42 protein-coding genes and 1 tRNA gene are annotated in these 44459 nt (G+C 68.5%); 25 read left to right on the top strand and 18 right to left on the bottom strand.

The window, feature by feature from the left end:
• The first annotated feature begins 383 nt into the window (after nucleotides 1-383).
• The 5 genes from PCA_RS10890 (at nucleotide 384) to PCA_RS10870 (ending at nucleotide 3635) form a co-directional block, all read left to right on the top strand.
• The gene (locus PCA_RS10890) at nucleotides 384-593 is read left to right on the top strand and encodes a cold-shock protein (protein WP_181302635.1); all 210 of its coding nucleotides are present in this window, start codon (nucleotides 384-386) and stop codon (nucleotides 591-593) included.
• A gap of 341 nt (nucleotides 594-934) precedes the next feature.
• Nucleotides 935-1144 (top strand): cold-shock protein, encoded by a 210-nt coding sequence (locus tag PCA_RS10885; protein ID WP_181302634.1) that lies wholly within the window; start codon nucleotides 935-937, stop codon nucleotides 1142-1144.
• Nucleotides 1145-1377: 233 nt separating this feature from the next.
• The gene (locus PCA_RS10880) at nucleotides 1378-2436 is read left to right on the top strand and encodes an NADH:flavin oxidoreductase/NADH oxidase (RefSeq protein WP_181302633.1); all 1059 of its coding nucleotides are present in this window, start codon (nucleotides 1378-1380) and stop codon (nucleotides 2434-2436) included.
• A 13-nt stretch (nucleotides 2437-2449) separates the two neighbouring features.
• Nucleotides 2450-3322 (top strand): pirin family protein, encoded by an 873-nt coding sequence (locus PCA_RS10875; RefSeq protein ID WP_181302632.1) that lies wholly within the window; start codon nucleotides 2450-2452, stop codon nucleotides 3320-3322.
• Between the two features lie 10 nt (nucleotides 3323-3332).
• On the top strand, nucleotides 3333-3635 hold the full coding sequence (locus PCA_RS10870; RefSeq protein ID WP_181302631.1) for a DUF962 domain-containing protein: 303 nt from the start codon (nucleotides 3333-3335) through the stop codon (nucleotides 3633-3635).
• A 12-nt stretch (nucleotides 3636-3647) separates the two neighbouring features.
• Here the strand turns inward: PCA_RS10870 and PCA_RS10865 are convergent, their stop codons facing one another.
• On the bottom strand, nucleotides 3648-4037 hold the full coding sequence (locus PCA_RS10865) for a cytochrome c (RefSeq protein WP_181302630.1): 390 nt from the start codon (nucleotides 4035-4037) through the stop codon (nucleotides 3648-3650).
• A 128-nt stretch (nucleotides 4038-4165) separates the two neighbouring features.
• On the opposite strand from PCA_RS10865, the gene PCA_RS10860 reads away from it, so the two are divergent.
• Entirely contained in the window at nucleotides 4166-4966 is an 801-nt protein-coding gene (locus tag PCA_RS10860; RefSeq protein ID WP_181302629.1) for a tRNA threonylcarbamoyladenosine dehydratase, read from the top strand.
• 6 nt (nucleotides 4967-4972) lie between these two features.
• Here PCA_RS10860 and PCA_RS10855 read toward each other — a convergent pair whose 3' ends face one another.
• The 3 genes from PCA_RS10855 to gluQRS form a co-directional block, all read right to left on the bottom strand.
• Complete coding sequence (locus tag PCA_RS10855; protein WP_181302628.1) at nucleotides 4973-6310, bottom strand: GGDEF domain-containing protein; 1338 nt, start codon at nucleotides 6308-6310, stop codon at nucleotides 4973-4975.
• Between the two features lie 159 nt (nucleotides 6311-6469).
• The gene (gene phbB / locus PCA_RS10850; RefSeq protein ID WP_181302627.1) at nucleotides 6470-7210 is read right to left on the bottom strand and encodes an acetoacetyl-CoA reductase; all 741 of its coding nucleotides are present in this window, start codon (nucleotides 7208-7210) and stop codon (nucleotides 6470-6472) included.
• 163 nt (nucleotides 7211-7373) lie between these two features.
• Nucleotides 7374-8240, bottom strand: coding sequence for a tRNA glutamyl-Q(34) synthetase GluQRS (gluQRS, locus tag PCA_RS10845; RefSeq protein ID WP_181302626.1), 867 nt, complete (start codon nucleotides 8238-8240; stop codon nucleotides 7374-7376).
• A 127-nt stretch (nucleotides 8241-8367) separates the two neighbouring features.
• On the opposite strand from gluQRS, the gene htpX reads away from it, so the two are divergent.
• Nucleotides 8368-9270, top strand: a complete 903-nt coding sequence (gene htpX, locus PCA_RS10840) for a protease HtpX (protein ID WP_181302625.1) — start codon at nucleotides 8368-8370, stop codon at nucleotides 9268-9270.
• 121 nt (nucleotides 9271-9391) lie between these two features.
• A complete protein-coding gene (gene htpG, locus PCA_RS10835; protein WP_181302624.1) occupies nucleotides 9392-11260 on the top strand; it encodes a molecular chaperone HtpG in 1869 nt (622 codons plus the stop codon).
• A 72-nt stretch (nucleotides 11261-11332) separates the two neighbouring features.
• Here the strand turns inward: htpG and PCA_RS10830 are convergent, their stop codons facing one another.
• On the bottom strand, nucleotides 11333-11905 hold the full coding sequence (locus PCA_RS10830) for a hypothetical protein (RefSeq protein WP_181302623.1): 573 nt from the start codon (nucleotides 11903-11905) through the stop codon (nucleotides 11333-11335).
• A 100-nt stretch (nucleotides 11906-12005) separates the two neighbouring features.
• Nucleotides 12006-12308 carry a 2-hydroxyacyl-CoA dehydratase gene (locus tag PCA_RS10825; RefSeq protein WP_181302622.1) on the bottom strand — a complete coding sequence of 101 codons (303 nt, stop codon included), beginning with the start codon at nucleotides 12306-12308 and terminating at the stop codon, nucleotides 12006-12008.
• A 118-nt stretch (nucleotides 12309-12426) separates the two neighbouring features.
• Between PCA_RS10825 and PCA_RS10820 the strand changes: the two genes are divergently transcribed.
• The 3 genes from PCA_RS10820 to PCA_RS10810 all read left to right on the top strand — a co-directional run bounded on the left by PCA_RS10820 (nucleotide 12427) and on the right by PCA_RS10810 (nucleotide 14546).
• Nucleotides 12427-13332, top strand: coding sequence for an AEC family transporter (locus PCA_RS10820; RefSeq protein WP_181302621.1), 906 nt, complete (start codon nucleotides 12427-12429; stop codon nucleotides 13330-13332).
• Between the two features lie 172 nt (nucleotides 13333-13504).
• Nucleotides 13505-13879 (top strand): RNA-binding S4 domain-containing protein, encoded by a 375-nt coding sequence (locus PCA_RS10815; protein ID WP_181302620.1) that lies wholly within the window; start codon nucleotides 13505-13507, stop codon nucleotides 13877-13879.
• 121 nt (nucleotides 13880-14000) lie between these two features.
• Entirely contained in the window at nucleotides 14001-14546 is a 546-nt protein-coding gene (locus tag PCA_RS10810) for a response regulator (RefSeq protein WP_181302639.1), read from the top strand.
• 151 nt (nucleotides 14547-14697) lie between these two features.
• Here the strand turns inward: PCA_RS10810 and PCA_RS10805 are convergent, their stop codons facing one another.
• Nucleotides 14698-17805, bottom strand: a complete 3108-nt coding sequence (locus tag PCA_RS10805; protein WP_181302619.1) for a TonB-dependent receptor — start codon at nucleotides 17803-17805, stop codon at nucleotides 14698-14700.
• A 550-nt stretch (nucleotides 17806-18355) separates the two neighbouring features.
• Complete coding sequence (locus PCA_RS10800; RefSeq protein ID WP_181302618.1) at nucleotides 18356-18946, bottom strand: TetR/AcrR family transcriptional regulator; 591 nt, start codon at nucleotides 18944-18946, stop codon at nucleotides 18356-18358.
• Between the two features lie 109 nt (nucleotides 18947-19055).
• On the opposite strand from PCA_RS10800, the gene PCA_RS10795 reads away from it, so the two are divergent.
• The 3 genes from PCA_RS10795 to PCA_RS10785 all read left to right on the top strand — a co-directional run bounded on the left by PCA_RS10795 (nucleotide 19056) and on the right by PCA_RS10785 (nucleotide 20998).
• A complete protein-coding gene (locus PCA_RS10795) occupies nucleotides 19056-19691 on the top strand; it encodes a glutathione S-transferase family protein (protein ID WP_181302617.1) in 636 nt (211 codons plus the stop codon).
• Between the two features lie 19 nt (nucleotides 19692-19710).
• Nucleotides 19711-20298, top strand: coding sequence for a dihydrofolate reductase family protein (locus PCA_RS10790; protein ID WP_219918731.1), 588 nt, complete (start codon nucleotides 19711-19713; stop codon nucleotides 20296-20298).
• Nucleotides 20299-20389: 91 nt separating this feature from the next.
• A complete protein-coding gene (locus tag PCA_RS10785; RefSeq protein ID WP_181302616.1) occupies nucleotides 20390-20998 on the top strand; it encodes a response regulator in 609 nt (202 codons plus the stop codon).
• On the opposite strand, the gene mutS is transcribed toward PCA_RS10785, so the two are convergent.
• Nucleotides 20990-23563 (bottom strand): DNA mismatch repair protein MutS, encoded by a 2574-nt coding sequence (gene mutS, locus PCA_RS10780; protein WP_181302615.1) that lies wholly within the window; start codon nucleotides 23561-23563, stop codon nucleotides 20990-20992. The genes PCA_RS10785 and mutS overlap by 9 nt on opposite strands.
• 74 nt (nucleotides 23564-23637) lie before the next feature.
• Between mutS and PCA_RS10775 the strand changes: the two genes are divergently transcribed.
• From PCA_RS10775 to PCA_RS10745, 7 genes are all read left to right on the top strand, one after another.
• Nucleotides 23638-24147 (top strand): CinA family protein, encoded by a 510-nt coding sequence (locus PCA_RS10775; protein WP_181302614.1) that lies wholly within the window; start codon nucleotides 23638-23640, stop codon nucleotides 24145-24147.
• A 115-nt stretch (nucleotides 24148-24262) separates the two neighbouring features.
• A complete protein-coding gene (recA, locus tag PCA_RS10770) occupies nucleotides 24263-25300 on the top strand; it encodes a recombinase RecA (protein WP_181302613.1) in 1038 nt (345 codons plus the stop codon).
• Nucleotides 25301-25365: 65 nt separating this feature from the next.
• Nucleotides 25366-25914 (top strand): TIGR01244 family sulfur transferase, encoded by a 549-nt coding sequence (locus PCA_RS10765; protein WP_181302612.1) that lies wholly within the window; start codon nucleotides 25366-25368, stop codon nucleotides 25912-25914.
• A 107-nt stretch (nucleotides 25915-26021) separates the two neighbouring features.
• Nucleotides 26022-26540, top strand: a complete 519-nt coding sequence (locus PCA_RS10760) for a regulatory protein RecX (protein ID WP_181302611.1) — start codon at nucleotides 26022-26024, stop codon at nucleotides 26538-26540.
• A 63-nt stretch (nucleotides 26541-26603) separates the two neighbouring features.
• On the top strand, nucleotides 26604-29243 hold the full coding sequence (gene alaS / locus PCA_RS10755; RefSeq protein ID WP_181302610.1) for an alanine--tRNA ligase: 2640 nt from the start codon (nucleotides 26604-26606) through the stop codon (nucleotides 29241-29243).
• A gap of 265 nt (nucleotides 29244-29508) precedes the next feature.
• Entirely contained in the window at nucleotides 29509-29712 is a 204-nt protein-coding gene (gene csrA, locus PCA_RS10750; protein ID WP_181302609.1) for a carbon storage regulator CsrA, read from the top strand.
• Nucleotides 29713-29785: 73 nt separating this feature from the next.
• Nucleotides 29786-29878 (top strand) — tRNA-Ser (locus PCA_RS10745).
• A 602-nt stretch (nucleotides 29879-30480) separates the two neighbouring features.
• On the opposite strand, the gene PCA_RS10740 is transcribed toward PCA_RS10745, so the two are convergent.
• From PCA_RS10740 to PCA_RS10705, 8 genes are all read right to left on the bottom strand, one after another.
• Complete coding sequence (locus tag PCA_RS10740) at nucleotides 30481-31665, bottom strand: porin (RefSeq protein ID WP_181302608.1); 1185 nt, start codon at nucleotides 31663-31665, stop codon at nucleotides 30481-30483.
• A gap of 119 nt (nucleotides 31666-31784) precedes the next feature.
• Entirely contained in the window at nucleotides 31785-32903 is a 1119-nt protein-coding gene (locus PCA_RS10735; protein WP_181302607.1) for a TOBE-like domain-containing protein, read from the bottom strand.
• A 7-nt stretch (nucleotides 32904-32910) separates the two neighbouring features.
• Complete coding sequence (gene cysW / locus PCA_RS10730; protein ID WP_343204437.1) at nucleotides 32911-33771, bottom strand: sulfate ABC transporter permease subunit CysW; 861 nt, start codon at nucleotides 33769-33771, stop codon at nucleotides 32911-32913.
• On the bottom strand, nucleotides 33768-34598 hold the full coding sequence (gene cysT, locus PCA_RS10725; protein ID WP_181302605.1) for a sulfate ABC transporter permease subunit CysT: 831 nt from the start codon (nucleotides 34596-34598) through the stop codon (nucleotides 33768-33770). The genes cysW and cysT overlap by 4 nt, the downstream gene beginning before the upstream one ends.
• Nucleotides 34595-35596, bottom strand: coding sequence for a sulfate ABC transporter substrate-binding protein (locus PCA_RS10720; RefSeq protein ID WP_219918727.1), 1002 nt, complete (start codon nucleotides 35594-35596; stop codon nucleotides 34595-34597). The genes cysT and PCA_RS10720 overlap by 4 nt, the downstream gene beginning before the upstream one ends.
• A 118-nt stretch (nucleotides 35597-35714) precedes the next feature.
• The gene (locus tag PCA_RS10715) at nucleotides 35715-37112 is read right to left on the bottom strand and encodes an FAD/NAD(P)-binding protein (RefSeq protein ID WP_181302604.1); all 1398 of its coding nucleotides are present in this window, start codon (nucleotides 37110-37112) and stop codon (nucleotides 35715-35717) included.
• Nucleotides 37113-37191: 79 nt separating this feature from the next.
• The gene (locus PCA_RS10710) at nucleotides 37192-37782 is read right to left on the bottom strand and encodes a cysteine dioxygenase family protein (protein WP_181302603.1); all 591 of its coding nucleotides are present in this window, start codon (nucleotides 37780-37782) and stop codon (nucleotides 37192-37194) included.
• Nucleotides 37783-38118: 336 nt separating this feature from the next.
• Nucleotides 38119-40155 carry a M13 family metallopeptidase gene (locus PCA_RS10705; protein WP_181302602.1) on the bottom strand — a complete coding sequence of 679 codons (2037 nt, stop codon included), beginning with the start codon at nucleotides 40153-40155 and terminating at the stop codon, nucleotides 38119-38121.
• Nucleotides 40156-40325: 170 nt separating this feature from the next.
• Between PCA_RS10705 and PCA_RS10700 the strand changes: the two genes are divergently transcribed.
• Nucleotides 40326-40874 (top strand): GNAT family N-acetyltransferase, encoded by a 549-nt coding sequence (locus PCA_RS10700; RefSeq protein ID WP_181302601.1) that lies wholly within the window; start codon nucleotides 40326-40328, stop codon nucleotides 40872-40874.
• Nucleotides 40871-41197: a non-heme iron oxygenase ferredoxin subunit gene (locus PCA_RS10695; RefSeq protein ID WP_181302600.1), complete on the top strand. Its 327-nt coding sequence runs from the start codon at nucleotides 40871-40873 to the stop codon at nucleotides 41195-41197. Before PCA_RS10700 ends, PCA_RS10695 begins: the two co-directional genes overlap by 4 nt.
• A gap of 56 nt (nucleotides 41198-41253) precedes the next feature.
• On the opposite strand, the gene PCA_RS10690 is transcribed toward PCA_RS10695, so the two are convergent.
• Entirely contained in the window at nucleotides 41254-42036 is a 783-nt protein-coding gene (locus PCA_RS10690; protein ID WP_181302599.1) for a MipA/OmpV family protein, read from the bottom strand.
• Nucleotides 42037-42205: 169 nt separating this feature from the next.
• Between PCA_RS10690 and PCA_RS10685 the strand changes: the two genes are divergently transcribed.
• Together PCA_RS10685 and PCA_RS10680 are read left to right on the top strand one after the other, a co-directional pair.
• A complete protein-coding gene (locus PCA_RS10685) occupies nucleotides 42206-42904 on the top strand; it encodes an MtnX-like HAD-IB family phosphatase (RefSeq protein ID WP_181302598.1) in 699 nt (232 codons plus the stop codon).
• Between the two features lie 58 nt (nucleotides 42905-42962).
• The gene (locus tag PCA_RS10680) at nucleotides 42963-44363 is read left to right on the top strand and encodes an aminotransferase class III-fold pyridoxal phosphate-dependent enzyme (RefSeq protein ID WP_181302597.1); all 1401 of its coding nucleotides are present in this window, start codon (nucleotides 42963-42965) and stop codon (nucleotides 44361-44363) included.
• Nucleotides 44364-44459 lie beyond the last annotated feature (96 nt).

Below are 44459 nucleotides of genomic sequence, written 5' to 3'. Positions count from 1 at the left end.
GCGTCGCAGGCGGCGACGCCGGTGACCGCGGCCGGCGCCGGGGGCGCCGCGGGGCCGGGCCGGGACGGCCGGGTGGTGGCGCAGGCGGCCAGCAGCAGCGCGGCGCACAGCGGGAGCAGCAGGCGGATGCTCAAGGTGGAGAGCCCTCCGGGGCATGGACGGGCCGCCATGATATTCGCTTGCGCCTCGCTTCCGGGCATGCGCTGCGGTTATCATGCCGGCGCTGAGTTTGCCGGGGTCGCCAAGCACCGGTGACCCGATGCAGCCGATCCGCGATCTGCCTCATCTGTTCACCCCGGGGTTGTTTTCCTTTGCACACCAGTAAGCCGACCGGCGCAGTCCGCGACGGTCGAGTCTCTTTATACCCATGTGGAGTGATTCAAATGTCTGATCGTCAGATCGGTACCGTCAAGTGGTTCAACGACGCCAAGGGCTTCGGTTTCATCGCCCGCGACAATGGCCCGGACGTGTTCGTGCATTTCCGCGCGATCGCCGGCAATGGCTTCAAGAGCCTGCAGGAAGGCCAGCAGGTCAGCTTCAAGGTGGTGCAGGGCCAGAAGGGCCTGCAGGCCGACGAAGTGACCCCGGCCTGAGTTTCACGCGGGAGTCATCCGAAACCGGGCAGCAATGCCCGGTTTTTTCATGCCTGCCATTCGCGCAGGACGCCATTCGGACGGCTCCAGGGTAATGCCTGAAAATGCCTACAACGACGCAATTGGTGTCCGCGGACACTATCGGAAAATGACGCTTGACATCTCGCTTGCATTCCTGAAATTCCGTTATGCTTGCTCCACTGCGTCTGCTTGGCCACGTGCGTGCCCGGTATGGAACGGTTCCGATTCCATGTCGCTACACCCGATCCTGGCATGCCCAGTAAGCCGTCGGCCCGCGGGGCCGGCTTGTCTCAAGCGTCTGGAATGGATCGGAGTGTGTCATGTCGGATCGTGAAACAGGTACCGTCAAGTGGTTCAACGACGCGAAGGGGTTCGGCTTCATCAGCCGCGAGAACGGCCCCGACGTGTTCGTGCATTTTCGTGCCATCAGCGGCACGGGCTTCAAGAGCCTGCAGGAAGGCCAGAAGGTGACCTTCAAGGTCGTCAACGGCCAGAAGGGTCTGCAGGCCGAAGACGTCACGCCGGCTTGATCGCCGAATGGCAGGTTGAAAAGGCCGGCGTCCAGCCGGCCTTTTCTTTTGTGCGCGATCGTGGATTGCCGGCATTGAACCGGCGGATATCCACGGTCTGCGGTTTCAATGGCAGTCGGCCATGATTGCGGGAATCAAACGGGCGTCACGTGCGGCAGTGCGCCGTTGCTGCCCTTGATGTGGCGCCGTGGCGTCGGCACCTTAGGGGTCCTGCTTCCGCCACCGGTCCCGCGATGAAACTGTTCGAGCCTCTCCCGCAACGCAGCCTCAGCCTGCGCAACCGCATCGTGGTGTCGCCGATGTGCCAGTACTCGGCCGTCGACGGCGTGCCCGACGACTGGCACCTGGTGCACCTGGGCAGTCGCGCGGTGGGCGGAGCGGGCGTGGTGTTGTCCGAGGCCACCGCGGTCACGGCGCAGGGGCGCATCTCGGCCAGCGACACCGGCATCTGGAACGATGCCCAGGTCGCCGCGTGGCGGCCGATCACCGCCTTCATCGCGGCGCACGGCGCGATCCCCGGCGTGCAGTTGGCGCATGCCGGCCGCAAGGCCAGCGCGCAGCGGCCCTGGGAGGGTGGCGGCGCGCTGGGCGCGGCACAGGGCGCATGGACCACGGTGGCGCCGTCGGCGTTGCCGTTCGATGCCGGCTGGCACACGCCGGAGGCACTGGATGCGGCCGGCATCCGTGGGTTGGTCGCCGACTTCCGGGCGGCGGCGCAGCGTGCGCTGGCCGCCGGCTTCCAGCTGATCGAGCTGCACGCCGCGCATGGCTACCTGCTGCACCAGTTCCTGTCGCCGCTCAGCAACCGGCGCGGCGACGAGTACGGCGGCAGTTTCGAGAACCGCACGCGCCTGGTGCGCGAGGTCATCACCGCCGTGCGCGAGGTGTGGCCGGCGGAGCTGCCGCTGTGGCTGCGCATTTCGGCCACGGACTGGGCCGAGGGCGGCTGGGACGTGGAACAGAGCGTGCGGCTGGCGCGCGAGGTGAAGCCGCTGGGCGTGGACCTGATCGACGTCTCCAGCGGCGGCCTGGTGCCGCACGTGAAGATCCCGCTGGCGCCGGGCTACCAGGTGCCGTTCGCCGCCCGGGTGCGCCGCGAGGCCGGCATCGCCACCGGCGCGGTGGGCCTGATCACCGGGGCGCGCCAGGCCGCCGACATCGTGGACAATGGCGAGGCCGACGTGGTGCTGATCGCCCGCGAGAGCCTGCGCGATCCGTATTTCCCGCGCCGGGCCGCGCAGGAGCTGGGTGCGCAGTTGCCGGCGCCGGCGCAATATCTGCGGGCATGGTGAGCGGAGACCACCGATGAATGCACAACCCACCCTGATCGACGGCCGCCTGCACGACCTGGGCGAAGGCTTCACCGTGCGTCGGCTGCTGCCGGTGCTGCAGGCACGCCACGTGGGGCCGTTCGTGTTCTACGACCACATGGGGCCGGTGGATTTCCCGCCCGGCCGCGGCATGGACGTGCGGCCGCACCCGCACATCGGCCTGGCCACGGTGACCTGGTTGTTCGACGGGGCGATCCGTCATCGCGACAGCCTGGGCAGCCTCGCCGACATCCGCCCCGGCGCGGTGAACTGGATGACCGCCGGCCGCGGCATCGTGCACTCCGAGCGTACGCCGCCGGAGGCGCGCGCCGCGGGACAGCGCATGCACGGCATCCAGGTGTGGGTGGCGCTGCCGCGCGGGCACGCGGAGGCGGAACCCGCGTTCCACCATCACGAGGCCGAGGCCTTGCCGCGCATCCGCCAGCCGGGCGTGGAGCTGGTGCTGATCACCGGCACCGGCTGGGGCGCCGCCTCGCCGGTGCAGGTGTACGCGCCCATGTATTTCGCCGAGGCGCGGCTGGAGGCCGGCGCGGAACTGGCCTTGCCGGCGGAACATGCCGAGCACGGCGTGCACGTGATCGAGGGCGAGGCGGATTGGGGCGGCTTGTCGCTGGAGCCGGGACGGATGGCGGTGCAGGCGGGCACGCCGCCGCCGCTCAAGGCACGCCGCGCCTGCCGCGTGATGCTGTTCGGCGGCGCGCCGCTGGATGGCGAGCGCCACCTGTGGTGGAACTTCGTGGCCGCCGACCCCGCGCGCATCGAACAGGCCAAGGCCGACTGGCGGGAAGGGCGCTTCGCCAAGGTGCCGGGCGACGAGCAGGACTTCATTCCGCTGCCGCCGGGTTAGGAGGCCGCCCATGTCCGGGTTCGCCAGCTTCCGCGCGTTCTACCCGTACTACCTCGGCGAACACCGCCAGCGGCTGTGCCGGCGCTGGCATTTCATCGGCAGCTCGCTGGTGCTGCTGATCCTGGCGCTGGCGGTCGCCGGCCGGCATTGGGCCTGGCTGTGGCTGCTGCCGGTGGCGGGCTACGGTTGCGCGTGGATCGGCCACTTCGTGTACGAGAAGAACCGCCCGGCCACGTTCCGCCATCCGCTGTACAGTCTGATGGGCGACTGGGTGATGTACGCGCAGATGCTGCGCGGCAAGCTCAGTTTCTGAGCGGCGCCGCGTTCAGCGGTACTGGTCGTGGCAGCTCTTGCAGGTCTCGCCCACCGGCTTGAGCGCGGTGGCCAGCGCCGCGCAGGTGGCGGGCGCGGATACCGTGGCCTGCTGCAGGCGCGTCTGCAACTGGTTCGCGTCGTCGACGAAACCCTTCTCGCTCATGCCGAAGGTGGGCAGGATGTCGGTGGCGGTGGACTGCAGGCGCAGCAGGTGGTGCTGGATCGTGGCCGCGTCGCACTTCTGCGTCTTCATCGCCTGCTTCAGCTCGCCCATGTGGTAGCCCATGGTGTGCATCACCGCCCCGGGCATGGGATTGCGTGCGGCCAGCGCGTTCATCACCTGGGAGGTGCCGATCACGCCGATGACCAGGCCGAGCAGGATCAGGAGGGCAGCGCGCATCGCGGGGATTCCTTGCGGGGAGTCGATCCCGCAGCATACCCGGATCGCCGTGACGGGGCGATACAATTGCCGGCTCGCACGGTGCGCGGTCCTGCCGTCGCGCCGTGCCATGCCACCAGGGTCCAGCCATGAGCGAGTCCGCCTATCCGCACGAACGCTTCGCCGGCGTCGAACGCCTGTACGGCGCCGGCAGCGTGGCGAAGCTGGCGCAACGCCACGTCTGCGTGGTGGGCGTGGGCGGCGTGGGTTCGTGGGCAGCGGAGGCGCTGGCGCGCAGCGGGGTGGGGCGGCTCACCCTGATCGACGCCGACGAGGTGTGCGTGTCCAACACCAATCGCCAGATGCATGCGCTGGACGGCGAATACGGCAAGCCCAAGGTGGGCGTGATGGCGGCGCGGCTGCACGCGATCAATCCGGCGCTGCGGCTGGAGGCGATCGAGCGCTTCCTCACCACCTCCACGCTGGACGAGCTGCTGGACCGCGGCTACGACGCGGTGCTGGATGCCTGCGACGCGTTCCGCGTGAAGCTGGAGATGATCGCCTGGTGCCGCCGGCGCAAGCTGCCCATCGTCACCGTGGGCTCGGCCGGCGGGCGCACCGATCCCACGCAGATACGCGTGCGCGATCTCTCGCGCACCGAACACGATGCGATGTTCAGCCTGATCCGGAAGAAGCTCCGCGCCGATTTCAATTTTCCGCGCAGCCCGCAGCGCTACTTCGGCGTGCCGGCGGTGTATTCGCTGCAGAACGTGCAATACCCGCAGCCGGACGGCAGCGTCTGCGGCATCCGCCCGCCGGGCGGCGACGCGCTCAACCTGGCTTGCGGCGGCGGCCTGGGCGCGGCCACCCACATCACCGGCGCGTTCGCGTTCGCGGCGGTTGGGAAGGTGCTGGAGCGGCTGCTGCAGGCGGACGGCGTGGCGCGCTGAACGCCGTCAGCGGCGGGCGACGCTCCGGACCCCGACCTCTTCGGTGCCCAGGACCTGGTTGCCGCCGGATTGCTTGGCCCGGTACATCGCGCGGTCGGCAGCCCGGATGAGGCTGTCGCTGTCCGCGCCATCGGCGGGGAAGATCGCCACGCCTATGCTGGCCGGGATGCGCAGCTGGTGGCCGGGCAACTGGAACGGCGACGTCAGCGCCTCGCGTATCCGCTCCGCGATGTCACGACCCTGCGCGGGCGAGGCCAGCGCGTCCAGCAGCACAATGAACTCGTCGCCGCCGATGCGGCCGGCGACATCGTTTTCGCGCAGGCAGCCGCGGATGCGCGCGGCCACTTCGCACAGCAGCAGGTCGCCCGCGGGATGGCCGTGGCGGTCGTTGACCTGTTTCAAGCTGTCCAGGTCCAGATAGAGGAGCGCCGCGTGCGTCTTCCGCATGGCGGCGGTCGCCAGTGCCGCGTCCAGGCGGCGGCGGAACAGGACGCGGTTGGGCAGGTCGGTCAGCGGATCGTGCAGGGCCAGATGCTGCAGCTTCGCCTGGGCCTTGGCCCGCTCGATCACGTTGCCCACCTGCGTGGCGACGAATTGCAGCAATGTTTTCGCATCGCCACCGGCGGTCTTGTCGCGGTATTCGAGCACCAGCACGCCGATCGGGCCATCCTTTTCCGACAGCGGCACGCCCAGCCAGTGCGCGGTGCGTTCCCCCGCCGGCGTCTCCGCATGGATGGCCTGCCCGGTGCGGATCACCGTGGCGATGCGCGCATGCATGGCGGGACTCACCGGCCCGGCTGCATGTTTCCGGCCCATGTACGGAAAGCGCAGGCGATGGTCCCCGCGATCGTCCACCGCGACGAGCAGGTCCGCGCCGGGCAGCACCCCGTCGATGATGCGGTGCAGTTGCTCGAACAGGGCGGGCAGCTCCCGGGCGGCGTGCGCCGCCTCGGAAACCGCATGCAGCGCCAGCCGCATGGACTCGCCGCGCTTCAGCGCGGTGATGTCGTGGGCGACGGCGATGCGCACGCGGTCGGCTCCCGACCAGCGGGCCGACCACATGATGTGCACCACTTCGCCGTCCTTGCGCAGGTAGCGGTTCTGGAAGTTCGCCTCCGGCTGGCCGGCCATGATCGCCGCGGCGGTGCGCAGCGTGAGCGCGCGGTCCTCCGGGTGCACGAGGTCGATCATGGGCTTGCCGATCACCTCGGCCGGGGCATAGCCGAAAATGCGCTCGAAAGCGGCGCTGACGAACACATAGCGACCTTCCGCGTCCACGACGCAGACGGCGTCCAGCAGCAGGTCCAGGATATTGTCCAGCGGCGTGAGGGCGGTCGTTTCCATCGCATTCGGCGGGTCGTGGCGTTGCTGCAGGACCGGCATGCACGACCTGTGCCAGCCGCGGCGGCCGGGACCGCCCGTGCCGCGGGTCTTCCGCATGCGGCCGGCGGCGCATCGCCGGCCGGGCAGGCTGCGCGCCCGGGCAGCCTGCCGGTGCCGGGCTTACCAGCCCATGTAGTGGCCGCCGTTGATCGCGAGGTTGGCGCCGGTGATCCAGCTCGCCTCGTCGCCGGTGAAGAAGGCGACCGCATGGGCGATTTCCTCCGGCTTGCCGAGGCGGCCGACCGGGATCTGCGCCACGATCTTCTCGCGCACCTCTTCCGGCACCGCCATCACCATGTCGGTGCCCACGTAGCCGGGGGAGACGGTATTGACGGTGATGCCGAACTTCGCGTTCTCCTGCGCCAGCGAAATCGTGAAGCCGTGCATGCCGGCCTTGGCGGCGGCGTAGTTCGCCTGGCCGTACTGGCCCTTCTGGCCGTTGATCGAGCTGATCTGCACGATGCGGCCCCACTTGCGGTTGCGCATGCCCTCGATCACCTGGCGGGTGACGTTGAAGCAGGCGTTCAAGTTGGTGTTGATCACATCCGTCCACTGCTGGTAGTTCATCTTGTGGAACGTGGTGTCGCGGGTGATGCCGGCGTTGTTGACCAGGATGTCGATGCCGCCCAGCTTGCCGGTGATCTCGTGCACCATCGCTTCGCACGAGGCCGGGTCGGACACGTCGCCCGCCACCATGCACACATCGATACCGTCGGCGGCCATGGCGTTGCGCCAGGCCTCGGCTTTTTCCGGGTTCCGGTAGTTCGTGGCCACGCGATGCCCTTGCCGGGCCAGGTAGCGAACGATGGCGCTGCCGATTCCGCCGGTGCCGCCGGTGATCAGTGCGGTGCGTTGTGTCATGTCTTCGTCTCCATGAGAAATCGCCGATAGCCTCGCGTGTTCCGACCGGCCCGGGTCGGGCCTTTCGCCATGCATGTCCATCCGGCCTGGCGAATCGCCTGCGCAACGGGTGCCGTTGCGGCGCGATTGCGGCGCATCGGGACAACGGTCTCCTTATAGCGGTTTACGCCACGGAACGACCGCTGCAATGCGGCAAACGCGCCGGGTCGAAATGTTCCCGCGCCTGCGCCAGCAAAGCGGCGACGTCGCGGGCGTCGTCCGCCGCGGGCAGGCCGAGGAAGGCGAGGGCGCGGCGCAGCGCTGGCAGCGGGTCGCCGGGGTCGACCGGATGCGCCTGCGTGGACTTCGACAGCTTGGCGCCGCTGGCGTCCAGCGCCAGCGGCAGGTGCAGATAGCGCGGCGTCGGCAGGCCCAGCAGCCGCTGCAGCCAGACCTGCCGCGGCGTGGAATCGAGCAGGTCGCAGCCGCGCACCACTTCGGTGATGCGCTGGAAGGCATCGTCCACCACGCAGGCGAACTGGTAGGAATACAAACCCTCCACGCGGCGTATCACGAAATCGCCCGCGCTCTCGCGCAGGTTCTGTCGCTGCGGACCTTGCAGCGCGTCGTCGAACGCGATCTCCACGTCGGGCACGCGCAGGCGCCAGGCCGATGCGCGGCCGGGGTCGGGCGGCGCCACGCAGCGGCCGTCGCGATGCAACCCGTCGCCCGCGGCGAGATCGCTGCGGCTGCACCAGCAGGGAAACACCGCGCCGGCCTCCTGCAGCCGCGTGAAGGCCGCGTCGTAGGCCGCCAGTCGCTGCGACTGGTACAGCACCGGTTCGTCCGCCACGAAGCCGAACGCCGGCAATGCGGCAAGGATGGCCGCTGCCGCGCCGGGCGCCTCGCGCAGCGGGTCGATGTCCTCCATGCGCAGCAGCCAGCGGCCCCCCGCATGGCGCGCGCACAGCCAGCTGCCCAACGCGGCGACCAGCGAGCCGAAATGCAGGCGGCCGGTGGGGGAGGGAGCGAAGCGTCCACGGTAATCCATCCGTGGCAGTCTGCCTGCACGGAAACGCGCTGGCGAGAGGGTGCGGTCGCTTGAAACCGGGCGCGCACGTCTCCATTAACATGGCGTTTCCCCACTCCTCCCACGTGACTGCCGGAAAGAGACAGCCATGCGCCGAATCGTCCTGTTCCTTGCTACCAACATCGCCGTCCTGCTGCTGCTGAGCATCGTCTGCCACCTGTTCGGGGTGGACCAGATGGCCGCCGCGCAGGGGCTGGGCGGCAGCACCGGCCTGCTGATCTACGCCGCGGTGTTCGGCATGGGCGGCGCCTTCATCTCGCTGGCCATGTCCAAGTGGATGGCCAAGATGTCGACCGGCGCGCGGGTGATAACCCAGCCCGCGAACGAGGCCGAGCGCTGGCTGGTCGAGACCGTGCGCCGACATGCGCAGAACGCCGGCATCGCGATGCCCGAGGTGGCGATCTACGACGCGCCCGAAATGAACGCCTTCGCCACCGGCATGACGAAGAACAGCTCGCTGGTGGCGGTGAGCACCGGCCTGCTCGAACAGATGGACCGCGAGCAGGTCGCCGCCGTGCTCGGCCACGAGATCGGCCACGTCGCGAACGGCGACATGGTGACCATGGCGCTGATCCAGGGCGTGCTGAACACGCTGGTGATCCTCGCCGCGCGTGTCGTGGGCCGGCTGGTCGACAGCTGGCTGTCCGGCGGCCGCGACGACAACCGCGGCAGCACCGGCATCGGCTACTTCGTCACCGTGATGGTGCTGCAGCTGGTATTCGGCCTGTTCGCCTCGATGGTCGTGATGGCCTTCTCGCGCTGGCGCGAGTTCCGCGCCGACGCCGCCGGCGCGCGACTGGCCGGCCGCGGCGCGATGATCTCGGCGCTGCAGCGGCTGAAGGGCGACCACGGCGAGAACACGCTGCCCAAGACACTGGCCGCGTTCGGCATCTCCGGGCCGCTGGCCCAGGGCTTCCAGCGCCTGTTCATGAGTCATCCGCCGCTGGACGAGCGCATCGCCGCGCTGCATAACGGCATGGCGAACGCCTGAGGCCCGCGGGCCGGCCCCGGCTGCGCGGGATGCCGCGCACTGCGCGTGTACTGCCTGGCCGGCCGACCCTCCCGGGAAAGGGACCATCTCTTTTTTGCTCAGATCCGGAAATCCTGCCGCAATGACCACCGTCGAAACCCGCAAGTTCGAAGCCGAAGTCGCCCAGGTCCTGCACCTGGTCACCCACTCGCTGTACTCGCACAAGGAGATCTTCCTGCGCGAGCTGGTCTCCAACGCCTCCGACGCCTGCGACAAGCTGCGCTTCGAATCCATCGGCAAGCCCGAACTGCTGGCCGGCGAAGGCGAGCTGCACATCGACGTGAGCTGGGACGAGGCCGCGCGCACCATCACCGTGCGCGACAACGGCATCGGCATGACGCGCGACGAAGTGGTGGCGAACATCGGCACCATCGCCAGCTCCGGCACGCGCCGCTTCCTGGAGGCGATGAGCGGCGAGCAGAAGGCCGACGCGCGCCTGATCGGCCAGTTCGGCGTGGGCTTCTATTCCGCGTTCGTGGTGGCCGACAAGGTCACCGTGCTGACCCGCCGCGCCGATGCGCCGGCCGGCGAGGGCGTGAAGTGGGAGAGCGACGGCAAGGGCGAGTACCTGCTGGAGCAGGTCGAGCTGGCCGAGCGCGGCACCGCGGTGACCTTGCACCTGAAGGCCGACGAGGACGAGTTCCTCAAGAGCTGGCAGCTGAAGTCGCTGATCCGCAAGTACTCCGACCACGTTGCCTTCCCGATACGCGTGCCGGTGGAGCAGGACGGCAAGCCCACCGACGAGTGGGAGACCGTCAACGACGCGTCCGCGCTGTGGACCCGGCCGAAGTCGGAGATCAGCGACGCGGACTACATCGGCTTCTACAAGTCGCTGGGCCACGACTTCAGCGATCCGCTGGCCTGGACGCACAACCGCGTCGAGGGCAGCCAGAGCTTCACCACGCTGCTGTACATTCCCGCGCAGCCGCCGTTCGACCTGATGATGGGCGGCCGCGACGAGCGCAAGGGCCTCAAGCTCTACATCAGGCGCGTCTTCATCATGGACGCGGCCGAGGAATTGCTGCCGAACTACCTGCGCTTCGTGCGCGGCGTGGTCGACGCCGACGACCTGCCGCTCAACGTCAGCCGCGAGATCCTGCAGCACAACCGCCAGCTGGAGCGCATCAAGGCCGCCTGCGTGAAGCGCGTGCTGGACCTGATCGAGAAGCTGGCGAAGGACGAGCCGGAGAAGTTCGCCACGTTCTGCAAGGCGTTCGGCAATACGCTGAAGGAAGGCATCAGCGAAGACGCGGGCAACCGCGAGCGCATCGCCAGGCTGCTGCGCTTCGCCTCCACCAAGGGCGAAGGCGCGAAGCAGGCGGTGTCGCTGGACGACTACATCGGCCGCATGGCCGTGGGCCAGGACGCGATCTGGTACGTCACCGCCGACAGCTACGCCGCCGCCGCCGGCAGCCCGCAACTCGAGGCATTCCGCGCCAAGGGCATCGAGGTGCTGCTGATGTTCGACCGCATCGACGAATGGATGGTCGGCTACCTCGGCGAGTACGAAGGCAAGAAGCTGCGCAACGTGGCCAAGGGCGAACTGCCGCTGGACGAGGCGGAGAAGCAGCGGCAGGAGGAAGTCGCGAAGGAGGCCGAGCCGCTGCTGAAGAAGCTGAAGGAGCTGCTGGGCGAACGCGTCGGCGACGTGAAGGTTTCCGCGCGCCTCACCGATTCGCCGTCCTGCCTTGCGCTGGGCGACTACGAGATGGCGCCCCACCTCGCCCGCCTGCTGCGCGAGGCCGGCCAGGACGTGCCCGAGAACAAGCCGGTGCTGGAGATCAATCCGGGCCACCCGCTGCTGAAGCGCGTGGAAGCCGAGGCCGACGAAGCCAAGGCGAAGGACCTCGCCAGCCTGCTGCTGGAACAGGCCGAGATCGCCGCGGGCGCCCCGTTGTCCGATCCGGCTGCGTTCGTGCAGCGGATGAACCGGGTGCTGCTGGGCGGTTGAGGCGCGCGTTGCGGATCGAACACGAAAAAGCCCGTCGCGTGCGACGGGCTTTTTCGTGGCCTTGCGTCCGGCTTACTGCGCGCGCACCGGCGGCGCCGACAGGTTGGCGGGGCCGGGCGGCGTGTTCTGGATCGCGGGCGTCGGCGTCGGCGGGCTGTTTTCCCGGTAGGTCGGGCGATAGCCGTCGTTGAGGCGGTGGACCGGCAACGGTTCCCGGAAGCGCGCGGGCGGGATGTCCTGGTTCGCCAGCGCCAGGCGGTCGCCGTCCAGGTGCACCCAGTACCAGGTGCCGGACGGCACCGGCGCGGTCGAGACGTAGTCGAACCAGGCGTCGTAGTCGCCGCTGCTGCGCGGCTCGGTCCGCAGCGCCACGTTCATGATGAACTGGCTGGGGATCGCCTTGCCCTGCTTGTCGACGGCGGGTTTGCTGATCATCTCGTCGAGGTTCGCCCGCAGCAGCCGATCGAGCTTGAGCGGAAGCCGGTAGGCCGGGGAGACCTGGGTGACCTTGCCGTGGGCGTCCACCCGCATCAGCACCGGTTCGAGCCGGTGGGGAAACTGGTTGAGCGATATCGTGCCGTCGGCCAGCGCGCCGGCGCTGCCCAGCAGGGCGACGAGCATGACGGAAGCAGGCAGCGATCGCATGTCCTTCTCCTTGCGGCAGTCGGTTGCTGCCCGATTACTCCGCGCCACTGGCCGAGTCAAGCGGCAGGGCGGCACGTTCCGTGGTTGCAGCGTGGAGCCCTCACTCCGCCGGCTTCTTCCGCCGCCGTGGCTTCTGTTCCGCCGCCGCCAGCAGTTGCTGCAGGTAGGCGATGCCTTCCTCCTCGGGGAAGAACGCCACCACGTCGGCCACGCTCAGCCCGTGGCGCTCGCGCAGCGCGAGGAACTCCTCGCGGGCGCGGGCGATGCGCGCGGCTTCGGCGGCCTTCTTGCCCAGCGGCTTGGGCCTGGGTTCGGGTCTGGCCGGTTTCGGCGCGGGCTGGCTCTGCTCCAGCGCGGCCAGCTCGGCCTGGAACTGGCGGAAGTCGTAGGGCTTGGAACTCATGGCTCAGGCGTGGTCAGGGGGCTGAACATTCTTGCATGCCGGAGGCGTCGCGCCGAGGACTTCCGGCGGTCGGCGGGATCGCGTCTAATGTGGCGCTGTTTCATGCGAAACCTCCGTGATGAGCGCGTTGCTGCTGCTGTTCCTCTGCCTGGTGCTGGGCATCCTGGTCCGTCGTTTCGCGCAGCCGCCGGCCGGCATCGTGCACGGGCTGAACTGGTGGGTGCTGAACATCGCGCTGCCGGCGCTGGTGCTGGAGCTGGTTCCGCGGCTGAAGCCGGATGCCACGCTGTGGTTCCCGGTGGCGGCGATGTGGGTGGTGTTCTTCGGCGCGTGGCTGCTGTTCGCGTGGCTGGGCCCGCGGCTGGGCTGGTCGCGCGGGCGCACAGGCGCACTGGTGCTGGTGTGCGGGCTGGGGAATACCTCGTTCATGGGCTACCCGCTGCTGCAGGCGCTGCACGGCGACGCGGGCCTGACGCTGGCCGTGGTGGCCGACCAGCTCGGGTGCTTCCCGCTGCTGGCCTCGGTGGGCGTGGTGGTGGCCTGCCTGTACGCCGGGCGCGCGGCCGATCCGCGCCGGATCGTTCGCCGCATCGTCACGTTCCCCGCGTTTGTCGCGCTGGTGGTGGCGATAGTCGCGGGCCTGCTGGGTGGCTGGCCGGCCGTGCTGGACGGCGTGTTCAAGCCGCTGGGGGAGACGATGACGCCACTGGCGCTGTTCTCGGTGGGCTTGCAGTTCCGGCTGCAGGCCGGCCAGGGCCTGCTGGGCGCAACCGCGTGGGGACTGGGCTGGAAGCTGCTGCTGGCGCCGGCGCTGTGCTGGGCGCTGGGCGTCGCCACCGGCGTGGGTGGCCTGGTGCTGACGGCCGGCGTGCTGCAGGCGGCGATGGCGCCGATGGTGTCGGCCGCCATCCTGGCCGACGAGTACGGGCTGGATCCGAAACTGGCGAATACCGTGCTGGGTGCGGGCATCGTGTTGTCCCTGCTGACGGTGCCGCTGATGAACCTGGGACTGCCCAGCGGTTAGCCGGCAGGATGCAGCCGCGGCGGATGCCAGCCCCGGAGCGTCGTGTCCATGCACGGGTCGAGGATGGCCTGCACGCGAGCGTGGCGTCCAGCGGTTGGTCATGGCGGGCTCGACGGGAATCGGGGCGATAATGCCGCCGATGAATGTCCCACATGCTGATCATCCGACTGGAATGCGCGCCGACGCGTGGCTGTGGGTTGCACGTTTCTTCAAGACGCGTGGCCTCGCCAAGCAGGCGATCGACGGCGGCAAGATCGACGTCAACGGTGGTGGCTGCAAGCCGGCCAAGCTGTTGCATGCGGGCGACGCGCTGAAGATCAGCCGTGGCGAGGAGCGGCTGGAAGTCGAGGTGCTGGCGCTGGCAGTCAAGCGCGGTCCGGCCAGCGTGGCGCAGGCGCTGTACCGCGAGAGCGAAGCCAGCAAGCTGGCGCGCGAGGCGCAGCGCGAACAGCGCCGGCTGGTCGGCGTGCAGGCGCCGCGCCAGCGCCCCGACAAACACGCACGCAGGGAATTGCGTCGATTGAAGGACGATCCGGGCCGTCCTTGAACTGGTTCCGGGCAGTGCATCGCAGATTGCGCCAGGGTTCTGCCCCACCATTCGCGGCAACGCCGAGTCACGCCGAGTCCGTGACCCTCACTTGGCGGGGATGACTTCAGGGAGCCTTGCGATGAACGGCATGGGATTCTTCAGGCGATGGCTGGGTGGCGCCGCTGCTGCGGTGCCACGGCCAGACAGCCAGCGGCAGGCGCCGCGGGGCACGCGCATGCTGGTGGTGGACGATTCCCCCACGATCTGCGCCGTACTTGGCCGCATGCTGGAGCAGTGCGGCTATGCCGTGCAGAAGGCCGCCGACGGCGAGCGTGCGCTCGAGTTGGCGAAGGCCGAACTGCCTGAACTGATCTTCCTCGACATCGTGTTGCCTGGCATCAACGGCTTCGCGGTGCTGCGCGCGCTGCGCCACGACCCGCTCACTGCACACATCCCGATCGTGATGATCAGCGGCAATTCGCAGGCCACCGAGCAGTTCTACGTGCAGCGCTACGGTGCCGACGATTTCATGAAGAAGCCCTTTGGTTGTACCGAAGTGATGGCCAGCATCGACGCATTGGTGCGTGCCGGTCGCATGCCGGCGCGCGACGTCGCGTTCGAGCGGCTGGTCGCGCAAGGCTTGCCGCTGGCTACCCATGACGTAGTGGCAGGCATGGCTACCTGAAGCAGGCCGGCCGGGAGCCCCACTCTCCGGCGCCGAGTCTGCGGGAACCGCAAACGAACAAGGCCGCCGGTTGACCACCCGGCGGCCTTGTTCGTTTCGCATCCTCCTCCTGTCCGGTGTCGCAGTGCCTGCGGCACGGGACGCGAAGGGCTTACCAGTCGTACTTCACGCTGAACTGGCCATAGCGCGGAGCCTCGCTGCCCACCGGCAATTTGTAGCTGGTGTTCGGCGCAGCCGTCGAGCCATAGGAGCTGGTATAGGCCGTGGTTGCCTGCTCGTTGAACACGTTGAGTACCTGCATCTGGAGGGTCAGATGCTTGCCGGCCCATGCAGGGATGTAGGTCAACGACAGATTGAGCTGGTGGGTCCACGGCGTGCTGCCCGCGTCCCCCGGACGCGCCGGCCGGCCGCCGCACCAGTGGTAGCCCGAACCGTAGCCGATCGGGTTGGTCTGGTTCGGGCCGTAGTAACCCGCGCAGGTGAACGGCGCACCCGACTGGATGATGTACGTGCCGCTGACCAGCCATTCCGGCGTGACCGCATAGGTGCCGTACGCCTTCAGCGTGTGCTTGTGCATGTTCGGAAGGTCGCCGTTGGCATACTCCATGATCTCGGGGTAGTCCCAGGCCGTGGAGATCGAGCCGGACGCATGGCCGCCGGACGCGGCCGAGGCGTTGGAGATCTGGCCTGACCACGACTCGGTCGGACCTTCCGTGGTGCCGTAGCTCTTGGTGAACATGTAGTCGATCTTGCCCATCCACTTGCCGTCCCACGGATGTTCCAGGGACTCTTCCAGGCTGTAGTACTTGCGGAACGCCGCAGGAAAGCCGACCAGGCCGTCCGAGGCATTGCCAACGGCCGTATGCGGGTTCCACGTATAGGTTCCATAGCGCGTGCAGGTGGGATTGAGCGCGCCGTCGTCCGCCAGGCAGTAGCGCAGGGTGTTGCTGCGCCCCGGGTTGACCAGTACATCCGTCTCCGTGGCATAGATGAGCGGATTCGTGTCGGCATCGGCCGGCAGCTGGATGGCGCCGGTGTCGTCCACGATGTCGTTCATTTTCGAGTAGGTGGCCTGCGAGGTCCACACCAGCGACTGGCCGAAGGCGTTGAATGCCTTCTGGAAGCCCAGCACGTACTCGTCCTGGTACATCGGCTTCAGGTCGGTCGCGGCGACGAGCGTCGGATCCTTCGGAACGCCGGTTTCGCCGTCGGGCGAGTACGCCGCGCTGGTCGGAAGCTGGGTAAGGCCCTGCGGCAGGCCGTTCGCATCGATGGATGTATAGGTATAGAACGTTTCGAGGTAGGCATTGTTGCCTGCCATGCGCGTGCCCAGGCCCGACGGCAGCGCGAGGTAGTAGCGGCCCGCGTTGCCGTACAGCTTGGCGCTGCTGTCGCCGAAGATGTCCCAGCTGAAGCCAAGGCGCGGCGCCCATTGCGGCTTGGTTTCGCGGATGTAGGCCTGCATCTCCGGGTTGTAGTTCGTGAACTGGTCGTTGCGCAGGCCGAGGTTCAGCATCAGGTTCGGCGTCACCTGCCAGTTGTCCTCGATGTATTGCGCCTTCTGCATCACGGTGAACGAGGCCGTACCGCCATAGGTGAGCCTGCCCACGTAGTAGCCCTGCGGGTTGCTGGGGGATACCGCGGTGGGAACGCATATGCCCTGGCCATTGCAGGCCAGGGTCGGCGAGGTGAGATTCGACTGCTGGCCGTAGGACCAGTAGTAGCCCGGGCCGACGGTGACTTTGCCGTCGTCGATATCGGTGCTGCGCTGGTTGTCGATGCCGAACTTCAGGTCGTGGTTGCCCAGCTTCCAGTCCAGGTCGACACGGAGGTTGTTCGACGCCGACCGGTGGCCTGCGGAGGGCAGGGTGCTGGGATTGAGGTTGTAGTTGCCGAAGCCCGGGGTCGCCGGGTTCTGGCCGCCGATGGCGCCCTGGCCGCCCATGCTGGGCAGCGCCGGATCGTAACCAGGGTAAGCCACGGCCTGGTCGAAGTAGGTGCTCTTCATCTTGCCGCCCAGCACGCTCAGCGTGACGTTGTCGGTGATGTAGGAGGTGTACTTCAGGATGCCGATGTCGAACTTGCTCGAATACAGCGGATTGTTGACCTTTACGAAACTCCCCACGCTGTTGGTGGCGTAGTTGTAGCTGTAGAGGTTGTTCGCGGTGTCCTCGACCTTGCTGGAGGCGTAAGTGGCCTCCAGCGTGTTGCTGTCGTTGATGTTCCAATCCAGCTTGCCGTAGAACTTCGGCGAGGACTGGCCGTGCGAGCTCCAGGTCGACTTCCCCGTCGACGTGGCCAGGCCGGCGCTGGTGGCGTTGGCTTGCTGGGTCTCGGCGGTCAGGTAGAAGAACAGCTTGTCCTTGATCAGCGGTCCCGACACGTAGGCATCGTAGATCCGCGTCCAGGACTCGTTCTGCGAACGCGGCTGGCGGAGATCGCCGTATTGCTGGCCCGTCTGGCGCGGCAGCGCGTTCGGGTTGGCGTAGTAGTAGTTGTCGTAGCTGCTCTGTGCCCAGCCTGGTGCCCAGGTGGCATAGACGCCGGCATGGAAGTCGTTGCCGCCACGCTGGCCCACCTGGCTGATCACGCCGCCGGTGGAGCGGCCGTATTCGGCGCTGTAACCGGAGGTGATGGTCTGCTGCTCGGCGATCGCGAAATAGGGCAAGGCGATGCCGCCGGCATTGCCCACCGGATCGGTGGTGTTGAAACCGTTGATGTAGTACGCGTTTTCCACCACGGAGTCGCCGCCGAACGAGATCAGCGGGGTGCCGGCCGGGCCGTGGCCCAGGCTGGCATTGCCGCCGGCCGTGCCGGGCGCCAGCAGGGCGATGGATTCGGCGTTGCGGGCCAGCGGCAGCAACTTCAGGTCCCGCGAGGTGATCACCGAAGTCTGGCGGGTCGAGGACACGTCGATCGCGGGGATCGAGTTGGCGGTGACGGTGACGCCGGACAGGTTCTGCACGCTCTTGCCGGTCTCGGCCGCGGTAAACGGCACCGCGCCGCCGCCCGCCACGCTCACCTGCACGTGGTCGTGCACGGCAAGCACGTTGCCGCCCTGCATCAGCGATACGGTGTAGCTGCCCACCGGCAGTTGGTTGGCGCTGAAACGCCCCGTGCCGTCCACTGCCACTTCGCGGGTGAGGCCGGTCTGCTTGTTGACGATGCGGACCGTTTCGCCCACTGCCGCCGGCGCGGTGCCGAAGATCGAGCCGGTCGTTCCCTGGCCATGTGCCAGGCTGCTGACACCCAGACTCATGGCGAGAGCCACGGCCAGGGCGTTGCGACGGTGTTGGTTCCCACGCATGACTTGCTTGTTCATTCGTTTTTCTCCCCATCTGGTGCCCGCTACGGGCAGATGAAACCGACAGGGTCAACTCGCCGGGCTCCCTTCGGGTACGCCGAGGCTATAAATATCGAAAGAAATCGACAAATAATAAAAATTTATGAAAGAACAAACGATTTACATATCATGTTGCTTGTCTTTCGATTGAGCTGACCGATGGTCGCCGAGGTTCCGGCAGCGGATGTCGGTGCGCGGCGCCGAAGGAGGCTGGGATTGGCCGGCTCCAGTTCGGTTGGCCCGCAGCGGCATGCGCCGTCATGGCGGACCGTGCGTGCGCCGATGGCCCCTCGGGCAGGAGGCGGGCAACGCTTCACGGTCCGCGACTCTGCCGGGCAAGACGCCGAGCCGGAATGGTTGCGGGCAGCGTTTCGTTGCCGGCAACTCCGTCAGGAGGCCGCTCGTGTCACCCAGACACGCGACGCCTGTGGCAGAGGGCGGGTGATTCCGGCTCGCGTCGCGCGGATCAGTCGATCAGCTCGTGCGCCGTGGCGCGCGCCGCCGCGCGGATCTCGTCGCGGAGGGCGTCGTCCTCGACGGTGCGCGCCAGCACCATGCCGCCCACGCACAGCGCGGCGAGGGCGAGTCCGCGCTGGCGCGCGGCTTCGCTGTCGGCGGATGCGCCGACGCCTTGCGCGAGCATTCCGGCCATGCGCTCCAGCAAGCCGCGATAAGCGTCTTTCACGCCGGGGCCCGCACGTGCCACGTCGGAGGGCAGGGCGATCATCGGGCAGTGGCCCTCGATGTCGTCCAGGTGTTCGCGCGAGAGATAGACGTCGACCATCTGCCGGGCGAACGCCGTCCCGCGGCGCGCCGGGTCGAAGTCCAGGTCCGGCCAGCGTTCGACCGGGTTGAAGTCACGGTACGTCGCCACCGCTTCCACGAACAGCTCCTCCTTGGTGCGGAAGTGGTTGTAGAAGCCCCCGCGCGTGAGTTCCGCGCTGGCCATGATCTCGTCGATGGAGACCTCGCTGAAGCCACGGCGGTTGAACAGCACGCGTGCGCGCTCGACGATGCGCGCGCGGGTCTTCTGCTTGTGTTCGGCGCTGTACGGCATGGCGGTTTCCTCCGGTGCCGCCACAGCGTAGCGCCGGGATTGAATATGTTCTTGAACATATATTGATGCGGCGCAGACTTTGGGCATCCAACCCCGAGAGGAGCGCCCCATGAAGCTGTATTACGCCGAGGTCTTCAATCCCCGCCGGGCCTGCGCCGTGGCGAAATACCTCGAGGCACCGGTCGAGTGGATGCGCGTCGACCTTGCGCGTGGCGAACACAAGCAGCCGCCGTACCTCGCGCTCAATCCCAATGGCAAGGTGCCGGTGCTGACCGACGGCGTGCTGCGACTGTGGGAGGCCGACGCGATCATGGTGCATCTGGCGATGCAGGCCGGCTCGGCGTTGTGGCCGTCGGTTCCCGCGGCGCAGGTCGAAGCCATGCGCTGGTTGTCCTGGAACCAGGCGCATTTCCTGCGACATGGCGGTGCGCTGTACTTCGAGTACGTGATCAAGCCCTGGGTGGGTATGGGCGAAGCGGATGCAGCCGCGGTGGCCGAAGCGGGCAAGTTCTTCCGGCAGTTTGCGGCCGTGCTCGACACCCACCTGGCTGCGCACGAATGGCTGGTGGGCGAGCAACTCGGCGTGGCGGATTTCGCCGTTTCCACGCCGCTGGGCTGGGCGAAGGAAGCGCGGCTGCCGCTGGACGGCTTCGAGCACATCGCTCGCTGGCACCGGCAATTGCAGGCCCTGCCGGCATGGCGCGAGCCGTTCCCGGCCATGCCTGCCGCCGAAGCCGAGGCCTGAACCATCAACGCAGAGGTGGATGATGCGCAGACTGATTGCTTTCGACATGGTGACGCTGGACGGCTGCTACGCCAGCACAGACGGCGATTTCAGCTGGACCCATCGGCGCGAGCGCGATGCGGAATGGGACGCCTTCGTGCAGGGCAATGCGGACAGCGGCGGCGAGCTGGTGTTCGGGCGCGTCACCTACCAGATGATGGCTTCATGGTGGCCCACGCCGGCGGCAGCTCAGAACGAGCCGGCGGTGGCCGAACGGATGAACGCGCTGCCGAAATTCGTCTGTTCGCGCACGCTGCGCGAAGCGGCATGGAACAACACCGCCGTGCTGGAGGGCGACGCGATACCGCGGCTGCGGGCGCTGAAAAGCGAACCCGGCGCGGACCTGGTGATCCTCGGCAGCGGCGAACTGGTGGCCTCGCTGGGGCCGGCCGGACTGATCGACGAATACCAGCTGGTGATCGTCCCGGTCGTGCTGGGCAGGCGTGGAAGGTCGTTGTTCGGCGGCTTCGCGGCCGGCATGGATTTGCGCCTTGCCCGGTCGCGGCGCTTCGGCAACGGCAACATGCTGCTGTGTTACGAGCCGCAGGGGCGCGTCGGCGACCCTTGAGGCGGCCTTCCCGGAGTCCCGCTTGCGCCCGTTCATGCCGGCAAGGAAACTGTTCCGACGCCGGCATCCCCGCCGGCGAAGGGGGAAGGGGATGGCCGGTTTCGGTTTGTTGCAGCGGCTGGTGGCCGGCGGCGAACGGCGCCACAGCGAACCGCGGGTGCGCGCGCCGGTGGCCAGCCGCGTGCTGGTGGTGGACGACTCCGCGACGATCTGCGCGGTGCTGGGCAAGATGCTGACCCAGGACGGCTACGAGGTCGTCAAGGCGGCCGACGGCGAAAGCGCGCTGGCGCTGGCGCGCAGCGTGCGGCCGCACCTGGTGTTCCTCGACATCGTGCTGCCCGGGATCTCCGGCTTCGAGGTGCTGCGCGCGATGCGGCGCGAACCGGCCACGCAGCGCACGCCCATCGTGATGATCAGCGGCAATGTGCAGGCCACCGAGCAGTTCTACGTGCAGCGCTACGGCGCCGACGATTTCATGAAGAAGCCGTTCGGTCGCGGCGAGGTGTTCGAGCGCATCCGCCAGCTGGTGCTGACCGGGCGCCTGCCGGCACGTGCGCCGGTACAGCAGCCGCAGCCGCCATCCGGCGTGAGCCAGGCCGAGTGGGATGCCATTCCCGATATCGGGATGCCGGACGAAGCCCATGTTGCGCATCGCGCAGCAACGAAGCCGGGCGATCCGCCGACGCCAGGCTCAGCGTAGGCCTTTCAACCGGTACAGCGCCTCCAGCGCATCGCGCGGCGTGAGCGCATCCGGATCGATCGCGTCCAGCGCATGCTCCACGGCGGAAGGCGCGGGTGGCGCGAACAGGCCGAGTTGTGGCGATGCTTCGGCAACGGGCGCCGCGCCGCCATGCGCATGCATGCCGCTCTCCAGCTTCGCCAGCGTGCGCCGCGCATCCGCGATCACCGCCTTGGGCAGGCCGGCCAGCGCCGCCACCTGCAGGCCGAAGCTGCGATTGGCCGGGCCGTCCTTCACCGCATGCATGAACACCAGTTGCTCGCCGTATTCCACGGCGTCGAGATGCACGTTTGCGATACCCGTGTATTCGCCCGCGAGTTCGGTCAATTCGAAGTAGTGTGTGGCGAACAGGGTGAAGGCGCGGCTCGTCGCCGCGAGATGCACCGCCGCGGCGCGCGCAAGCGCGAGGCCGTCGTAGGTGCTGGTGCCGCGGCCCACTTCGTCCATCAGCACCACGCTGTACTCGGTGGCGTTGTGCAGGATGTTGGCGGTCTCGCTCATTTCCACCATGAAGGTGGACTGGCCGCGCGAGAGGTCGTCGCCCGCGCCGATGCGGGTGAAGATGCGGTCGACGGGGCCGATCGTCGCGCGTGTCGCAGGCACGTAGCTGCCGATGTGCGCAAGCAGCACGATAAGCGCGTTCTGCCGCATGTAGGTGCTCTTGCCGCCCATGTTGGGGCCGGTGATTACCAGCATGCGGCGGTTGTCGTCGAGCCGCAGGTCGTTCGGCTCGAACGGTTCCTCGCGCACCTTTTCCACCACCGGATGGCGGCCGCGCTCGATCGCGATGCCGGGTTCGTCGGCGAGTTCCGGCGCGCTCCAGTCCAGCGTCTCGGCGCGTTCGGCGAGGGTGGCGAGCACGTCCAGTTCCGCGATGGCGGCGGCCGCCTGCTTCAGCGGCTCCAGCCGTTCGGTCAGCGTGTCGAGCAGCGCTTCGTACAGCGCGCGTTCGCGCATCAGCGAACGCTCCTTCGCGCTGAGCACCTTGTCCTCGAACTGCTTGAGTTCCTCGGTGATGTAGCGCTCGGCGTTCTTGGTGGTCTGGCGGCGCGTGTAATGCGTGGGCGCCTTGTCCGACTGCGCCTTGCTGATCTCGATGTAGTAGCCGTGCACGCGGTTGTAGCCCACCTTGAGCGTGGGGATGCCGCTGGCGGCCTTCTCGCGTTCCTCCAGTTCGACGAGGTACTGGTCGGCATGGGTGGAGAGCCGGCGCAGCTCGTCCAGCTCGGCGTCGTAGCCGTCCGCGATGACGCCGCCGTCGCGTTGCAGCGCCGGCGGCTGTTCGACGATGGCGCGCTGGAGGAGTGTCGCGGTCTCGGCGTGGTTGCCGATGCGTTCGACCAGCGCATGCAGCAGCGGACTGTCCAGGCCGGCGATGCGTTCGCGCAGCTCCGGCGCGGCCAGCAGGCCGTCCCTCAGGGTGGACAGGTCGCGCGGCCGCGCCGAGCGCAGCGCCACGCGGGCGAGGATGCGCTCCAGGTCGCCGATGCCGCGCAACTGTTCGCGCAGCGCTTCGTAGCGGCGGTTGTCGACCAGCGTGCCGATGGCCTGGTGGCGGCCACGCAGCAGTTCGCGCGAACGCAGCGGGCGATTCAGCCAGCGGCGCAGCAGGCGCGCGCCCATCGGCGTCACGGTTTCGTCCAGCACGCCGAGCAAGGTGTGTTCGGTGCGGCCGCTGGGATGCGTGTCCAGTTCCAGGTTGCGGCGCGTGGCGGCGTCCAGCGCGATGGTTTCGCTGGCCGATTCCACCGCCATGCCGCTGAGGTGCGGCAGCGCGCTCTTCTGGGTTTCCTCGACGTAGCCGAGCAGGCAGCCGGCTGCGCCGATGGCGAGCGGCAGCGCGTCCACGCCGAAGCCGCCGAGGTCGCGCGTGCCGAAGAAGCGGTTGAGTTCGCGCCGCGCCGCATCGGTTTCGAAATGCCATGGCGGCCGCTTGCGCAGGCCCGGCAGGGCGGCGACGAGCTTCGGCCACGCCACGCTTTCGTCCACCAGGGTTTCAGCCGGTTGCAAGCGCGCGAGTTCCGCCGCCAGCGCTTCCGCGTGCGGCACCTCGCTGAGCAGGAAACGGCCGCTGGACAGATCCACCCACGCGAGGCCGTAGCCGTCCTTCGCGCCCGCGGCGATCGCCAGCAGCAGGTTGTCGCGGCGTTCTTCCAGCAGCGCGGCGTCGGTCACCGTGCCCGGCGTGACCACGCGCACCACCTTGCGCTCCACGATGCCCTTGGCCAGCGCGGGATCGCCGATCTGCTCGCAGATCGCCACCGATTCGCCGAGGCGCACCAGCTTCGCGAGGTAATTCTCCACCGCGTGATAGGGCACGCCCGCCATCGGAATCGGCGCACCGGCCGACTGGCCGCGCTGGGTCAGCGTGATGTCCAGCAGCCGCGCCGCCTTGCGCGCGTCATCGTAGAACAGCTCGTAGAAATCGCCCATGCGGAAGAACAGCAGCACATCAGGATGCGCCGCTTTCGCGGTGAGGTATTGGCGCATCAAGGGCGTGTGCAGGGAGAGATCGTCGTGGCTCATGCGTGGCTGCGCGTGGGTGGAACAGGGTGGCCGATCCGCGTTAACGTGCTGGCCTTGAAGATCGGGAGTCTCGCATGGAGTCGCCGTCCGTTCCTACCGATGCCGAACTGCACGTGCTGGCGCAGGCGGTGGCGCAGGAAACGCTGCGCCGGCGCCGGATGCTGGTCACCGCCGAATCCTGCACCGGCGGCTGGATCGCCAAGGCGCTGACCGATCTGCCCGGCAGCTCGGCCTGGTTCGACGGCGGCGTGGTCACCTACAGCTACGAGGCGAAGCAGGCGCTGCTGGGCGTCAGTGCGCATACGCTGGAGCATGCGGGTGCCGTGAGCGAGGAGACCGCGCTGGAAATGGTTTCCGGCGCGATCGCCCGGTTCGGCGCGGGCGTGGCGGTGGCGGTGACCGGCATTGCCGGGCCGACCGGCGCCACGCCGGGCAAGCCGGTGGGTACGGTGTGGATCGCCTGGAAGTGCCGCGGCGGCTACGCCCGCGCGAGGCTGTTCCATTTCGACGGCGACCGCGAGGCGGTGCGCCGGCAGACCGTGGCCGCCGCGCTCGCCGGCCTGCGCGAAACCCTGACGGACTGAGGCGCCGCGGTCCGGCTGGCCGGCTTGACCGATATGGGATACTTCGTGATCCCAGCCCGTGAGACGCGATCCGGGCATCATGCCTTCCATTCACAGCCCAACCGGAACCAAGACGATGGATGACAACAAGCGCAAGGCGCTCGCCTCCGCCCTCGGCCAGATCGAAAAGCAGTTCGGCAAAGGCGCCGTGATGCGCATGGGCGATCGCACCAACGAGGCGATCGACACCGTTTCCACCGGTTCGCTGGGGCTGGACATCGCGCTGGGCGTGGGCGGCCTGCCGCGTGGCCGCGTGGTCGAGATCTACGGTCCGGAATCCTCGGGCAAGACCACGCTCACCCTGCAGGTGATCGCGAACTGCCAGAAGAACGGCGGCACCGCGGCCTTCGTCGACGCCGAGCACGCGCTGGACCCGTCCTACGCCGCCAAGCTGGGCGTGAACGTGGACGACCTGCTGGTCTCCCAGCCCGACACCGGCGAGCAGGCGCTGGAAATCGCCGACATGCTGGTGCGCTCGGGCGCGGTGGACGTGGTGGTGGTCGACTCGGTCGCCGCGCTCACGCCCAAGGCCGAAATCGAGGGCGAGATGGGCGATTCGCACGTGGGCCTGCATGCCCGCCTGATGAGCCAGGCGCTGCGCAAGCTCACCGCCAACATCAAGAAGTCCAACTGCCTGGTGATCTTCATCAACCAGATCCGCATGAAGATCGGCGTGATGTTCGGCAGCCCGGAAACCACCACCGGCGGCAATGCGCTGAAGTTCTACGCCTCGGTGCGCCTGGACATCCGTCGCATCGGCGCGGTGAAGAAGGGCGAGGAAGTGATCGGTTCCGAAACCCGCGTCAAGGTGGTCAAGAACAAGGTGGCGCCGCCGTTCCGCCAGGCCGAGTTCGAGATCCTCTACGGCGAGGGCAGCTCGCGCGAAGGCGAGATCATCGAGCTGGGCGTGGCGCAGAACCTGGTCGACAAGTCCGGCGCCTGGTACAGCTACAAGGGCGACCGCATCGGCCAGGGCAAGGAAAACGTCCGCCAGTTCCTCCGCGACAACCCCGCCATCGCCGACGAGATCGACCGCGAACTGCGCGCCCGCCTGCTGGTGGGCGGCAGCGGCAAGGGCACCACCGCTTCCGAGGAAGCGCTGGAGGAAGCCTGATCCGGGCGTTGCTCGCCGGTCAGGTTGATCAAGGCCCGGTGAACGGGCGACAGGAGGCAGGTGAGATGCCCAGGCTGCGTTGGACTTTCCTGGTCGCCATCGTGCTCGGCGCGGCGCTGGCGTTCGCCACCGCCGCGTTCGGCGGCAGTGGCGAAACCCCACGCGTGGACGCCAGGCTGGTGGTGAAAGGCGTTTGGATCTCCGGCCAGGTCGCCCCGGAACAACTGGCGCAGTTGAAGGCGCAGGGTTTCCGGGCGGTGGTGGACCTGCGCCCGGACAACGAAGGCCCCGGCCAGCCTTCGGCCGGCACGATGGGCGCGGCGGCAGCGCAGCAGGGCATGGCCTTCGACTACGCCCCGGTGTCGCCGGGCGCCGTGCCGGCCGCCGCGGTGGACACGCTGGGCCGCGCGCTGGCCCGTGGCGAGCAGCCGGTACTGCTGTACTGCCGCAGTGGCAGCCGTGCGGCGCGCACCTGGGCGTTGGCCGAGGCCTCGCGCCCCGGCGGCCTCGATGCGGACGCCATCGTGGACGCGGTTCACCAGGCCGGGCAGAACGCCGGGGATTTGCGCGATCAGATCGTGGCCCGCATCGCCGCCCGGCCCAGCGCGCGCTGAATCGCGGCAGACGCATGGCTGCTGTCGCCGCCCCTGCCGTCGATGTACGCCGCCGTACTGTCGCCGGGCCTGATCGGCATCCGCTGCTGACGCCGGGGTAGCCGCGCATGTCGAAAGACCGTTCCGCGCCGCCGCCCGGCAGCAAGCCGCCCGAAAAACGGGACAAGGCCACCGCCTACGCCAAGGGCCTCGGCCTCCTCGTGCGCCGCGAGCATTCCCGCCGCGAACTGGGGCGCAAGCTGCGCCAGGGCGGCTACGCAGCCGACGAGGCGGCGGAGGCGCTGGACCGTCTCGGCGCGCAGCACTACCAGGACGACGAACGCTTCGGCGAGATGCTGGTGCGCAGCCGCGCCGCCCAGGGTTACGGCCCGCTGCGCCTGCGCGCCGAACTGAAGAGCCACGGCCTGTCCGACGCGCGCATCCGTGCGCTGCTGGATGCCGCGGAAGTGGACTGGGGCGCTTCCGCCGCCGCCCAGTTGCGGCGCCGCTACGGCGCCAAGGCGGCTGCGGACCAGGCCGAAAAGCTGCGCCGGGCACAGTTTCTCTTGCGTCGCGGCTTTCCCGCCGCCACAGTAAGAGGTCTTACCCACGCCGATGTGGACGAGTTGGCCGACGAAAGCGACTGATCGCCCGGCTTGCCGTCGGCGTGGCCTGCAGCCTCCACGCCCCAGCCCGACGATCCGCACGCAATGAAGACGGCCGACATCCGCTCCACCTTCCTCGAGTTCTTCCGCTCCAAGGGCCACACCATCGTGCCGTCCGCCTCGCTGGTGCCGGCCAGCGATCCGACCCTGCTGTTCACCAACTCGGGCATGGTGCCGTTCAAGAACGTGTTCCTGGGCAGCGAAAAGCTGCCCTACGTGCGCGCGGCCGACGTGCAGCGCTGCCTGCGCGCGGGCGGCAAGCACAACGACCTGGACGCCGTGGGCTACACCGCGCGCCATCACACCTTCTTCGAGATGCTGGGCAACTGGTCGTTCGGCGATTACTTCAAGCACGAGGCGATCGTCTGGGCGTGGGAGTTGCTCACCCGGGTGCTCAAGCTGCCGCCCGAAAAGCTGTGGGTCACCGTCTATCACACCGACGACGAGGCCTACGACCTCTGGCACAAGGAAGTCGGCGTGCCGGCCGAGCGCATCGTGCGCATCGGCGACAACAAGGGCGCGCCGTTCGCCTCCGACAATTTCTGGCAGATGGCCGACACCGGCCCCTGCGGTCCCTGCACCGAGATCTTCTACGACCACGGACCCGGTGTGGCGGGCGGCCCGCCCGGTTCGCCCGACGAGGACGGCGACCGCTACATCGAGATCTGGAACCTGGTGTTCATGCAGTTCGACCGCGCGCCGGACGGCACGCTCTCGCCGCTGCCCGCGCCCTGCGTGGACACCGGCATGGGCCTGGAGCGCCTCGCCGCCGTGCTGCAGCACGTGCACTCCAACTACGAGATCGACCTGTTCCAGCACCTCGTCAAGGTGGCGGCCGAACTCACCGCCACGAAAGACCTGGCCAACCAGTCGCTGCGCGTGATCGCCGACCACATCCGTGCCTGCAGCTTCCTGATCGTCGACGGCGTGCTGCCGTCCAACGAAGGCCGCGGCTACGTGCTGCGCCGGATCATCCGCCGCGCGCTGCGCCATGGCTGGATGCTGGGCGTGCGCGGCGACTTCTTCTGGAAGATGGTGCAGCCGCTGGTCGAGGAAATGGGCGAGGCCTATCCCGAGCTCAAGCAGAAGCAAAACTTCGTGGAAGATGCGCTGCGCACCGAGGAACAGCGCTTCGGCGAAACGCTGGAACACGGCATGCGACTGTTCGACGAGGTGACCGGCCGGCTCTCCGGCAAGACCATCGCGGGCGAAGACGCGTTCCGCCTCTACGACACCTACGGTTTCCCGGTCGACCTCACCGCCGACATCGCGCGCGAGCGCGGCCTCGCCGTCGACATGGCCGGCTTCGAGCAGGCGATGAACGAGCAGCGCGAGCGCGCCCGCGCCGCGGGCAAGTTCGAGGCCAAGGGTCAGTTGCCGGCCGAGCTTGCCAGCCAGCTCGCGCCCACTGCCTTCCTCGGCTACGAGGCGCTGTCGGCGCAGGGCTGCAAGGTGCTGGGCATCGTGCGCGACGGTCGCCAGTTGGACCAGCTCGCCGAGGGCGAGCGGGGCTACGTGATCCTCGACCGCACGCCGTTCTATGCCGAGTCCGGCGGCCAGGTCGGCGATACCGGCGTGCTGTCGAACGGCCAGGGCCGCTTCGAGGTGGCCGACACGCTGAAGATGGGCGGCGTATTCTTCGGCCACGCCGGCAGCTGGCACGGCGCGCAGCCGCTCAAGGTCGGCGACGCGGTGGATGCGCAGGTCGACACCGCGCGCCGCCAGGCCATCGTGCTCAACCACTCCGCCACCCACCTGCTGCACGCCGCGCTGCGCAAGGTGCTGGGCACGCATGTCACGCAGAAGGGCTCGCTGGTGGCGCCCGATCGCCTGCGCTTCGACTTCGCCCACCACAAGCCGGTGAGTCGCGAGGAACTGGCTGAGGTGGAGGCGCTGGTCAACGCCGAGGTGCGCCGCAACGACGCCGCCGAGGTGCGCCAGATGGCCTACGACGACGCGATCGCGTTCGGCGCGATGGCGTTGTTCGGCGAGAAGTACGGCGACGAAGTGCGCGTGCTGAAGATGGGCGACTTCTCCACCGAGTTGTGCGGCGGCACCCACGTGGGGCGCACCGGCGACATCGGCCTGTTCAAGATCGCCGGCGAGGCGGGCGTGGCCTCCGGCGTGCGCCGCATCGAGGCGGTCACCGGCGCTGGCGCGCTCGCCTTCGTGGCCGACGAGGAGCGTCGCCTCGGCGAACTGGCGCACCTGCTCTCCAGCAGCGGCGACGACGCCATCGAGAAGCTGCGCCAGCTGTTCGACAAGCAGAAGAAGCTGGAGCGCGAACTGGACTCCCTGCGCGCCAAGGCGGCCGGCTCCGCCACTGCCGAACTGGCGGGCAGCGCGCACGACGTCGACGGCATCAAGATCGTGGCCGCGCGACTGGAGGGCCTGGACGCCAAGGCGCTGCGCGACAGCGTGGACCAGCTCAAGCAGCAACTGGGCGACTGCGTGATCCTGCTAGCGGGCGCGGCGGACGGCCGCGTATCGCTGATTGCCGGCGTGCACGGCCGCGCGCTGGGCCGCATCAAGGCCGGCGACGTGGTCTCGCACGTGGCGAAGCAGATCGACGGCAAGGGCGGCGGCCGCCCCGACATGGCGCAGGGCGGCGGCACCGACGCGCCGGCGCTGTCAACCATACTGGCGGATCTGCCGTTATGGGCCTCCGGCCAGTTGTCGGCCTGAGGTTGCGAGGTTGCGCGTCGACCGGGATCCCGGCTACTGGCCACGCCGAGGCGCATTGCGCCGATGGTGGATGGTCGCTAGTATCGCCCGAATAATGTAGGCAGCTGTTGCCCAATCAAGAGATTGTCGCGACAGGTAGCCAGATTGAGAGCCGGGAAGGCGGCAAAGCCTTCGACGGACAATCGTAGAACTGCGGTGATGGATGCTCAGGGGTGAGGTGCCATCACGTGCAGGTTTGGAACCAGGAATTTATGGAGCAGCAACCATGTTGATTCTGACCCGCAGGGTTGGTGAAACCCTGATGATCGGCGACGAGGTGACCGTCACCGTTCTGGGCGTGAAAGGCAACCAGGTTCGCATTGGCATCAATGCGCCCAAGAACGTCGCCGTGCATCGCGAAGAAATCTACCAGCGCATCAAGGGCGAGCACGAATCCGGCAGCGGCCCCGCCTCCGGCGACGAGCACTGAGCGAAACGTTCGGGCTTTACCTCGCGGCGGTCGGCGGTTATCCTTGCCGACCCTGCTGCAGCACCACAAACCCGGAGAGATGCCCGAGTGGCCGAAGGGGCTCCCCTGCTAAGGGAGTATAGGGTCAAAAGCCTTATCGAGGGTTCGAATCCCTCTCTCTCCGCCAGACACGCAAAACGCCCCCTAGTGGGGCGTTTTGCGTGTCTGGCGGAGAGAGAGGTGTGGACGAACCCTCTTGGGTTCGACAAATTCGTCCGGAACGAATTTGGACAGCCGAAGGCTGGCCCCGTAGCGCGCAGCGCGAAGGGGTGAGCCCCATGGATGGGGCGAACAATCCCTCGTCGCCATGAAGACACAGCAGTTGAGCAAAACGCCCCCTCGCGGGGCGTTTTGCGTGTCTGGCGGAGAGAGAGGTGTGGACGAACCCTCTTGGGTTCGACAAATTCGTCCGGAACGAATTTGGACAGCCGAAGGCTGGCCCCGTAGCGCGCAGCGCGAAGGGGTGAGCCCCATGGATGGGGCGAACAATCCCTCGTCGCCATGAAGACACAGCAGTTGAGCAAAACGCCCCCTCGCGGGGCGTTTTGCGTGTCTGGCGGAGAGAGAGGTGTGGACGAACCCTCTTGGGTTCGACAAATTCGTCCGGAACGAATTTGGACAGCCGAAGGCTGGCCCCGTAGCGCGCAGTGCGAAGGGGTGAGCCCCATGGATGGGGCGAACAATCCCTCATCATGCCGACGCTTCCATGCCGTCACGGTGCGAATCGCATCAAAACTGCACCTGCCCCCTGACCTCCACCACATCGGGATCGACCGTCACATTGCGTCGGCTGCTCTGCGCGCGCACATAGTTCGCCTGCAGCTTCAGGTAACGGTTGATGTACCAGTTCGCGCCCAGCGTCCAGTTCGATTCGTGGCCGCCGAGGACGGGGTTGTCGTCGAGGTCCAGCTCGCTGTAGCGCAGCGCGAGTTCAAGTGCGCCGTACGGACCCTTGGGCTTGATGTTGTCGACGTTGCCGCCGGAGTAGGGGCGCGATTCGCCGGTGACGACCCAGCTCGCGAATGCGTAGTAGCCGCTGGCGGCATAGCTGGGGCGTCCGCCGTCCAGCTTCACCGTGGCGTGCAGGTATTCGCCTTGCAGCGACCAGGGGCCGTTGATCCACAGGCCCTCGAAGCCGACGCGGTCGATGTGGTCGACCGGAAGCAGGTTGCCGGAATCCACCAGTCGGGTGGCGAAGGCGGCTTCGGGGCGGGCGCGCAGTCGCACGGTGGGCGGCGTGTAGCGGTTGCGTCCGTCGGTGCTGCCGTCGGGTGATTCCTCGGATGCGGAAACGCCGAGATGGATCACGTCGCCGGGCTGCTTGTGCGGCACCCATGCGAAGCGGGCGGCGACCATGCGGCCGTCGTTGTCGCCGTTGAGGTCGCCGCCGCTGTAGTAGCCCGCGTTGACGAGGTAGTGCGGGCGTTCCAGCGCCCAGTCCACGCCGATGCGCCGGTTCGCGTAGATCGCCTGCGTGGGCAGCGCGGTCTCGAGGAAGGTGGTGGCGCCGGTGCTGGTGTTGCCTTCGAAGCCCAGCGGCGTCTTGCTGAAACCTGCCCTCAACGCGCCGAGGTCGGTGCCCAGGAACGCCTTGCTCTGCACGCGCACGTAGGTGTCCACCCAGGTCCTGGCCTGGTAGTCGAAACCCAGCACGGCGTCGTAGACGCCCTTCTTCTTGAGGTAGAGGCCGACTTCCTTGCGGCGGTTGGTGTGTGCGTCCGCCAGGCGGCCGCCGTCGTTCGGGAAGCGGTCGATGTCGTACTGGTATTTCAGCGCCAGGCCGAAGTCGGTGCCGTCGTCGAACACGTAATGGGTGGGCCAGTTGGCAGCAAATCTGTACGGGCCGTTCTGGCCCGCGCTGGCCACGCTCGGGATCACCACCATCAAGGCGGCCATCAGCGTCGTCTTTTTCATGGGTGCTTCCCCTCGTTCCGGTGCCTGCTTTTGCGGATGAGCGGGGCTGCGCAGGCGCAGACCGCCCCGACGCGGCTGGCGCACGGGCCAGCCACGGATGAAGAAGAATGGGCTTCCGGCTAGCGCCGGATGGGCGATGCCCAGCTACATCGTTCGTCGATCACGGGGCGGCTGCCGTCGCCGTCGTCGCAGGGGAAGGCGACCAGCCGGGCGGGCGCGGCGCGCAGCGCGGCACCGGCATGCAAGCCCAGGCGACCAAGGTCCTCGCTCGCGACATCGGCCTCCAGCGCCAGGTCGATGCCGGCGACGTACAGGTCCAGGTGCGCCACGCTGCCGGCCAGGTATACGTGGCGCACGCGCGCCTCCCATGCGGGCTCCCCGTCAGGCACCGACAGCGCGAGATGCTCGGGGCGCACGTAGGCGACGGCCTCGCGGTGGCGGCCGTTCCACGGGTCCTCCGTCAGCGACCACGCGCCGGCGCGCCATGCCTGCGCGTGGCGCGTGAGCGGGATGCGGTTGGTACGGCCGATGAACTCGCATACGAACGGCGTGGCCGGGTCCTGGTAGATCGCCTGCGGCGTGCCCACCTGCTCGATGCGGCCGCGGTTCATCACGGCGATGCGGTCGGCGAGTTCCAGCGCCTCTTCCTGGTCGTGGGTCACGAACACGGTGGTGAGCTGCAGCTCCTCGTGCAGCTCGCGCAGCCAGCGGCGCAGCGTGACGCGCACCTGCGCATCCAGCGCGCCGAACGGTTCGTCCAGCAGCAGCAGTTCCGGTTCCACCGCCAGCGCGCGCGCCAGCGCCACGCGCTGGCGCTGGCCGCCGGAGAGCTGGCTGGGATAGCGGTCGCCCAGCTCCTCCAGTTGCACGCGCTTCAGCAGGCGCTCCACCTGCTCGCGGATCTGCGCCCGTGCGGGGCGCCGGCGGCGTGGCCGCACGCGCAGGCCGAACGCCACGTTCTCGCGCACGGTGAGGTGGCGGAACAGCGCGTAGTGCTGGAACACCAGCCCCACGTTGCGTTCGCGCGCGGAGGCGGCGAGGAAGTCGCGCCCGGCCTGGGTGACGCTGCCCCGGTCCGGATAGTCCAGCCCGGCCAGGATGCGCAGCAGCGTGGTCTTGCCCGACCCCGAGGGGCCCAGCAGGGCGAGGAATTCGCCGGGCGCCATCTCCAGGCTGACGTCGTCCAGCGCGGCGAAGTTCGTGAAGCGTCGGCTGAGCCGGTCCAGTGTCAGCGTCATGGTGGTCTCAGTGTCCGCCCGGTGCGTGCGCGGCGATCTCGTCGCCGTAGCGCCATTCGAGGAAAGTCTTCACCGCCAGGGTGAGCAGGGCCAGCAGGGCCAGCAGCGAGGCGATGGCGAAGGCGCCTACGTAGTCGTATTCGTTGTAGCGCATCTCCACTTCCAGCGGCATGGTGGTGGTGAGCCCGCGGATGTGCCCGGACACCACCGACACCGCGCCGAACTCGCCCATCGCGCGGGCATTGCACAGCAGCACGCCGTACAGCAGCGCCCAGCGGATGTTCGGCAGCGTCACGCGGAAGAACATCTGCCAGGCGTTCGCGCCCAGCACGCGGGCGGCTTCCTCTTCCTCGCTGCCCTGCGCCTGCATCAGCGGGATCAGCTCGCGCGCCACGAACGGCAGCGTGATGAACACGGTCGCCAGCACCAGCCCCGGCACCGCGAAGATGATGCGCACGCCGTGCGCGTCCAGCCATGGCCCGAACCAGCCCTGGGCGCCGAACAGCAGCACGTAGACCAGGCCGGAGATCACCGGCGACACCGAGAACGGCAGATCGATCAGCGCGCCCAGTGCGGCCTTGCCGCGGAATTCGAACCGCGTCATCGCCCAGGCGGCCGCGACGCCGAAGACCAGGTTCAGCGGCACCGCGATCGCCGCCACCAGCAGCGTGAGCCGGATTGCGGACAGCGCCTCGGGCTGCTGCAGGCTCGCCAGGTACGCCTGCATGCCCTGGCGGAACGCTTCGGCGAACACCGATGCCAGCGGCAGCAGCAGGAAGACGATGAGGAACAGGCTGGCGAACGCGATGATCGCGACGTGGCCCAGCCATCGCCCCGTGGAGCCGCCGCGCGCGCTGCCGCCGCTCACGCGCCACGCTCCGCCCAGCGCCCGCTCCAATGCTGCAGCAGCGCGATCAGCACCAGCAGCACGAACGAGAACGCGAGCATCACCACGCCCAGCGCCGCCGCGCCGGCGTAGTCGAATTCCTCCAGCTTCTGCACGATCAGCAGCGGCGCGATCTCCGAGCGCATCGGGATGTTGCCGGCGATGAAGATCACCGAGCCGTATTCGCCCACCGCGCGCGCCAGCGCCAGCGCGAAACCGGTGAGCAGGGTCGGCACCAGCACCGGCAGGATCACCCGGAAGAACGTCTGCGCGCGCGTCGCGCCAAGGCTCTCGGCCGCTTCCTCCACGTCGCGCGCCAGCGACTGCAGCACCGGCTGCAGCGTGCGCACCACGAACGGGAAGCCGACGAAGACCATCGCCAGCAGCACACCCGGCGGCGCGTACGCGACCTGGATGCCCATGGGCACCAGCCAGCGGCCCAGCCAGCCGTTCGGGGCGTAGATCGCGGTCAGCGCGATGCCGGCCACGGCGGTGGGCAGCGCGAACGGCAGGTCGATCAGCGCATCGAACAGGCGCCGCCCCGGAAAGCGGTAGCGCACCAGCGTCCAGGCCACCAGCAGCCCGAGGAAGACATTGAGCAGCGCGGCCAGCAGCGCTCCACCGAAGCTCAGCCGCAACGCCGCCAGCGTGCGCGGCGACGCGAGCAGCTGCAGCAGGCCGTGGAAGCCGATGCCGGTCGCCTTCCACGCCAGCGCCACCAGTGGCAGCAGGACGATCAGCCCAAGATACGCGAGCGTGTAGCCCAGGCTGATGCCGAACCCGGGCAGGACCCGTCTTCGCATGCTCAATGACCGGGGCCGATCTGGTCGAACACGCCGCCGTCGGCGAAGAACTTCGCCTGCACCTGGCGCCAGCTGCCGAACACCTCCGCCAGCGTGAACGTGTGCACCTGCGGGAACTGCGCCGCGTACTTGGCGGCGGCCGCCGCCGAACGCGGCCGGTAGAAGTTGCGCGCCTCGATCTCCTGCGCCTGCGGCGTGTACAGGAACTTCAGGTAGGCCTCGGCGACCTGCCGCGTGCCGTGGGCATCGGCGTTCCTGTCCACCACGGCGACCGGCGGTTCGGCGAGGATGGTGACCGACGGCACCACGATCTCGAACTGGTCGCCGCCCGGCTCGTGCCTGGCCAGCAGGGCCTCGTTCTCCCACGCCAGCAGCACGTCGCCGATGCCGCGCTGGGCGAAGGTGTTGGTGGCGCCGCGTGCGCCTGTGTCGAGCACGGGAACGTGCTGGAACAGCGTCTTCACGAAGGCCTTCGCGCTGGCCTCGTTGCCGCCGGGCTGCTTCAACGCATAGCCCCATGCGGCGAGGAAGTTCCAGCGCGCGCCGCCTGAGGTCTTCGGGTTTGGCGTGACGACCTGGATGCCGGGCCGCACCAGATCCTTCCAGTCGTGGATGGCCTTGGGGTTGCCCTTGCGCACCAGGAACACGATGGTCGAGGTGTACGGCGAGGAATTGTCGGACAGGCGCTGCTGCCAGGCCTTGTCCAGCAGGCCGCGGTCGGCCACTGCGTCGATGTCGTAGGCCAGCGCGAGGGTGACCACGTCGGCAGGCAGGCCGTCGACGACGGCACGTGCCTGTTTGCCGGAGCCGCCGTGCGACATGCGGATGGTGACGGTGTCGCCGTGCTGCGCCTTCCATTCGTCGGCGAACGCGGCGTTCAATGCCTTGTACAGCTCGCGCGTGGGATCGTAGGACGCGTTGAGCAGGGTCACGTCCTTGCCCGTCGCGGTGGCGGACAGCAGCGTGCCGGCAATGGCGAACAGTGCGGTGCGAAGCTTCATCATCAGGCCCCCGTGTCGAGATGGACGATCAGGCTATGGGTGGGTCGAGCAGGCTGTGAAATCCCGGATCGGCATGTGGATATGCCGTGACGCCCATTGCATATGGACGTCCATTTGCCCCTCAGTTTGCGGCGGCTTCCTCGCTGCGCGTTTCCCCGTCTTCGGTCAGCGCCTGCGCGAGACGGCTGGCGGCGATGCGGATTTCCGGCATCGCGGTGCATTCCCACAGGTTGCCGCGCAGCAGCGAGCCGATGCCGTACAGCCCCGGCTGCGCCCGGCCGTGGGCGTCCAGCAACTGCCCGTCCGGCGTGGCCGCGAGGCCCAGCTGCAACGGATCGGGCGTCGCCAGTCCCGCGCCCAGGAGCTGCGCCAGCAGCGGATCGCGAGCGTAGGCCACGGCGGTATCCAGCCCGGTCGCCTGGATCACGCGATCCACTTCGATGGTGCTGGTCAGCTGGGTGGTCCGGCTGCGCAGCGTGACCGCGATCGGCCCGCTGCCGTCCACGGCCAGCACGCGCGCGCCCTGCACCTGCAGGCGCCCGGACTCGATCAGCTCCTGCACGATCTCGTACGAGGCCGGCGCGGTGCGATGGCGCGAGGCTTCCCACACCCAGCGCAGGTGGCGCAGGAACTGCCGCCGCTGCGCCAGCGTGAACCCCTGCCACAGCGTGGCATTGATCGGCCGCATGCCGTCCACCACCGCGCGCCAGTCCGTGCCGGCCACGCCAGCGATCGCCTCGCGCACCAGCCGTGTCATCGGCGCCGCGCCGTCGCAGGCCAGCAGCGCGGCATTGAGGTCGTCCTGGTAGGGGTAGGGTGCGACGGGCGCGGCGGGGTGGCGAAACGGCAGCAGGCCGTGCCGCGACACCGCGATCAACTCGGCCTTGGGCCAGCGCGCCGCGGTGGAGATCAGCGTGTCGACCGCGGTCAGGCCGGTGCCGATGACCAGCACGCGGCGTGGCGGCCTGGGCGGTTCCGGCGCATTCCACGGATCGAGGATGTAGGCGCCGCTGTCCAGCACCTGCATCGAGACGGTCTTCAGTGGGCGCGGCGCCAGCGCGCCTATCGCCAGCACCGCCGCATCGGTGGCCAGCGCGGCGCCGTTTTCCAGTTCCACGTGGTAGCCCGCTTGCGGCTGCCGGCGTACCGCGGCTGCCCTGGTGTCGTGGACCTGGAAGCGACGCCCGCGCGCATGCGCCTCGGCGATGCGCGTGCGCAACTGCGCCTCGATGAATTCGCCGAACAGGCGGCGGGGCAGGAAGTCGCTGCCTTGCGCGTGGCCGAGGTGCCTGCTCGCGTGCTGCAGGAATTCGCCCTTCTGCTCGGCGAACAAGCCCATGCCCGCGGCGCGCACGTTCAGCAGATGGCGGTCGTCGGCGGTGGCGTAGGCCACCCCGCGCCCCGGCGCGGCGCCGCCGGTGATCCAGTGCACCGTGCCGCCATGGTCGGCCCTGCGCAGCAGTTCGCCGAATACCGCGGCCCCTGCAGCGCCGCCACCGATGATTGCGATGTCAGCCATGTGTGTTTCCTGTGCGTGGGGACAGCGGGCCGTGCGGCTCATCGGTGGACGAGTCGCCGGCGTGGTCCCGTTCGTTGGATCAGCGGTTCGCGAGTTCCAGCTCGGTGCGGTGCGGGACGCTGTCCCAGCGGCCCTGGGCATCCTGGTCGAAGGCGCGGTAACGGCGCAGCGCGCCGCCGTAGACGTGCAGCGACAGCGCGGGGCGCTGCGCGGAGAGATTCCTGCAGCGATGCGCGTAGTCCGCGTCGGAGAACGTGGCGTGGTCGCCGATGCCCAGCGGGGTGACGCCGCGCGGGGCCAGTCGCACGCTCGGCGTCACCTCGATCGCGTAGGACTCGACGCCCAGGATGCCGTCCAGCACCAGTTCCAGGCCCCACAGGCCATCGTGGTCGTGGATGGGCGTGGCGTGGCCGGGCGGCCAGGCGATCAGCAGCACGGAGTAGTCGTCGGCGTACAGCGGTTCGCGCAGCGAGATGCGGCGATAGCGCGGGGGAGTGCCGGCAGGAAAGACATCGGCGCCCGCGGGACAGCCTTCCCACCACGCAGCGTGCGCGAGCGAGCGCGTCAGTTGCGCCACGGCTACATCGCGGCCGTCGCCCACGCCGCGGGCGGTGGCCGCCAGTACGCGGTGGGTCCAGACGGCGGTGCTGTTCGGATGGGCGTCGCACATAAACGTCCCCTGAATTCGTGGGTGCGAGCCGACTGAATCATGCGGACGGTTAAGGAAGCGCTAGCCGGATATTGGCGATTGTGCGCGGCGATGTCGCACTGCAATGCGCGGGTTTTGCGATAAATCCGCAGCGGAACAAGGCAGTAGACGTGGTCGTGGTTTTGTCGCGGCGAACATGCCGGGGAACGGCCACTCACAGTGAGACGAAATTCGTCTGGTGCGGATGGACGGATTTCGCCATATCGGCTGCGCGGCGCACGGATGCCGCACCGGCAGCGGGACCGGAACGTGCGGCCGCGACCTCCCTGTCGCGGCGTGTCGTCGCGTCTGGACCGGTTACCAGATCTTCACCTGCCGGTCGCCGTCGCGCACCATCTTGTCGCCCGCCTTGCACTGGAACGCCTGGGCGAACGCGGGCATGTTCGACGGCGCGCCGATCGCGCGGAATTTCGCCGGCGCATGCGGGTCGGTGTTGAGCAGGGTGAGCTGCGCCTCGGGACGGATGCTGCCGCGCCACACGCGGGCCCAGTTGAGGAAGAAACGCTGGTCCTGGGTGTAGCCGTCGATCTTGCTCTTCGCCTCGGCGGGGTTCTTCGCCAGCGCCATCTGCAGCGCATCGTAGGCGGCGTTGAGGCCGCCCAGGTCGCCGATGTTCTCGCCCATGGTGAGGCGGCCGTTGACGTGCTTGCCGGGCAGCGCCTCGTAGCCGTCGAACTGCGCCGCCAGCTTGTCGGCGCGCGCATCGAACGCCTTGCGGTCGGCGTCGGTCCACCAGTTCGCGTTGTTGCCCCTGGCGTCGAACTTGCTGCCCTGGTCGTCGTAGCCGTGGCCCATCTCGTGGCCGATCACCGCGCCGATGCCGCCGTAGTTGAGCGCGTCGTCCGCCTTGGCGTCGAAGAACGGCGACTGCAGGATCGCGGCCGGGAACACGATCTCGTTCTTCTGCGGGCTGTAGTAGGCGTTCACGGTCTGCGGCGTCATGCCCCATTCGTCGCGGTCCACCGGCTTGCCGATCTTGCCCACCATGTAGTCGTAGTTGAACTTGCGCGCGGCGCGCAGGTTCGCGAAGTAGGCGCCGGGCGCCAGCGTCAGGCCGCTCCAATCGCGCCACTTGTCGGGGTAGCCGATCTTGGGCGTGAAGCTGGCCCACTTCTCCAGCGCCTTCTGCCTGGTGGCGTCGCTCATCCATTCCAGCTTCTCGATGCGCGCCTTGTAGGCGGCGCTGAGGTTCGCCACCAGCGCCTGCGCGCGCTGCTTGGACGCGGGCGAGAAGTGGTCGGCCACGTACAGCTCGCCCAGCGCCATGCCCATGCTGCCGTTGACGGTGCCGAGCACGCGCTTCCAGCGCGCCTGCATCTCCTGCTGGCCGTTCAGCGTCTTCTCGTTGAACGCGAAGTCTTCCTGCTGGAACGGTTTGGACAGGTAGGGCGCGGCGCCGTCGATGAGGTGGAAGCGCAGGTAGGCCTGCCACTCGGCCACCGGCGTCTGCGTCAGCATGCGGTCGAACTCGGCGAAGAACTTCGGCTGCGACAGCGAGAAGCCCTGGCCCACGTCGGCGCCCTGCGCCTTGAAGAACGCCGCCCAGTCGAAGTGCGGGGTGGCCTGGTCGGCCTCGGCGATGCTGACGTAGTGGTAGCGGTTCTCCGGCTTGCGCAGTTCGGTGGGCACCATGGACACGGCGGCGAGCCGGGTCTCGAACGCCAGCACGCCCTTGGCCTGCGCCTGCGCGGCGGCGGCCGGCGTGCCGGTCAGCTCGAACAGTTTCGCGATGTGCGCGACGTAGGCGTCGCGGATCTTCGCGAAGTCCGGCTTGCTGTAGTAGTCGGCGGTGGGCAGGCCCAGGCCGCCCTGGCCCACGTAGGCGATCTCGCGGCTGGAGTCCTTGAAGTCGCCGTTGCCGTAGAAGCGGAACGCCACGCTGCGGCCCTGGGCGTAGCTGTCGCGGATGTAGGCGGCGATGTCGGCGCCGTCCTTGAGGCCGGCGATGCGCGCCAGCTCGGGCTTGATCGGCGTGTAGCCCGCCTGGTCGATCGCCGCCTCGTCCATGCCCGAGGCGTACAGCCAGCCGATCTTCTGCTCGATCGAGCCGGGCTTGGCCTGGCCGGCGTGCTTCGCTGCCTGCTCCACGATGCCGCGCTGCACGTTGAGGCTGTCCTCGCGCAGCGCGTCGAACGAACCCCAGCGCGTGCGGTCGGCGGGGATGGGATGCGCGGCCACCCACTTCGCGTTGACGAAGCCGTTGAAGTCCTGGCAGGCGTCGATCTTCGTGTCCAGCTCGCCGATGTCGAACGAGCTGGACGGCGCGGCAGCGGCGCCGGTGGCGAGCGAAAGGGCGACGGCCAGGGCCAGCGGCTTGATGTAACGGTGGCGCATGCGGGTGATCCTCGGAATGGTGCGGGCCGCGCCGGGGCGCGGTTTGCAGGAATTTGCGAACACTCAGGCTAGGCCAAATCCGCGGGTCGGCCACAGTGACTTAGGTCATGGATGCGCCCGCGCATGTCGGCCACCATGCGGTGGTCCCGCGCACGCTTTACCATGCCCGAATGTCCGCATCCGCTCCCCTCGCTTTCCGCCCGGCCACTCTGGCCGACGTCCCTGCCATCGTGGCCCTGGTCGAGTCCGCCTACCGGGGCGACTCGGGTCGGCGCGGCTGGACCACCGAGTCCGACCTGCTGGACGGCCAGCGCACCGATCCCGCTGGCGTCGCGGCGCTGCTTGACCAGGCCGACAGCCGGCTGCTGCTGGCCGAGCGCGAGGGTGCGCTGCTGGCCAGTTGCCATATCGAGCGGCAGGGCGATTCCGGCTATTTCGGCATGTTCGCGGTCGATCCCACCCGGCAGGGCGGCGGCCTCGGCAAGCGGGTGCTGGCCGAGGCCGAGCGCATCGCGCGCGAGGAATGGCATTGCGGGACGATGCACATGACGGTGATCGTGCAGCGCGCGGAGCTGATCGCGTTCTACGAGCGTCGCGGCTACCGCCGCACCGGCGAGTTCCAGCCGTTCCCCTACGGCGACGAGCGTTTCGGCATCCCGCGCCGCGGGGACCTGCGCTTCGAGGTGCTGCGCAAGGCGTTCGCCGAGGTGGCGGCATGAGCCTGGCGGCCGAGGGCTGGGTGCGGGTGGGCACGCGCAGCGAGGTGCTGCCGGGCGAGTTCAAGGTGGTGTTCGACGGCGACACGCCGATCGCCGTGTACAACATCGACGGCGACCTCTACGCGATCGAGGATGTCTGCACCCACGACGGCGGCGACCTCGCCGGCGGCGAGGTGTTCGGCTTCGAGGTGGAGTGCCCGCGCCACGGCGCGCGCTTCGACCTGCGCAGCGGCGCGGTGACGCGCCCGCCTGCGGTGGAGCCGGTGGCGAGTTTCCCGGTGCGCGAGGACGACGGCGCGATCTGGACCCGCGACGACCGCTGAGCCGGCCTGCAGGATTTCCGATGGCGTGAAGCGACCGGGCGGGCAGGGCCGCAGTCTCAGAAGTGGTAGACGAAGGCCAGCGATTCGGTGAACTGGTTGCGCGAGCCGTACTGGCGCACCAGCGGGCTGGCGGCGGCGTCGCCCAGCAGGTAGCCGTACTCCAGCGAGGCGGCCAGCCCGGTGTGCTTGCCGGTGGGCAGGAACAGGTTGTACGCCAGCGCGGCGAGCTGGCTGCCGCCGCCCGGTTGCCAGGCCGGCACGCCCAGCGCCGTGGCCGAGGCGGGCGCGACGCCGAAGAAGCGCCGCATCGCCGCGCCGTTCATCGATTGCCAGCGCAACTGCAGCGATTGCTCCAGCAGGCCCAGCTTGGGCGGGTCCCATTCCGCGTAGAACTCCAGGTAGGCGCCGGCGCCGTTGAGGTCGTGGCTGAGGCGCAGGCCGGCGTCGAGCTGCGGGTTGAACTCCCATTCCAGGTAGCCGCCGCCGGTGGCGCGGGGCGCCAGCGTGGGCAGCTTGCCGGCCAGCGACGCGCCCAGGTCGTCGCGGTCGCGGCCCCACTGGAAATCGCCGTAGATGCCGCCGTGCAGGCGCGTGTCGCGGATCAGGTCCCATTGCAGGCCGTCCTCGGTGGACAGGCTGAAGCCGTACTGCGGCAGCTCGATGTCCACGAACGGGATGGGATCGTTGCGGTGCGTATGCGCCCCGGCCCAGCGCGGCATGCGCTGTACCCCGGCGCCGATGGCCAGCGTGGGTGCGGGATCGGTGTCGTCCGCCGCGGCGCACAGCGGCAGCGACAGGCACAGCAGGGCAATCAGCAGGCGCGAACGGGCAGCAGGCATGGGTGGCAAGAACAGGGGACCGGATCAGCTTAACGGCTGGCCGGGCATCCGGTTGTCACCGGCAGGCCGGCGCTCAGCCGCGGTTTGGCTCGGGCCCGACAGGGGAAAGGGCGCCGAAAGGCAGCCTCCCTACCGTGCCATCCATCATCGCTGTAGGTGCGCCACTCTGATGTCTGCTTCCGGCTGGACCATCCTGTGTGATTTCGACGGCACCATCTCCGTCGAGGACGTGATCGACTCGCTGCTCGACCGCTTCGGCCGCCCCGGCTGGGAAGTGCTGGAGCAGGACTGGCGCGCCGGCCGCATCGGCTCGCGCGAGTGCATGGCCGGCCAGGTCGAACTGCTGCAGATGACCCGCGCCGAGCTGGACGAGCACCTGCGCGAGCTGTGGATCGACCACGCCTTCCCCGGCTTCGTGGCCAAGGCGCGCGAACTGAACGTGCCAATCCGCATCGTCAGCGACGGCCTCGACTACGCGATCCACCAAATCCTCGGCCGCTACGGCCTGGACCGGCTGCCGCTGGCCGCGAACCACCTCGCGCCGGCCACGCCGCCGAAGCAGTGGCAGCTCACCTCGCCGTTCCAGGCCGAGGGTTGCCGCAGCGGCACCTGCAAGTGCGCCTGCGTGGCGCAGGCCCGCAGCACCGGTGACAGGACCCTGCTGATCGGCGACGGCGCCTCCGACTTCTGCGCCGCCGACCGCGTGGACTTCGTGTTCGCCAAGCACCGCCTGATCGAACACTGCCGCGCCGCCGGCATCCCCTACATGCCGATCACCGGCTTCGAGGACGCGCTGGAATACCTGCCGCGCCTGCTCGACGGCTCGCTGGCGCAGCACGCGCACTATCACGAAGCGGCGGCGGCCTGAGCGGCCGTCCCGCGTTCTTCGTCACACCCCCTGCAACCGCTTCCCCGGATCGATACCCATGAACATCGACAAGAACGCCGTCGGTTTCATCGACGACGCGCAACTGCTCGCCGACGAGGCCAGGTACAGCTCCTTCGGCGACACCGTGCATTACGTGGACCCGCCGAAGATCTTCCGCCACGGCGAAGGCAGCTACATGTACGACACCGCCGGCACGCCGTTCCTCGACCTGCAGATGTGGTACTCGGCGGTCAACTTCGGCTACGGCAACAAGCGCCTCAACGACGCGCTGAAGAAGCAGATCGACGTGCTGCCGCAGGTCGCCAGCCAGTACCTGCACCAGACCCGCATCGAGCTGGCCAAGACCATCGCGCTGGACGCGAAGAAGAAGTTCGGCCTCGACGGCCGCGTGCACTTCAACGTGGGCGGCGCGCAGGCGATCGAGGATTCGCTCAAGCTGGTGCGCAACGCCAGCAACGGCAAGAGCCTGATGTTCGCGTTCGAGGGCGGCTACCACGGCCGCACCCTGGGCGCCTCGTCCATCACCTCCAGCTACCGCTACCGCCGCCGCTTCGGCCACTTCGGCGAGCGCGCGATGTTCCTGCCGTTCCCGTACCCGTTCCGCCGCCCCAAGGGCATGACGCCGGAAGAGTATTCCGACAGCTGCGTGCGCCAGTTCGAGCGCCTGTTCGAGACCGAATACAACGGCGTGTGGGACCCCAAGACCAACCAGTGCGAGTACGCCGCGTTCTACGTCGAGCCGATCCAGGGCACCGGCGGCTACGTCGTCCCGCCGATGGGCTTCTTCAAGGGCCTGAAGAAGGTGCTGGACAAGTACGGCATCCTGATGGTGTCCGACGAAATCCAGATGGGCTTCTGGCGCACCGGCAAGCTGTGGTCCATCGAGAACTTCGGCGTGACGCCGGACATCGTGGTCTTCGGCAAGGCGCTCACCAACGGCCTGAACCCGCTGTCCGGCCTGTGGGCGCGCGAAGAGCTGATCAACCCCACGCTGTTCCCGCCGGGCTCCACCCACTCCACGTTCAACTCCAACCCGCTCGGCACCTCGCTGGGCCTGGAAGTGATCAAGATGGGCTACGAGCTGGACTACGAGACCACCGTGCCGAAGAAGGGCGCGCACTTCCTCGAAGGCCTGCGCGACCTGCAGAAGAAGCACAAGGAAATCGGCGACGTCGACGGCCTCGGCCTGGCGCTGCGCGCCGAAATCTGCACCGACGACGGCTTCACGCCGAACAAGGCGCTGCTCGACAGGATGGTCGACATCGGCCTCGCCGGCGACCTGGAGCACAACGGCAAGAAGATCGGCCTCGTGCTCGACGTCGGCGGCTGGTACAAGAACGTCATCACCTTCGCGCCGTCGCTGGACATCACGCACGAAGAGATCGACCTGTCGATGTCGCTGCTCGACCAGCTGCTGACGAAGGCCAAGAAGGGCTGACGCGCGGTTGCCCGCTGCAAACGAAAGGCCCGGCGCGAAACCGCCGGGCCTTTTGCTTTCTCCCTCTCCCCTCCGGGGAGAGGGCCGGGGTGAGGG

It is taken from the genome of Rhodanobacter sp. PCA2, from assembly GCF_013620825.1.
Lineage (GTDB): Bacteria > Pseudomonadota > Gammaproteobacteria > Xanthomonadales > Rhodanobacteraceae > Rhodanobacter_A.
Note: the sequence above shows the minus strand (reverse complement) of the source record. Positions and strands in the feature narration are given on the sequence as shown.

Coding starts and splice junctions, on each gene's coding strand:
- PCA_RS10890 (WP_181302635.1), top strand. CDS start 384: ATGTCTGATCGTCAGATCGGTACCGTCAAGTGGTTCAACGACGCCAAG.
- PCA_RS10885 (WP_181302634.1), top strand. CDS start 935: ATGTCGGATCGTGAAACAGGTACCGTCAAGTGGTTCAACGACGCGAAG.
- PCA_RS10880 (WP_181302633.1), top strand. CDS start 1,378: ATGAAACTGTTCGAGCCTCTCCCGCAACGCAGCCTCAGCCTGCGCAAC.
- PCA_RS10875 (WP_181302632.1), top strand. CDS start 2,450: ATGAATGCACAACCCACCCTGATCGACGGCCGCCTGCACGACCTGGGC.
- PCA_RS10870 (WP_181302631.1), top strand. CDS start 3,333: ATGTCCGGGTTCGCCAGCTTCCGCGCGTTCTACCCGTACTACCTCGGC.
- PCA_RS10865 (WP_181302630.1), bottom strand. CDS start 4,037: ATGCGCGCTGCCCTCCTGATCCTGCTCGGCCTGGTCATCGGCGTGATC.
- PCA_RS10860 (WP_181302629.1), top strand. CDS start 4,166: ATGAGCGAGTCCGCCTATCCGCACGAACGCTTCGCCGGCGTCGAACGC.
- PCA_RS10855 (WP_181302628.1), bottom strand. CDS start 6,310: ATGGAAACGACCGCCCTCACGCCGCTGGACAATATCCTGGACCTGCTG.
- phbB (WP_181302627.1), bottom strand. CDS start 7,210: ATGACACAACGCACCGCACTGATCACCGGCGGCACCGGCGGAATCGGC.
- gluQRS (WP_181302626.1), bottom strand. CDS start 8,240: ATGGATTACCGTGGACGCTTCGCTCCCTCCCCCACCGGCCGCCTGCAT.
- htpX (WP_181302625.1), top strand. CDS start 8,368: ATGCGCCGAATCGTCCTGTTCCTTGCTACCAACATCGCCGTCCTGCTG.
- htpG (WP_181302624.1), top strand. CDS start 9,392: ATGACCACCGTCGAAACCCGCAAGTTCGAAGCCGAAGTCGCCCAGGTC.
- PCA_RS10830 (WP_181302623.1), bottom strand. CDS start 11,905: ATGCGATCGCTGCCTGCTTCCGTCATGCTCGTCGCCCTGCTGGGCAGC.
- PCA_RS10825 (WP_181302622.1), bottom strand. CDS start 12,308: ATGAGTTCCAAGCCCTACGACTTCCGCCAGTTCCAGGCCGAGCTGGCC.
- PCA_RS10820 (WP_181302621.1), top strand. CDS start 12,427: ATGAGCGCGTTGCTGCTGCTGTTCCTCTGCCTGGTGCTGGGCATCCTG.
- PCA_RS10815 (WP_181302620.1), top strand. CDS start 13,505: ATGCGCGCCGACGCGTGGCTGTGGGTTGCACGTTTCTTCAAGACGCGT.
- PCA_RS10810 (WP_181302639.1), top strand. CDS start 14,001: ATGAACGGCATGGGATTCTTCAGGCGATGGCTGGGTGGCGCCGCTGCT.
- PCA_RS10805 (WP_181302619.1), bottom strand. CDS start 17,805: ATGAGTCTGGGTGTCAGCAGCCTGGCACATGGCCAGGGAACGACCGGC.
- PCA_RS10800 (WP_181302618.1), bottom strand. CDS start 18,946: ATGCCGTACAGCGCCGAACACAAGCAGAAGACCCGCGCGCGCATCGTC.
- PCA_RS10795 (WP_181302617.1), top strand. CDS start 19,056: ATGAAGCTGTATTACGCCGAGGTCTTCAATCCCCGCCGGGCCTGCGCC.
- PCA_RS10790 (WP_219918731.1), top strand. CDS start 19,711: ATGATGCGCAGACTGATTGCTTTCGACATGGTGACGCTGGACGGCTGC.
- PCA_RS10785 (WP_181302616.1), top strand. CDS start 20,390: ATGGCCGGTTTCGGTTTGTTGCAGCGGCTGGTGGCCGGCGGCGAACGG.
- mutS (WP_181302615.1), bottom strand. CDS start 23,563: ATGAGCCACGACGATCTCTCCCTGCACACGCCCTTGATGCGCCAATAC.
- PCA_RS10775 (WP_181302614.1), top strand. CDS start 23,638: ATGGAGTCGCCGTCCGTTCCTACCGATGCCGAACTGCACGTGCTGGCG.
- recA (WP_181302613.1), top strand. CDS start 24,263: ATGGATGACAACAAGCGCAAGGCGCTCGCCTCCGCCCTCGGCCAGATC.
- PCA_RS10765 (WP_181302612.1), top strand. CDS start 25,366: ATGCCCAGGCTGCGTTGGACTTTCCTGGTCGCCATCGTGCTCGGCGCG.
- PCA_RS10760 (WP_181302611.1), top strand. CDS start 26,022: ATGTCGAAAGACCGTTCCGCGCCGCCGCCCGGCAGCAAGCCGCCCGAA.
- alaS (WP_181302610.1), top strand. CDS start 26,604: ATGAAGACGGCCGACATCCGCTCCACCTTCCTCGAGTTCTTCCGCTCC.
- csrA (WP_181302609.1), top strand. CDS start 29,509: ATGTTGATTCTGACCCGCAGGGTTGGTGAAACCCTGATGATCGGCGAC.
- PCA_RS10740 (WP_181302608.1), bottom strand. CDS start 31,665: ATGAAAAAGACGACGCTGATGGCCGCCTTGATGGTGGTGATCCCGAGC.
- PCA_RS10735 (WP_181302607.1), bottom strand. CDS start 32,903: ATGACGCTGACACTGGACCGGCTCAGCCGACGCTTCACGAACTTCGCC.
- PCA_RS10720 (WP_219918727.1), bottom strand. CDS start 35,596: ATGATGAAGCTTCGCACCGCACTGTTCGCCATTGCCGGCACGCTGCTG.
- PCA_RS10715 (WP_181302604.1), bottom strand. CDS start 37,112: ATGGCTGACATCGCAATCATCGGTGGCGGCGCTGCAGGGGCCGCGGTA.
- PCA_RS10710 (WP_181302603.1), bottom strand. CDS start 37,782: ATGTGCGACGCCCATCCGAACAGCACCGCCGTCTGGACCCACCGCGTA.
- PCA_RS10705 (WP_181302602.1), bottom strand. CDS start 40,155: ATGCGCCACCGTTACATCAAGCCGCTGGCCCTGGCCGTCGCCCTTTCG.
- PCA_RS10700 (WP_181302601.1), top strand. CDS start 40,326: ATGTCCGCATCCGCTCCCCTCGCTTTCCGCCCGGCCACTCTGGCCGAC.
- PCA_RS10695 (WP_181302600.1), top strand. CDS start 40,871: ATGAGCCTGGCGGCCGAGGGCTGGGTGCGGGTGGGCACGCGCAGCGAG.
- PCA_RS10690 (WP_181302599.1), bottom strand. CDS start 42,036: ATGCCTGCTGCCCGTTCGCGCCTGCTGATTGCCCTGCTGTGCCTGTCG.
- PCA_RS10685 (WP_181302598.1), top strand. CDS start 42,206: ATGTCTGCTTCCGGCTGGACCATCCTGTGTGATTTCGACGGCACCATC.
- PCA_RS10680 (WP_181302597.1), top strand. CDS start 42,963: ATGAACATCGACAAGAACGCCGTCGGTTTCATCGACGACGCGCAACTG.